The sequence below is a fragment of the Pseudomonas anguilliseptica genome (assembly GCF_021375795.1).
Classification (GTDB): Bacteria; Pseudomonadota; Gammaproteobacteria; order Pseudomonadales; family Pseudomonadaceae; genus Aquipseudomonas; species Aquipseudomonas anguilliseptica_A.
Genome location: NZ_JAEIOI010000001.1, coordinates 168,363 through 223,066 on the forward strand (window position 1 = coordinate 168,363; position 54,704 = coordinate 223,066).

Annotated in this window: 56 protein-coding genes (2 of these 56 cut by a window edge); 25 read left to right on the plus strand and 31 right to left on the minus strand. The window is 62.0% G+C overall.

Features of this window, described 5'->3' with window-relative positions:
• The 6 genes in view from nuoJ to IOD17_RS00815 are tightly spaced (at most 19 nt apart) and all read left to right on the plus strand, a layout consistent with a single transcriptional unit that may run on beyond the window.
• Window positions 1–324 carry the 3' portion of an NADH-quinone oxidoreductase subunit J gene (gene nuoJ / locus IOD17_RS00790; protein WP_233683220.1) on the plus strand. The gene continues 186 nt to the left of window position 1, outside the view, so the window shows 324 of its 510 coding nt (coding positions 187–510); its start codon lies beyond the left edge, outside the window; its stop codon occupies window positions 322–324.
• Complete coding sequence (gene nuoK / locus IOD17_RS00795) at window positions 321–629, plus strand: NADH-quinone oxidoreductase subunit NuoK (protein WP_160013754.1); 309 nt, start codon at window positions 321–323, stop codon at window positions 627–629. The genes nuoJ and nuoK overlap by 4 nt, the downstream gene beginning before the upstream one ends.
• Window positions 626–2,476 (plus strand): NADH-quinone oxidoreductase subunit L, encoded by a 1,851-nt coding sequence (gene nuoL / locus IOD17_RS00800; RefSeq protein WP_233683221.1) that lies wholly within the window; start codon window positions 626–628, stop codon window positions 2,474–2,476. Before nuoK ends, nuoL begins: the two co-directional genes overlap by 4 nt.
• Before the next feature lie 13 nt (window positions 2,477–2,489).
• Window positions 2,490–4,019: an NADH-quinone oxidoreductase subunit M gene (gene nuoM / locus IOD17_RS00805; protein ID WP_233683222.1), complete on the plus strand. Its 1,530-nt coding sequence runs from the start codon at window positions 2,490–2,492 to the stop codon at window positions 4,017–4,019.
• 19 nt (window positions 4,020–4,038) lie between these two features.
• Window positions 4,039–5,508 (plus strand): NADH-quinone oxidoreductase subunit NuoN, encoded by a 1,470-nt coding sequence (gene nuoN, locus IOD17_RS00810; RefSeq protein ID WP_233683223.1) that lies wholly within the window; start codon window positions 4,039–4,041, stop codon window positions 5,506–5,508.
• Entirely contained in the window at window positions 5,508–6,356 is an 849-nt protein-coding gene (locus IOD17_RS00815) for an SDR family oxidoreductase (RefSeq protein ID WP_233683224.1), read from the plus strand. Before nuoN ends, IOD17_RS00815 begins: the two co-directional genes overlap by 1 nt.
• 6 nt (window positions 6,357–6,362) lie before the next feature.
• Here IOD17_RS00815 and IOD17_RS00820 read toward each other — a convergent pair whose 3' ends face one another.
• From IOD17_RS00820 to IOD17_RS00865, 9 genes are all read right to left on the minus strand, one after another.
• A complete protein-coding gene (locus tag IOD17_RS00820; protein WP_233683225.1) occupies window positions 6,363–7,097 on the minus strand; it encodes a leucyl/phenylalanyl-tRNA--protein transferase family protein in 735 nt (244 codons plus the stop codon).
• Window positions 7,098–7,221: 124 nt separating this feature from the next.
• Window positions 7,222–7,947 (minus strand): TonB family protein, encoded by a 726-nt coding sequence (locus IOD17_RS19350; RefSeq protein ID WP_325175654.1) that lies wholly within the window; start codon window positions 7,945–7,947, stop codon window positions 7,222–7,224.
• Window positions 7,944–8,369 carry a TonB system transport protein ExbD gene (gene exbD / locus IOD17_RS00835; protein ID WP_233683226.1) on the minus strand — a complete coding sequence of 142 codons (426 nt, stop codon included), beginning with the start codon at window positions 8,367–8,369 and terminating at the stop codon, window positions 7,944–7,946. Before exbD ends, IOD17_RS19350 begins: the two co-directional genes overlap by 4 nt.
• A 3-nt stretch (window positions 8,370–8,372) precedes the next feature.
• A complete protein-coding gene (gene exbB, locus IOD17_RS00840) occupies window positions 8,373–9,458 on the minus strand; it encodes a tonB-system energizer ExbB (protein ID WP_233683227.1) in 1,086 nt (361 codons plus the stop codon).
• Window positions 9,459–9,669: 211 nt separating this feature from the next.
• Window positions 9,670–10,050 (minus strand): RidA family protein, encoded by a 381-nt coding sequence (locus IOD17_RS00845; protein ID WP_233683228.1) that lies wholly within the window; start codon window positions 10,048–10,050, stop codon window positions 9,670–9,672.
• Window positions 10,051–10,111: 61 nt separating this feature from the next.
• Entirely contained in the window at window positions 10,112–12,220 is a 2,109-nt protein-coding gene (spoT, locus tag IOD17_RS00850; protein WP_233683229.1) for a bifunctional GTP diphosphokinase/guanosine-3',5'-bis pyrophosphate 3'-pyrophosphohydrolase, read from the minus strand.
• A 60-nt stretch (window positions 12,221–12,280) separates the two neighbouring features.
• On the minus strand, window positions 12,281–12,544 hold the full coding sequence (gene rpoZ / locus IOD17_RS00855; RefSeq protein WP_108488510.1) for a DNA-directed RNA polymerase subunit omega: 264 nt from the start codon (window positions 12,542–12,544) through the stop codon (window positions 12,281–12,283).
• Between the two features lie 121 nt (window positions 12,545–12,665).
• Window positions 12,666–13,286, minus strand: coding sequence for a guanylate kinase (gmk, locus tag IOD17_RS00860; protein WP_233683230.1), 621 nt, complete (start codon window positions 13,284–13,286; stop codon window positions 12,666–12,668).
• Window positions 13,287–13,335: 49 nt separating this feature from the next.
• Window positions 13,336–14,199, minus strand: a complete 864-nt coding sequence (locus IOD17_RS00865; protein ID WP_233683231.1) for a YicC/YloC family endoribonuclease — start codon at window positions 14,197–14,199, stop codon at window positions 13,336–13,338.
• Window positions 14,200–14,340: 141 nt separating this feature from the next.
• Between IOD17_RS00865 and rph the strand changes: the two genes are divergently transcribed.
• A complete protein-coding gene (rph, locus tag IOD17_RS00870) occupies window positions 14,341–15,063 on the plus strand; it encodes a ribonuclease PH (RefSeq protein WP_233683232.1) in 723 nt (240 codons plus the stop codon).
• Window positions 15,064–15,103: 40 nt separating this feature from the next.
• Complete coding sequence (locus IOD17_RS00875; RefSeq protein ID WP_160013746.1) at window positions 15,104–15,475, plus strand: DUF4870 domain-containing protein; 372 nt, start codon at window positions 15,104–15,106, stop codon at window positions 15,473–15,475.
• 56 nt (window positions 15,476–15,531) lie between these two features.
• Here IOD17_RS00875 and IOD17_RS00880 read toward each other — a convergent pair whose 3' ends face one another.
• Window positions 15,532–16,311, minus strand: coding sequence for an exodeoxyribonuclease III (locus tag IOD17_RS00880; RefSeq protein WP_233683233.1), 780 nt, complete (start codon window positions 16,309–16,311; stop codon window positions 15,532–15,534).
• A 93-nt stretch (window positions 16,312–16,404) separates the two neighbouring features.
• On the opposite strand from IOD17_RS00880, the gene pyrE reads away from it, so the two are divergent.
• Both pyrE and IOD17_RS00890 read left to right on the plus strand, forming a co-directional pair.
• Window positions 16,405–17,046: an orotate phosphoribosyltransferase gene (gene pyrE, locus IOD17_RS00885; RefSeq protein ID WP_233683234.1), complete on the plus strand. Its 642-nt coding sequence runs from the start codon at window positions 16,405–16,407 to the stop codon at window positions 17,044–17,046.
• A 24-nt stretch (window positions 17,047–17,070) separates the two neighbouring features.
• Window positions 17,071–17,664, plus strand: a complete 594-nt coding sequence (locus IOD17_RS00890) for a DUF4124 domain-containing protein (protein ID WP_233683235.1) — start codon at window positions 17,071–17,073, stop codon at window positions 17,662–17,664.
• Between the two features lie 10 nt (window positions 17,665–17,674).
• Here IOD17_RS00890 and IOD17_RS00895 read toward each other — a convergent pair whose 3' ends face one another.
• The 5 genes from IOD17_RS00895 to coaBC form a co-directional block, all read right to left on the minus strand.
• Complete coding sequence (locus IOD17_RS00895) at window positions 17,675–18,121, minus strand: acyl-CoA thioesterase (RefSeq protein ID WP_233683236.1); 447 nt, start codon at window positions 18,119–18,121, stop codon at window positions 17,675–17,677.
• A gap of 297 nt (window positions 18,122–18,418) precedes the next feature.
• Entirely contained in the window at window positions 18,419–19,324 is a 906-nt protein-coding gene (argB, locus tag IOD17_RS00900; protein WP_233683237.1) for an acetylglutamate kinase, read from the minus strand.
• A gap of 31 nt (window positions 19,325–19,355) precedes the next feature.
• Entirely contained in the window at window positions 19,356–20,744 is a 1,389-nt protein-coding gene (algC, locus tag IOD17_RS00905) for a phosphomannomutase/phosphoglucomutase (protein WP_233684486.1), read from the minus strand.
• Between the two features lie 1,250 nt (window positions 20,745–21,994).
• Entirely contained in the window at window positions 21,995–22,450 is a 456-nt protein-coding gene (gene dut / locus IOD17_RS00910; RefSeq protein ID WP_233683238.1) for a dUTP diphosphatase, read from the minus strand.
• 26 nt (window positions 22,451–22,476) lie between these two features.
• Window positions 22,477–23,685, minus strand: coding sequence for a bifunctional phosphopantothenoylcysteine decarboxylase/phosphopantothenate--cysteine ligase CoaBC (gene coaBC, locus IOD17_RS00915; RefSeq protein WP_233683239.1), 1,209 nt, complete (start codon window positions 23,683–23,685; stop codon window positions 22,477–22,479).
• A 190-nt stretch (window positions 23,686–23,875) separates the two neighbouring features.
• Between coaBC and radC the strand changes: the two genes are divergently transcribed.
• The gene (radC, locus tag IOD17_RS00920; RefSeq protein ID WP_090379776.1) at window positions 23,876–24,550 is read left to right on the plus strand and encodes a RadC family protein; all 675 of its coding nucleotides are present in this window, start codon (window positions 23,876–23,878) and stop codon (window positions 24,548–24,550) included.
• Here radC and IOD17_RS00925 read toward each other — a convergent pair.
• On the minus strand, window positions 24,547–26,136 hold the full coding sequence (locus IOD17_RS00925) for an ABC transporter substrate-binding protein (RefSeq protein ID WP_233683240.1): 1,590 nt from the start codon (window positions 26,134–26,136) through the stop codon (window positions 24,547–24,549). The two genes, radC and IOD17_RS00925, sit on opposite strands and share 4 nt — an antisense overlap.
• Window positions 26,137–26,484: 348 nt before the next feature.
• On the opposite strand from IOD17_RS00925, the gene rpmB reads away from it, so the two are divergent.
• Window positions 26,485–26,721: a 50S ribosomal protein L28 gene (gene rpmB / locus IOD17_RS00930; RefSeq protein ID WP_233683241.1), complete on the plus strand. Its 237-nt coding sequence runs from the start codon at window positions 26,485–26,487 to the stop codon at window positions 26,719–26,721.
• Between the two features lie 10 nt (window positions 26,722–26,731).
• Complete coding sequence (gene rpmG, locus IOD17_RS00935) at window positions 26,732–26,887, plus strand: 50S ribosomal protein L33 (protein WP_007894709.1); 156 nt, start codon at window positions 26,732–26,734, stop codon at window positions 26,885–26,887.
• Window positions 26,888–27,078: 191 nt separating this feature from the next.
• Here the strand turns inward: rpmG and IOD17_RS00940 are convergent, their stop codons facing one another.
• Window positions 27,079–27,444, minus strand: a complete 366-nt coding sequence (locus IOD17_RS00940) for a cupin domain-containing protein (protein WP_233683242.1) — start codon at window positions 27,442–27,444, stop codon at window positions 27,079–27,081.
• Between the two features lie 253 nt (window positions 27,445–27,697).
• Between IOD17_RS00940 and IOD17_RS00945 the strand changes: the two genes are divergently transcribed.
• From IOD17_RS00945 to IOD17_RS00955, 3 genes are all read left to right on the plus strand, one after another.
• Window positions 27,698–29,191: an aldehyde dehydrogenase gene (locus tag IOD17_RS00945; protein ID WP_233683243.1), complete on the plus strand. Its 1,494-nt coding sequence runs from the start codon at window positions 27,698–27,700 to the stop codon at window positions 29,189–29,191.
• Between the two features lie 294 nt (window positions 29,192–29,485).
• On the plus strand, window positions 29,486–30,643 hold the full coding sequence (locus IOD17_RS00950) for an MFS transporter (RefSeq protein ID WP_233683244.1): 1,158 nt from the start codon (window positions 29,486–29,488) through the stop codon (window positions 30,641–30,643).
• Between the two features lie 36 nt (window positions 30,644–30,679).
• Window positions 30,680–31,636, plus strand: a complete 957-nt coding sequence (locus IOD17_RS00955; protein ID WP_233683245.1) for an OmpA family protein — start codon at window positions 30,680–30,682, stop codon at window positions 31,634–31,636.
• 4 nt (window positions 31,637–31,640) lie between these two features.
• Here the strand turns inward: IOD17_RS00955 and IOD17_RS00960 are convergent, their stop codons facing one another.
• On the minus strand, window positions 31,641–33,080 hold the full coding sequence (locus tag IOD17_RS00960; protein WP_233683246.1) for a PLP-dependent aminotransferase family protein: 1,440 nt from the start codon (window positions 33,078–33,080) through the stop codon (window positions 31,641–31,643).
• A gap of 184 nt (window positions 33,081–33,264) precedes the next feature.
• Between IOD17_RS00960 and IOD17_RS00965 the strand changes: the two genes are divergently transcribed.
• Window positions 33,265–33,510 (plus strand): DUF1127 domain-containing protein, encoded by a 246-nt coding sequence (locus IOD17_RS00965; RefSeq protein WP_233684487.1) that lies wholly within the window; start codon window positions 33,265–33,267, stop codon window positions 33,508–33,510.
• 40 nt (window positions 33,511–33,550) lie between these two features.
• Here IOD17_RS00965 and IOD17_RS00970 read toward each other — a convergent pair whose 3' ends face one another.
• Window positions 33,551–34,864: an NAD(P)/FAD-dependent oxidoreductase gene (locus tag IOD17_RS00970; protein WP_233683247.1), complete on the minus strand. Its 1,314-nt coding sequence runs from the start codon at window positions 34,862–34,864 to the stop codon at window positions 33,551–33,553.
• A gap of 174 nt (window positions 34,865–35,038) precedes the next feature.
• On the opposite strand from IOD17_RS00970, the gene IOD17_RS00975 reads away from it, so the two are divergent.
• A complete protein-coding gene (locus IOD17_RS00975) occupies window positions 35,039–35,392 on the plus strand; it encodes a YkgJ family cysteine cluster protein (protein WP_233683248.1) in 354 nt (117 codons plus the stop codon).
• A gap of 57 nt (window positions 35,393–35,449) precedes the next feature.
• Here IOD17_RS00975 and IOD17_RS00980 read toward each other — a convergent pair whose 3' ends face one another.
• Window positions 35,450–35,938 (minus strand): Lrp/AsnC ligand binding domain-containing protein, encoded by a 489-nt coding sequence (locus IOD17_RS00980; RefSeq protein WP_233683249.1) that lies wholly within the window; start codon window positions 35,936–35,938, stop codon window positions 35,450–35,452.
• 154 nt (window positions 35,939–36,092) lie between these two features.
• On the opposite strand from IOD17_RS00980, the gene dadA reads away from it, so the two are divergent.
• The 5 genes from dadA to IOD17_RS01005 all read left to right on the plus strand — a co-directional run bounded on the left by dadA (window position 36,093) and on the right by IOD17_RS01005 (window position 40,121).
• Window positions 36,093–37,391 (plus strand): D-amino acid dehydrogenase, encoded by a 1,299-nt coding sequence (gene dadA / locus IOD17_RS00985; RefSeq protein ID WP_233683250.1) that lies wholly within the window; start codon window positions 36,093–36,095, stop codon window positions 37,389–37,391.
• The gene (locus IOD17_RS00990) at window positions 37,366–37,716 is read left to right on the plus strand and encodes a RidA family protein (protein WP_233683251.1); all 351 of its coding nucleotides are present in this window, start codon (window positions 37,366–37,368) and stop codon (window positions 37,714–37,716) included. Before dadA ends, IOD17_RS00990 begins: the two co-directional genes overlap by 26 nt.
• An 88-nt stretch (window positions 37,717–37,804) precedes the next feature.
• A complete protein-coding gene (alr, locus tag IOD17_RS00995; RefSeq protein WP_233683252.1) occupies window positions 37,805–38,878 on the plus strand; it encodes an alanine racemase in 1,074 nt (357 codons plus the stop codon).
• A 102-nt stretch (window positions 38,879–38,980) separates the two neighbouring features.
• Entirely contained in the window at window positions 38,981–39,529 is a 549-nt protein-coding gene (locus IOD17_RS01000) for a cupin domain-containing protein (RefSeq protein ID WP_233683253.1), read from the plus strand.
• Between the two features lie 169 nt (window positions 39,530–39,698).
• Window positions 39,699–40,121, plus strand: coding sequence for a c-type cytochrome (locus IOD17_RS01005; RefSeq protein WP_233683254.1), 423 nt, complete (start codon window positions 39,699–39,701; stop codon window positions 40,119–40,121).
• Between the two features lie 156 nt (window positions 40,122–40,277).
• Here the strand turns inward: IOD17_RS01005 and IOD17_RS01010 are convergent, their stop codons facing one another.
• The 3 genes from IOD17_RS01010 to rep all read right to left on the minus strand — a co-directional run bounded on the left by IOD17_RS01010 (window position 40,278) and on the right by rep (window position 43,288).
• Complete coding sequence (locus IOD17_RS01010) at window positions 40,278–40,574, minus strand: hypothetical protein (RefSeq protein ID WP_233683255.1); 297 nt, start codon at window positions 40,572–40,574, stop codon at window positions 40,278–40,280.
• Between the two features lie 13 nt (window positions 40,575–40,587).
• Window positions 40,588–41,160 carry a xanthine phosphoribosyltransferase gene (locus IOD17_RS01015; RefSeq protein WP_233683256.1) on the minus strand — a complete coding sequence of 191 codons (573 nt, stop codon included), beginning with the start codon at window positions 41,158–41,160 and terminating at the stop codon, window positions 40,588–40,590.
• Window positions 41,161–41,278: 118 nt separating this feature from the next.
• On the minus strand, window positions 41,279–43,288 hold the full coding sequence (gene rep / locus IOD17_RS01020) for a DNA helicase Rep (protein WP_233683257.1): 2,010 nt from the start codon (window positions 43,286–43,288) through the stop codon (window positions 41,279–41,281).
• Between the two features lie 266 nt (window positions 43,289–43,554).
• Between rep and IOD17_RS01025 the strand changes: the two genes are divergently transcribed.
• Window positions 43,555–45,228 carry a putative bifunctional diguanylate cyclase/phosphodiesterase gene (locus IOD17_RS01025; protein ID WP_233683258.1) on the plus strand — a complete coding sequence of 558 codons (1,674 nt, stop codon included), beginning with the start codon at window positions 43,555–43,557 and terminating at the stop codon, window positions 45,226–45,228.
• Between the two features lie 132 nt (window positions 45,229–45,360).
• On the opposite strand, the gene pbpG is transcribed toward IOD17_RS01025, so the two are convergent.
• Entirely contained in the window at window positions 45,361–46,266 is a 906-nt protein-coding gene (gene pbpG, locus IOD17_RS01030) for a D-alanyl-D-alanine endopeptidase (RefSeq protein ID WP_233683259.1), read from the minus strand.
• A gap of 141 nt (window positions 46,267–46,407) precedes the next feature.
• Here pbpG and chrA point away from each other — a divergent pair, with 141 nt between their 5' ends.
• A complete protein-coding gene (gene chrA, locus IOD17_RS01035; RefSeq protein ID WP_233683260.1) occupies window positions 46,408–47,751 on the plus strand; it encodes a chromate efflux transporter in 1,344 nt (447 codons plus the stop codon).
• A gap of 40 nt (window positions 47,752–47,791) precedes the next feature.
• Here chrA and IOD17_RS01040 read toward each other — a convergent pair whose 3' ends face one another.
• The 7 genes from IOD17_RS01040 to IOD17_RS01070 form a co-directional block, all read right to left on the minus strand.
• Window positions 47,792–49,138 carry a glutamine synthetase family protein gene (locus IOD17_RS01040; protein ID WP_233684488.1) on the minus strand — a complete coding sequence of 449 codons (1,347 nt, stop codon included), beginning with the start codon at window positions 49,136–49,138 and terminating at the stop codon, window positions 47,792–47,794.
• Window positions 49,139–49,161: 23 nt separating this feature from the next.
• Window positions 49,162–49,719 carry a helix-turn-helix domain-containing protein gene (locus IOD17_RS01045; protein WP_233683261.1) on the minus strand — a complete coding sequence of 186 codons (558 nt, stop codon included), beginning with the start codon at window positions 49,717–49,719 and terminating at the stop codon, window positions 49,162–49,164.
• A 118-nt stretch (window positions 49,720–49,837) separates the two neighbouring features.
• Window positions 49,838–51,127 (minus strand): NAD(P)/FAD-dependent oxidoreductase, encoded by a 1,290-nt coding sequence (locus tag IOD17_RS01050; RefSeq protein WP_233683262.1) that lies wholly within the window; start codon window positions 51,125–51,127, stop codon window positions 49,838–49,840.
• A gap of 83 nt (window positions 51,128–51,210) precedes the next feature.
• Window positions 51,211–51,672, minus strand: a complete 462-nt coding sequence (locus IOD17_RS01055; RefSeq protein WP_233683263.1) for a GNAT family N-acetyltransferase — start codon at window positions 51,670–51,672, stop codon at window positions 51,211–51,213.
• Complete coding sequence (locus IOD17_RS01060; RefSeq protein ID WP_233683264.1) at window positions 51,669–53,324, minus strand: diguanylate cyclase; 1,656 nt, start codon at window positions 53,322–53,324, stop codon at window positions 51,669–51,671. Before IOD17_RS01060 ends, IOD17_RS01055 begins: the two co-directional genes overlap by 4 nt.
• Window positions 53,317–53,703, minus strand: a complete 387-nt coding sequence (locus IOD17_RS01065; RefSeq protein WP_233683265.1) for a response regulator — start codon at window positions 53,701–53,703, stop codon at window positions 53,317–53,319. Before IOD17_RS01065 ends, IOD17_RS01060 begins: the two co-directional genes overlap by 8 nt.
• Window positions 53,696–54,704, minus strand: the 3' end of a protein-coding gene (locus tag IOD17_RS01070; protein ID WP_233683266.1) for a PAS domain S-box protein. Its footprint extends 3,398 nt past the window's final position; the window shows 1,009 of its 4,407 coding nt (coding positions 3,399–4,407); the start codon falls outside the window, past its right edge; the stop codon is at window positions 53,696–53,698. Before IOD17_RS01070 ends, IOD17_RS01065 begins: the two co-directional genes overlap by 8 nt.

Sequence of the window (54,704 nt, forward strand, 5' to 3'; positions counted from 1 at the left end):
ATCATGGTGTTGTTCGTCTTCGTGGTGATGATGCTCAACCTCGGCCCGGCTGCGGTCGAGCAGGAGCGTAAGTGGCTGACGCCCGGTATCTGGTTTGGGCCGTCGCTGCTTGCGGCGCTGCTGCTGGGTCAGTTGCTGTATGTGCTGTTCGAGTCGCCCAGTGGCGCGGCATTGGGTTTGCAGACTGTTGATGCCAAGGCCGTCGGTGTCGCGCTGTACGGCCCTTACCTGCTGGTGGTCGAGCTGGCCTCGATGCTGCTGCTCGGCGCATTGGTCGCGGCCTATCACCTCGGGCGTCACGATGCCAAGGAGCCAACCGCATGAATGCGATTCCCATGGAGCACGGCCTGGCACTGGCCGGCGTGCTGTTCAGCCTGGGCCTGATTGGCCTGATGGTGCGACGCAACATCCTCTTCGTGCTGATGAGCCTGGAAGTGATGATGAACGCCACCGCCCTGGCCTTTATCGTGGCCGGCAGCCGTTGGGCTCAGCCTGACGGCCAGGTGATGTTCATTCTGGTGATCACCCTGGCGGCCGCCGAAGCCAGTATTGGCCTGGCGATCCTGTTGCAGCTGTATCGCCGCTTCAACACCCTCGATGTCGACGCTGCCAGCGAGATGCGCGGATGAACCTTCTATTCCTGACCTGTGTATTTCCGCTGCTGGGCTGGTTTCTCCTGGCCTTCTCGCGCGGGCGTTTCTCGGAAAACCTTTCGGCGCTGATTGGCGTGGGCTCGGTGTGCCTGTCTGCCTTGACCGCAGCCTGGGTGATCGTGCAGTTCAACCTCAATCCGCCGGCAAACGGCGTGTTCACCCAGGTGCTGTGGCAGTGGATGAGCGTGGCCGGTTTCGCGCCGAGCTTCACCCTCTACCTGGACGGCCTGTCTGTGACCATGCTCGGCGTGGTCACGGGTGTGGGCTTTCTGATCCACCTGTTTGCCAGCTGGTACATGCGCGGTGAAGAGGGCTACTCGCGGTTCTTCGCCTATACCAACCTGTTTATCTTCAGCATGTTGCTGCTGGTGCTGGGCGATAACCTGCTGCTGCTGTATTTCGGTTGGGAAGGTGTGGGGCTGTGCTCCTACCTGCTGATCGGCTTCTACTTCAAGCACACGCCGAACGGCAATGCAGCGCTGAAGGCCTTTATCGTTACCCGTATCGGTGATGTGTTCATGGCCATCGGCCTGTTCATCCTGTTCCTGCATCTGGGTACCCTGAATATTCAGGAGCTGATGGTGCTGGCGCCGCAGAAGTATGTGGAAGGCGACAGCTGGCTGTGGATCGCCACGCTGATGCTGCTTGGCGGTGCGGTGGGTAAATCCGCTCAGCTGCCGCTGCAGACCTGGCTGGCGGATGCGATGGCCGGCCCGACCCCAGTCTCCGCACTGATCCACGCGGCGACCATGGTGACGGCGGGTGTTTACCTGATCGCCCGTACCCATGGCCTGTTCCTGCTGACTCCGGACATCCTCGAGCTGGTTGGCATCGTCGGCGGTGTGACCCTGGTGCTGGCTGGTTTTGCCGCCCTGGTGCAGACCGACATCAAACGTATCCTCGCCTATTCGACCATGAGCCAGATCGGCTATATGTTCCTGGCGTTGGGTGTAGGGGCCTGGGACGCAGCGATCTTCCACCTGATGACCCACGCTTTCTTCAAGGCCCTGCTGTTCCTCGCTTCCGGTGCGGTGATCAATGCCTGCCATCACGAGCAGAACATCTTCAAGATGGGCGGACTGTGGAAAAAACTGCCGTTGGCCTACGCCAGCTTTATCGTTGGCGGCGCGGCTCTGGCGGCGCTGCCGCTGATCACGGCCGGTTTCTACTCCAAGGATGAAATCCTCTGGGAAGCCTTTGCCAGCGGTCATCAGTGGCTGCTGTACGCCGGTTTGGCAGGCGCTTTCCTGACCTCGATCTACACCTTCCGCCTGATTTTCATCGCCTTCCATGGTGAGCAGAAGACCGAAGCCCATGCCGGCCATGGTGTGGCTCACTGGCTGCCGCTGGTGACGCTGATCGTGCTGTCGACCTTCGTCGGTGCGCTGATCAGCCCGCCGCTGGCCGGCGTACTGCCGCAAAGCGTTGGCCATGCTGGCGGTGAGGCCAAGCACAGCCTGGAAATCGTTTCCGGGGCCATCGCCATCATCGGCATCGTCTTGGCCGCGCTGTTGTTCCTCGGCAAGCGCAGTTTCGCCACCGCAGTGGCGCAGAGTGCACCGGGGCGCTTCCTGTCGGCCTGGTGGTTCGCCGCCTGGGGCTTCGACTGGCTCTACGACAAGCTGTTTGTGCAGCCGTACCTGCTGCTGTGCCGGCTGCTCGGTCGCGACCCGATTGACCGCAGCATTGGCCTGATTCCGCGTCTGGTGCGGGGCGGCAATGCCCTGCTGGCCAGCAGCGAGACTGGCCAGGTGCGCTGGTATGCCACTTCGATTGCCGGGGGTGCCGTGCTGGTGCTCGCCGTCCTCCTGTTTCTGAATTAAGGAAAACAGCCTGATGATTCTGCCCTGGCTAATCCTGATCCCCTTTATCGGCGGCCTGCTGTGCTGGCAGTGCGAGCGCTTCGGCAACACCCTGCCACGCTGGATTGCCCTGCTGACCATGGGCCTGCTGTTCGGTCTGGGCCTGTGGCTGTGGGCCACCGGCGACTTCAGCCTGGCCCCGGCACCGGGTGCTGCGCCGCAGTGGGCGGCGGAGTTCCAGCTGCCATGGATCGAGCGGTTTGGCATCAGCATTCACTTGGCGCTGGACGGCCTGTCGGTGTTGATGATCAGCCTCACCGGTCTGCTCGGCGTGCTGTCGGTGCTGTGCTCGTGGAATGAGATCCAGAACCGCGTCGGCTTTTTCCACCTCAACCTGATGTGGATTCTCGGCGGCGTGGTCGGTGTGTTCCTCGCGATCGATCTGTTCCTGTTCTTCTTCTTCTGGGAAATGATGCTGGTGCCGATGTATTTCCTCATCGCGCTCTGGGGTCATAGCGGCAGTGATGGCAAGACCCGCATCACCGCCGCCACCAAGTTTTTTATCTTCACCCAGGCCAGCGGCCTGATCATGCTGTTGGCGATCCTCGGTCTGGTGTTCGTGCATTTCGACCAGACCGGTGTGCTGACCTTCAGCTATGCCGACCTGCTGAAAACCGAACTGGCACCAGGCACCGAGTACATCCTCATGCTGGGTTTCTTTATCGCCTTCGCGGTGAAGTTTCCGGTGGTGCCATTCCACTCCTGGCTGCCAGATGCCCACGCTCAGGCACCGACCGCCGGCTCCGTGGACCTGGCCGGTATCCTGCTGAAGACTGCAGCCTACGGCCTGATGCGCTTTGCTCTACCGCTGTTCCCCAATGCGTCGGCGGAGTTTGCGCCGATTGCCCAGTGGCTCGGCGTGTTCGCCATCATCTACGGCGCGTTGCTGTCGTTTGCGCAGACCGACATCAAGCGCCTGGTGGCTTACTCCAGCGTGTCACACATGGGCTTTGTGCTGATCGCCATCTACTCGGCCAGCGAGATCGCCCTGCAGGGCGCGGTGGTGCAGATGATGGCCCACGGCCTGTCCGCTGCGGCACTGTTTATCCTCTGCGGCCAGCTCTATGAGCGTTTGCATACCCGCGACATGCGTGAAATGGGCGGTATCTGGGCACGCATGCCCTGGCTGCCGGCCATCAGCCTGTTCTTCGCTGCTGCGGCCCTGGGCTTGCCGGGTACCGGCAATTTCGTGGGCGAGTTCCTGATTCTGATCGGCAGCTTCCAGAGCGCGCCGTGGGTCACCGTGCTGGCTGCCACTGGCCTGGTGTTTGGCTCGGTCTACTCGCTGATCATGATTCACCGTGCCTATTTCGGCCCGGCCAAGACAGAGACTGCCTTGCCAGGCCTGAAGCTGCGCGAGCTGAGCATGGTGCTGGGCCTGGCTGTGCTGCTGATCCTGCTCGGCGTCTACCCGCAGCCGGTGCTCGACACCTCTGCCGCCAGCATGCAAGGCGTGCAGCAATGGCTGGGCGGTGCCTTCAATCAACTTGCCTCGGCCCGGTAGCCTTATGGAACATCACGCTGTGGAATTCACGACTCAACACTTTATCGCGCTGCTGCCGCTGCTGATCACCAGTGCCACCATCGTGCTGGTGATGCTGGCGATTGCCTGGAAGCGCAATCACGCCATGACCTTCGGCCTCTCGGTGCTGGGCCTCAACCTGGCCCTGCTGTCGCTGTTGCCGGCTCTGGACGTGACGCCGATTGAGGTCACGCCGCTGTTGCTGGTGGATAAATTCGCCTGCTACTACATGGCCCTGGTGCTGGCGGCGACCCTGGCCTGTGTGACGCTGATTCACGCCTACCTGGGCGGTGAATCCGGCAAGGGCTATCCAGGCAACCGTGAAGAGCTGTACCTGCTGATGCTGCTGTCCGCTGCTGGCGGTCTGGTGCTGGTCAGTGCGCAGCACCTGGCGGGCCTGTTCATCGGCCTGGAACTGCTGTCGGTGCCGACCTACGGCATGATCGCCTACGCCTTCTTCAACAAGCGTTCGCTGGAAGCCGGCATCAAGTACATGGTGCTGTCCGCCGCCGGTTCGGCATTTCTGCTGTTCGGCATGGCGCTGCTGTATGCCGAGTCGGGCAACCTGACCTTCGCCGGTATCGGTGCCAAGCTGGCCGCCGATGGTTTGCCGAGCATGCTGGCGCAGATTGGCGTGGGCATGATGTTGATCGGTCTGGCGTTCAAACTGTCGCTGGTGCCGTTCCACCTGTGGACCCCGGACGTCTATGAAGGCGCCCCTGCACCGGTGGCCGCCTTCCTCGCTACAGCCAGCAAAGTGGCGGTGTTTGCCGTGCTGCTGCGCCTGTATCAGGTATCGCCAGCGGCGGCTGGCGGCTGGCTGAATGACCTGCTGACGCTGATTGCTATTGCCTCGATCCTCTTCGGCAACCTGCTGGCGCTGCTGCAAAACAACCTCAAGCGTCTGCTCGGTTATTCCTCCATCGCCCACTTCGGTTACCTGCTGGTGGCGCTGATCGCCAGCAAGGGCCTGGCCGTGGAAGCGGTGGGCGTGTACCTGGCCACCTATGTGCTGACCAGCCTGGGGGCGTTCGGCGTGATCACCCTGATGTCCACGCCTTACAGCGGCCGTGATGCCGACGCCCTGTACGAATACCGTGGCCTGTTCTGGCGTCGTCCGTACCTGACCGCCGTGCTCACTGTGATGATGTTGTCGCTGGCCGGCATTCCGCTGACCGCCGGGTTTATCGGCAAGTTCTACGTGGTCGCTGCCGGTGTGCAATCGCAGCAGTGGTGGCTGCTCGGTGCCCTGGTGTTCGGTAGCGCCATCGGCGTGTTCTATTACCTGCGGGTGATGGTCACCCTGTTTATGGTCGAGCCGAATCTGCGCCGCCATGATGCGCCGCTGCATTGGGGGCAACAGGCAGGTGGTCTGATGCTGCTGTTTGTCGCGTTGCTGGCCTTCGTGCTCGGCGTTTACCCGCAGCCTCTGCTGGAATTGGTGCAGCACGCCGGCCTGACGGCGCTGTGATGAGCCGTCTGCTGATTGCTGGCTGTGGTGATGTTGGCAGTCGTCTGGGTCAGCAGTTGAATGCGCTCGGCTGGACGGTGTATGGCCTGCGCCGCTCGGTGGCGCAGCTGCCTGCGGGTATTCACCCAGTAGCCGGTGATCTGCACAGTGATGCGTGCCCGGCTGCCTGGCCGAGCGAGGCGCTGGATTACCTGGTGTATTGCGCCGCCGCGACCACGCACGATGAAGCCGGCTATCGCGTTGCCTATGTCGACGGTTTGCGCCGTGTGCTGACCTGGCTGGCGCAACAGGGCCAGCGGCCAAAACGCCTGCTGTTTGTCTCCAGCAGTGGTGTGTATGGTCAGCAGCACGGCGAGTGGGTGGACGAGACCTCAGCGGCGCACGCCGAAGGCTATTCCGGGCGCGTTATGCGTGAAGCGGAGCAGGTGGCCCTGGCCAGTGACCTGCCGGCCACGGTGGTACGTTTAACCGGCATCTACGGCCCAGGGCGCGAATGGCTGCTTGGCCAGGTGCGGCAGGGCTGTCGGGTGGCCAGTGAGCCGCCGTTGTATGGCAACCGTATTCATGCCGATGACGCAGCCGGTCTGCTGGCGTACCTGCTGCAGGCCGATGCCCGTGGCGTGGCGTTGGAAGACTGTTATATCGGCGTCGATGATCAGCCGGCACCGCTGCATGAGGTGGTGGCCTGGCTGCGTGAGCAACTGGGCGTCAGCCACTGGTCGGCCGAGTCGACCGTGCGCCGTGGCGGCAGCAAACGCTGCAGCAATGCCCGTGCCCGCGCCCTGGGTTGGCAGCCGCAGTACCCCAGCTACCGTGAAGGCTACAGCGCCATCTTGCGCGGTGCGTAAGCGTACTCAGCGTTGTTGCAGCAGCCAGCGCTGCTGGCCCTTGTAGAAGTTTGGCATTTCATCGATCTGCGAACGGTTCAGTGCTTCAAAGACCCGCAGTTGCTTGCCCTCACGCTCAAACAGCCAGTTCTGGCCTTGCTCGCCAAGTTGCAGCCAGAGGCTGTCGAACTCGCCGCTCATGGCGGCGCAATCGCCGGCCAGGCACAGCGCATAGCGCTCTGCACCGGGTAGACCTTGCACGCTACCATCGGCCTGGAACAGCACCAGGCCGCCTTCACCCAAGCCTTCCTGGATCACCCAGGTACCGCCCAGGTAGGCGCTGTAGAGCGCCTGCTCGAAACTGCTGCCAGGGGGTGCAAGCGGGCCGGGCGCGGCCGGGGCGCGGACAAAGCGTTGCTCTGGCCAGGTGTCGCTTTGGGCCTGGATCAGTTCATCACCGCTAAGGCTCAGTGATTCCTGAAAGTCACCGTAGAAATGCACGCGCAACTGACCGTTCGTATCACTCTCGAAGGTGCCTTCGCCACGTTCGAAGCCATTGCTGAAGCTGGCCAGCCGGCGTTGGCTGTCGATTTGCCATTCCAGGTTGGGGCCGTAGGCGAGCAGGGCTTCGCGCAGGTTGCCGCGGTCCACGGCGGCGTCGATGGCGGCCTGGTTGATCCAGGTACCGCTGGGGTCGCGGGGTGGGCTGGCACAGCCGCTGAGCAGGGCGCAGGTGAACAGAGCAACAAACAGGCAACGCATGACGGCGTCCTCAAGGGCGAGGCGGTGATGGTGCCGCCCCGATGATGGATTCGCTCAGCAGAATAGCGTTATTTGCGCCCGGCGTTACAGCACCAGCCCGTGCAGGTCGCACGGGTTGGCGGGTTTAGCGGGTGAGTTCGAACTTGACTGGAAAATCCAGGCTGATGCTGCCGCTGCTCAATACTTCCTGTGGCGGCCGTGGCACCGGGCTGGCCTTGCGCAACTGGATCAGCACGTCACGATCAAAGGATGGGCGGGCGGTGGAGGCCTTGATCTTGCCCAGCAGAATATCGCCGCGCACATTGACGTCGAACGTCAGGGTCACTGCCTGAATATGACCAACCCGGTTGAAGCGCCGCTCGCGATCCGGGTAGTGCAGGCGGCTGCTCAGGTGGGCATGCACCTTACTCAGCCAGAGGGCGCGCGCCGGATTGTCCTCACTGGGCGTACTCTGACGTGGCGCTGCCTGCTGCTGCGCTGCCGGAGGAGCGTCGTTGCTGGCCTGGGCTGTTTCCGGGGTAGGTGTTTCCACAGGTTTGGGCTGTGGTTTGGGCGTAGGCGGGCGCGGTTTGGGTTTCGGCTTGGGTTGGGTGATCACCAACTTCGGCTTGGGCGCTTCGATCAGCTTGGGTAGCGGCTCGGGTTCCGGCTCTGGTTGCTGGATTACCGGCGGCGTTGGCTTGGGCGCCGCGACCAGCGGTTGCAGTTCGATCAGCATCGCCGCTGGCGGTGGCTCCACGGCAATTGCCTGTGGCTGCCAATACAGCGCCCAGATAAACAAGGCAACGTGCAGCGCGATCACCAGCAGCAGGCTGGCGGCCCAGGAAAGGTTACGGCGAGAGCGGGTCATGGTGTGCCGATCGTCTCCAGACCAACCAGGCCGATTTTCAGGTAGCCGGCACCGCGCAGGTTATCCATCACGGTCATCAGGTCGGCATAGTCGACGCCCTTGTCACCGCGCACGAAAATAGTCTTTTCCTTGTCGGCCTGAGTCAACTTGTCCAGCGCTGCACCCAGCAGCGCGGGTTCGACCTGATCGTTGTCGAGGAACAGACGGCTGTCTTCCTTGATGCTCAGATAGATCGGCTTGTCTGGTCGCGGTGTCGGTTTGGCGCTGGAGGCGGGTAGGTCGATTTTCACGTCTACGGTGGCCAGGGGTGCGGCGACCATGAAAATGATCAGCAATACCAGCATCACGTCGATAAAGGGCGTGACGTTGATCTCGTGGTTTTCCTGGAGGTCATCGCCACTGTCGTTGAGGTGCAAGCCCATGTTTCAGACCGCCCTGACCATCTGCGGCGCAGCGTTGCGCTCGGTGCTGTTGGGCATGTCCAGATCACGGCTGACCAGCAGCAGTACCTGGGCTGAGGCATCGGCAACCTGCGCCTTGTAGCTGGCAATCGAACGGGCAAAGACGTTGTAGATGATAACTGCCGGAATGGCGGCAACCAGGCCCAGGGCGGTGGCCAGCAAGGCTTCGGCGATACCCGGTGCAACCACCGCAAGGTTGGTGGTTTGCGATTTGGCGATGCCAATAAAGCTGTTCATGATGCCCCAGACCGTACCGAACAGGCCGACGAAGGGCGCGGTAGAGCCGATGGTGGCCAGCACCCCGGTACCTTTGCTCATGTCACGGCCACAGGCGGCGACCAGGCGCTCCAGGCGGAAGCTGACGCGCTCCTTGATGCCTTCCTTGAGCTTGCTGTTGGTGGAGAGCTGCAACTCGTCCTGGGCTTCTTCGATCAGGATGGTGCTGAAACTGTGCTGTACGCGTGCCTGCTCGGCAGCCTGCTGCAGGTTGCGGGCGCGTTTCAGTTCGGGCAGTTCGCCGCGCAGGCGACGGCGGGCGCTGATCAGCTCGATGCTTTTCGCAACCCACACGGTCCAGGTCAGGATCGAAGCGAGGATCAGGCCGATCATCACGCTTTTCACCACCACATCGGCGTTCTGGTACATGCCCCAGGGGGACAGGTCGTGCAGCAGGGCCTCATCGGCTGCTACTTCAGGCTGCACCTCGCCTTCTTGCAGGGCTGCCAGCAACTGCTGGGCCTGCTCGGGGGTCATACTGTTATCGGTGATGAACTGCTGCTGCGCGGCGCTGATCTGCTCAGCATTGGCCTGTTCGCCCAAGGCCGCAAGTTTTTCTCGCAGGGCTTTCAGCTGAGGATTTTCGACGGCTTCTGGTGCTGCTTCGGGCGTGGCCAGTGGTGCGCTGAGTGCCGAGCTGTTCGGCGCTGTGGCAGCCGGCTGTTCAGCGAAGCTGGTGACGGGCAGCAGGGCTAGCAGCGACAGGCAGAGCAGCGGCAACCAGCGTGGCTGACGAGGTGTGGCGGTGTGAGCGATTGGGCTGGAGAAGAGCATGCTGGCCGGACCTGAGAAGAGGAAAGGTTGCAGGCGCGCTGCAGATAAAGCTGCGCATGATTAAGTGCGAGTATTATTGCAAACAATTCTCGTTAATAAAAGTTTGATTCGTCGTTGCTTCAATGCAGGTGAAGGCAGACGTACCGCGTTGGCTGATGGTGGCAAGACGAATACCAGCGCTGAAGGCGGGGCTAATGCCCCGCCTGGCGTGTTATTCGAGAACCAGAATAGCGTCCATTTCGACTTGTGAGCCGCGCGGCAGGGCAGCGACACCGATGGCGGCGCGAGCCGGATACGGCTGCTCGAAGTAACGGCCCATGACTTCATTGACCTTGGCGAAGTGCGACAGGTCAGTGAGGAAGATATTCAGTTTGACGATGTCCTTGAACGAGCCGCCGGCTGCTTCAGCCACGGCCTTGAGGTTCTCGAACACCTGTACGGTCTGGGCCTCAAAGCCTTCCACCAGCTCCATGGTTTTCGGGTCCAGGGGAATCTGCCCGGACATGTACACGGTGTTGCCGGCCTTGATCGCCTGGGAATAGGTGCCGATGGCGGCGGGTGCTTTATCGCTGCTGATGACGCTCTTGCTCATGGAGAACTCCAATAAAGGCTGGGAATGACGAGCGCGACGGACGCGCTCAGCGGGAAAGGCTTCAGGCGCGGGCGCGGGTGATGCGAATCACTCCGGTGAGGGCGCGCAGTTTCTTGATCACCCGGGCCAGGTGTACGCGGTCATGCACGCTGACGACCAGCTGCACGACGCTGATGCGGCCATCACGCTCGTCCATACTGATCTTCTCGATATTGCCGTCGGCGGCATTCACGCTGCCGGCGAGCAGGGCAATCAGGCCGCGTTGATGCTCCAGCTCGACGCGCAGTTCGACATTGAATTCGCCGGTAACATCCTTGGCCCAGGACAGCTGGATGCATTTTTCCGGGTTGTGGCGGATCTCGCCGATGTTCTTGCAGCTTTCCAGATGCACCACCATGCCCTTGCCGGCGGACAAATGGCCGACAATCGGGTCGCCCGGAATCGGCGTACAGCATTTGGCGTAGCTCAGCACCAGGCCTTCGGTGCCACGGATGGCCAGTGGGCCTTCGCTGCTCGGCAGCGCTTCGTTGCTGTCGCTGAGCAGGCGACGCGCGACCACGTAGGCCATACGGTTGCCCAGGCCGATGTCTTCAAGCAGGTCTTCGAGTACATCCTGGTGATATTCGGCGAGCACCGCTTGCACTCGCTCGGGCGAAAGCTTGTCGACGCGGCTGTCGAAGCCTGCCAGAACCTTGTTCAGCAGGCGTTCGCCGAGGCTGATGGACTCCGAACGGCGCTGCAGCTTCAGCGCGTGACGAATATGCGTACGGGCCTTGCCGGTGACCACGAAGCTCAGCCAGGCCGGATTTGGTCGTGCGCCTGGTGCGGTGACGATTTCCACCGTCGAGCCACTTTCCAGGGCTTGCGACAGCGGGGCCAGGCGGCGGTTGATACGGCAGGCGATGCAGGTGTTGCCGACGTCGGTGTGCACCGCGTAAGCGAAGTCGACCGCCGTGGAGCCCTTCGGCAGCTCCATGATGCGGCCCTTGGGCGTGAACACGTAGACCTCGTCGGGGAACAGGTCGATCTTCACGCTCTCGATAAATTCCAGCGAGTTGCCGGCGCGTTGCTGCATCTCCAGTACGCCCTTGACCCACTGCCGCGCGCGGGCGTGGCTGCCCTTGGGCTGGTCTTCCTCGTTGGATTTGTACAGCCAGTGTGCGGCAATGCCGTTGTTGGCCAGCTCTTCCATCTCGCGGGTACGGATCTGGATCTCGATCGGTACGCCGTGCATGCCGAACAGCGTGGTGTGCAGCGACTGGTAGCCGTTGGCCTTGGGGATCGCGATGTAATCTTTGAAGCGGCCTGGTAGGGGTTTGTACAGGTTGTGCACGGCGCCGAGCACGCGGTAACAGGTGTCGACCTTGTCGACCACGATGCGGAAGGCGTAGACGTCCATGATTTCGTTGAACGCCCGGCGCTTGCCGCGCATCTTCTGGTAGATGCCGTAGAGGTGCTTCTCGCGGCCCATCACCTCGCCTTCCATGCCTTCACGGGCCAGGCAATGGATGATCGACTCTTCGATCTTGTTGACGATTTCCTTGCGGTTGCCCCGAGCCCGCTTGACCGCTGTGCGGATGCGCTCGGAGCGCATCGGGTGCATGGCCTTGAAGCCCAGGTCTTCGAACTCGATGCGCATGCTGTGCATGCCCAGGCGGTTGGCAATCGGTGCGTAGATTTCCAGGGTTTCCTTGGCGATGCGCCGGCGCTTTTCGCCGGACAGCACTTCCAGGGTGCGCATGTTGTGCAGGCGGTCGGCCAGCTTGACCAGGATCACGCGGATGTCGCGAGCCATGGCCATGGCCATTTTCTGAAAGTTCTCGGCTTGCGCTTCGGCCTTGGTCTCGAAGTTCATCTGGGTCAGTTTGCTGACCCCGTCGACCAGTTCCGCCACGGATTCGCCGAACTGCGCGTCCAGGGCTTCTTTAGCAATACCGGTGTCTTCAATCACGTCATGCAGCATCGCGGCCATCAGGCTCTGATGGTCCATGTGCATGTCAGCCAGGATGCTCGCCACTGCCAGGGGGTGGGTGACGTAGGCTTCGCCGCTGCGGCGGCGTTGGCCGTCGTGGGCTTGTTCGGCGTAGAAATAGGCGCGGCGTACCAGGTTGACCTGGTCGCCGTCGAGGTAGGTCGAAAGTCTGTCGGCGAGGGCGTCTATGCTCGGCATGGGCGTTCCCCTTGCCGATTCAGATGACCCTGCGCCTGACGACGTCGACCCGGCATAGGCTTACAGAGGCTCGTTCGCCTCTTCCTCGAATGCGGCAAACAGCGGTTCTTCTTCGACGATGTCGTCTTGCGCGATCACATCATAGTTGACCAGGCCAGCAGCGATTTCGCGCAGTGCCACCACGGTCGGCTTGTCGTTTTCCCAGGCCACTTTCGGCTCTTTGCCGCCGGTAGCCAGCTGGCGCGAACGCTTGGTGGCGAGCATGACCAGCTCAAAGCGGTTATCGACGTTGTCCAGGCAATCTTCAACGGTAACGCGGGCCATGGTATTCCTCGTTGCGACAAAATTAAGAGCGTAAAAATGTCGCCCAAATGGGCGAACGGACTGAATAGTCTAAAAAATCACCAGCATTTAGGGAAGCACTGATTTCTCAGTGCTTCGCGCATCAGACCAGCAGCTCGCTGAGCAGACCGCTGTGGCGCTGCTGTTGCGGGGCTTGCAGCAGTTGATTGGCGCGGAAGATGGCCTTCAGGTCGCTCAAGGCATGGGCGAAGTCATCGTTGATCAGCAGGTAATCATATTCGACGTAATGGCTCATCTCGCTGACCGCTTCACGCATGCGCCGCTCGATGATTTCGCCGCTGTCCTGGCCGCGGTTGGTCAGGCGGTGGCGCAGGGCTTCCTGGGTTGGTGGCAGGATGAAGATGGATTTGGCTTCTGGCATCAGTCGACGGACTTGCTGCGCGCCCTGCCAGTCGATTTCCAGAATCAGGTCGAAACCGTCGCTGAGGGTCTGCTTGACCCAGTCCTGCGAGGTGCCATAGAGGTTGCCGAAGACTTCTGCGTGCTCAAGAAATGCGGTCTTGTCGAGCATGGCGTGGAACTGTTCGCGGCTGACGAAGTGGTAGTTCACCCCATCCACCTCGCCAGGGCGCATGGCGCGGGTGGTGTGCGAGACCGACACACGAATCTGCGCCTCGCTGTCGATCAGCGCCTTGACCAGGCTGGTCTTGCCCGCGCCGGAGGGGGCGGAAATGATGTACAGGGTGCCGGTGGTTGTGCTCATGGATCAATCCTGAAACGCGTTGTTCGAAGAGTAGCAGTAGCGGTCTGGCTTATTCGATGTTCTGCACTTGTTCGCGCATCTGCTCGATCAACACCTTGAGGTTGACCGCAGCATTGGTGCTGCGGGTGTCGAAGGCCTTGGAGCCGAGGGTATTGGCTTCGCGGTTGAGTTCCTGCATCAGGAAATCCAGGCGGCGACCAGCCTGGCCACCGGTTTTCAACACACGGCGTACTTCGTTGACGTGGGTGCTGAGGCGATCCAGTTCTTCGGCGACATCGCTTTTCTGCGCCAGAATCACCAGCTCCTGTTCCAGGCGCTGCGGGTCTAGCTCGGCCTGCATTTCGGCGCAGCGGTCGAGAATCTTCTGCCGTTGCCCGGCGAGCATCTGCGGCACCAGTTCACGCAGGGCGGCCACCTGTTCGAGGATGCTGTCCAGGCGCTCATTGAGCAGCTTGGCCAGCTCGGCCCCTTCGCGCTCGCGGCCTTTCTTCAGTTCGTTCAGGGCTTGGTTGAACAGTGCCAGAGCGCTCTGGTTCAGCGCCTGCGGATCGGCGGCATCAGCCACCAGTACGCCGGGCCAGCCAAGCACCTCCAGTGGATTGAGTGCGGCGGGCTGTTTGATCAAGCCGGCGACGCTCTCGGCGGCGGCGACCAGTTGCGCGGCGCGTTCAAGGTTTACTTGCAGAGCCTTGCCGGCATTGTCATCGCTAAAGCGCAGGGTGCATTCGACTTTGCCGCGCGACAGGCCATTGCGCAGCGCTTCGCGTATCGCGCCTTCGAGGTCGCGGAAGCTTTCCGGCAGACGCAGGTGGGGTTCCAGGTAGCGATGGTTGACCGAACGCAGCTCCCAGCTCAGGGTGCCGTTGGCATTCGCCTGTTCGGCGCGGGCAAAGGCAGTCATGCTGTGGATCATGGGGCGAACCTCGCGAGAAGACGGAACGAAGGGCGCAGGATTGTAGCGCAGTGCGCCAGTCGTACCCAATTCGGCATACCGTGATGGGCATACGGCCCTATAATGCCCGGCAGATTTTTTATTCAGAGCAGGTATTCCTAGATGAAACGTCCCAGTGGCCGCGCCGCCGATCAGTTGCGCTCGATTCGCATCACCCGCAACTACACCAAGCATGCCGAGGGTTCGGTGCTGGTGGAGTTTGGCGATACCAAAGTGATTTGCACGGTCAGTGTCGAGTCGGGCGTTCCGCGTTTCCTCAAAGGCCAGGGGCAAGGCTGGCTGACCGCCGAGTACGGCATGCTGCCGCGTGCCACCGGCGACCGTAACCAGCGTGAAGCCAGCCGTGGCAAGCAAGGCGGTCGCACCCTGGAAATCCAGCGCCTGATTGGCCGTTCGCTGCGCGCTGCACTGGATATGAGTAAGTTGGGTGAGAACACCCTGTACGTCGATTGCGACGTGATCCAGGCTGACGGCGGCACCCGTACCGCGTCGATCACCGGCGCCATGGTGGCGGTGATTGATGCGCTGAAAGTGATCAAGAAGCGTGGCGGTCTGAAAGGCGGCGACCCGCTCAAGCAGATGATTGCTGCTGTGTCGGTGGGCATGTATCAGGGCGAGCCGGTGCTGGATCTGGATTACCTGGAAGATTCCGCCGCCGAGACCGACCTCAATGTGGTGATGACCAGTGCCGGTGGTTTTATCGAGGTGCAGGGCACCGCCGAAGGCGCACCGTTCCAGCCGGCCGAGCTGAACGCCATGCTGGCGTTGGCGCAGAAAGGCATGGTTGAACTGTTCGAACTGCAACAGGCAGCTCTGGCTGACTGATTGAGCTGCACCAAAAGCCCATCAAGCAAGGAGAAGCACCATGAGCGACGAGTCCCAAGCGCCACAGCCGGTTCCCGGCCCTGAAGCCCGTCAGTGGGCGATGTTCTGTCACTTTGCGGCCTTTCTTGGCCTGGTGATTCCTTTTGGCAATCTGCTTGGGCCGTTGATCGTCTGGCAGATCAAGAAGGATCTGGATCCGTTCGTCGATGCCCAGGGCAAGGAAGCGCTGAACTTCCAGATCAGCGTGGCTCTGGCTGCGTTGCTGTGCTTCCTGCTGATGGTTGTGGTGGTGGGCTTCCCGTTGCTGGTGCTGGTCAGCATTGCGGCGCTGGTGCTGACTATCATTGCCGGGATCAAGGCCAATGAAGGTCAGGCTTACCGTTATCCCTTTGCCTGGCGCCTGGTGAAATAGGCGCTCTTGAGTTCAGTTAATAAAAAACCGGCTTTTAGCCGGTTTTTTATTAAGCGCTATACGCTGAGTATCCAGTCGTAATCGACGATCAGCGGCGCGTGCTGCGAGAAGCGTGGCTGGCGTGGCAGACGGGCGCTGCGGATGCTGCGGCGCATGCCTGGCGTGAGCAGTTGATAGTCAAAGCGATAGCCGAGATTAAGCAGCTCGGCCTGCTCGCTGTCTGGCCACCAACTGAACTGATCACCTTCGCGGCTGACTTCGCGCAGTGCATCGACATAACCCATGGTGCCAATCACTTCATCCAGCCAGGCCCGTTCTGGGGCAAGGAAGCCCGGTGACTGCTGGCAGTCGCGCCAGTTCTTCACGTCGAGCTTCTGATGTGCCACGTAGAACGAGCCGCAATAGATGTACTCGCGGCGTTTGCGGCGCTGCTTGTCCAAATAATGGGTGAAGTCATCCATAAACTTGAATTTCTGATTCAAGCTCTCGTCACCGTTCTGCCCCGAAGGCATCAGCATGGTGGCAATACTTACTTTGTCGAAATCGGCCTGCAGGTAGCGCCCATAGCGATCGGCCATTTCAAAGCCGAGGCCGCTGATTACCGCCTTGGGTTGCAACCGCGAATACAGCGCCACGCCACCTTGGCTGGGCACTTCTGCATCGCAGGCATAGAGGAAATAGCCATCCAGTTGGAGGGCTTGGTCGTCCAGTTCAAAGGCGGAGGCGCGGGTGTCCTGCAGGCAGATGACGTCGGCATTCTGTGCTTGCAGCCAACTGAGCAAACCGCGCTCGACTGCCGCATGAATACCATTCACGTTCACACTGATGATCCGCATAAATGGCCCCCAAAATCACGTGCGTGTATGATACCCGAGCTCACCTCTATTAGCTAAATTACCTAGTAAATCCGTGCTGTCCGGGGCTTTTTAATGCAAGCGTATCAACGCGACTTTATCCGTTTTGCCATCGAGCGTGGGGTTTTGCGCTTTGGTCAGTTCACCCTGAAATCCGGGCGTATCAGTCCTTATTTCTTCAATGCCGGGCTGTTTGACAGCGGCTTGGCCCTGGCTCAGCTCGGGCGCTTCTATGCGGCGGCCGTGGTGGACAGTGGTATCGACTTCGATGTGCTGTTTGGCCCGGCCTATAAAGGTATTCCCCTGGCAGCGACCACTGCGGTGGCGCTGGCCGAGCACCATCAGCGTGATGTGCCCTGGTGTTTCAACCGCAAGGAAGCCAAGGATCATGGCGAAGGTGGCACCCTGGTAGGCGCTCCGCTGGCTGGTCGCGTGCTGATCATTGACGACGTGATCACCGCTGGTACGGCGATTCGCGAAGTGATGCAGATTATCCAGGCACAGGGCGCACAAGCGGCCGGTGTGCTGATCGCCCTGAATCGCCAGGAGCGCGGTAAAGGCGAGCTGTCGGCGATTCAGGAAGTCGAGCGTGATTACGGCATGCCGGTGGTGAGCATTGTTTCACTCGAACAGGTACTGGAATATCTGGCAGAGGATGCTGAACTCAAGCAGTATCTGCCGGCGGTACAAGCCTACCGCGCCGAATACGGAATCTAACCTGCCGAAGAAGGTGCTGCATCGATGCATAGACCTGCCCTGACCTGCTGTTCGCTGTTGCTAGGCCTACTGCTGCCGGTTGTGGCGGGAGCGGCCGAGCTGTACCGCTATGTCGATGACAAGGGCACCACGGTGCTCAGCCGTCAGGGTGTGCCGCCGGAGCACATCAGCAAGGGTTACGAAGTGCTGAATGACCAGGGCCGGGTGATCCAGGTGATTCCACCAGCCCCCAGCGCTGAAGAGATGAAGCGCATCCTCGCCGATAAGGCCCGTGCCAGTTCCGATGCGCAATTGCTGCGCCTGTACAGCACGCCTGACGACGTCGAGCGTGCGCGTCAGCGCAAGCTGGCCGAACTTGATGGTCTGATTGGTGTGGCGCGCAGCAATCTGCAATCGGTGCGTACCCAGCAGGCCAACCTGCAAAGTCAGGCCGCTGACCATGAGCGTGCAGGGCGTACAGTGCCGGCGCATTTGCTGGCGCAGATCGACAACCAGAAGGCCGAGCAGGCGCGTCTCAAGAGCGACATAGTGCGCTATCAGGCTGCGCGCAAGGAGGCTGATAGCAGCTTCAATGCCGACGGCGAGCGCCTCAAGGAACTGCTGGGCCGCCGCCAGTAGGTTGCGACAGCTATTGCTGCGGTGCGCAGCGCTCAAAAGCCAGAATTTTTTCCCTCAGCCATGTCGGTAGCGGACTGCTAGTGCGGCTGGCGCTGTCTGCGTGCACGTAAATCACTTCGCCACTGGTCAGTGCTTGTTCGTCGCGCCAGATACCCATGGCAAAGCTCAGGCTGGAGCGGCCCAGACGGGCGACGCGAATGCCGATCTGCAACGGGTCATCGAAGCGCGCCGGGGCCAGGTACTCCAGCACGGTCTTGATGGCGAAGAAGTCGCCGCCATCGCCGCTTAGGTCCTCTGGATAACGAATGCCCAGGGCACGGAAATACTCGGTGATGGCGACATCGGCGTAGGTCAGGTAATGACCGTTGAACACGATGCTCTGCGGGTCGACTTCTGCCCAGCGCACACGCAGTGTGTGGAAGAAGCTGAAAACGTCGCGGGAAAGGGCTGTGGTCATGCAGTACACCTTTTGGCGAGGGCTGAGCCCTTGAGCTTCGGTGTTACGGCGGCCTGCTGCAAGGGTTGCAGCAGGCTATCAGGCGGCTGAATCAGCCAGGATTACCCGGCTGATTCGCTTATGGATGCTTAGAAGCTATTTACGATCTTGCGAGCTAGAGCCATACAAGGCGCTACGTTAGTAACAGCCTCCGGCTGGTCAAAGCGGCGAGGAAGCGGAGTGTACTTTTGTACATGAGCATTCCGAGCCTGTTTTTAACGCAGTAGGGCCGAAGCGCAGCAGATCGTAAACCGGTTCTCAGTGGCGCTTGCGGTTGCAGATCAGGGTGCCCACGCCGCTGTCGGTAAAGATTTCCAGTAGCACGGCGTTCGGTACGCGGCCGTCGATGATGTGCGCGCTGGTCACCCCGCCTTGCACCGCTTCCAGGGCGCAACGGATCTTCGGCAGCATGCCGCCGTAAATGGTGCCGTCAGCGATCAGAGCGTCGACTTGTTCGGTGGTCAGGCCGGTGAGCACCTGGCCCTGCTTGTCCATCAGGCCGGCGATGTTGGTCAGCAGCATCAGTTTCTCGGCTTTCAGCGCTTCAGCGACCTTGCCGGCGACCAGATCCGCGTTGATGTTGTACGACTCGCCGTCCGGGCCGACGCCAATCGGCGCGATCACCGGGATAAAATCGCCCTGCACCAGCATGTTCAGCAGGTCGGTGTTGACCCCGGTGACTTCGCCGACATGGCCGATATCGATGATTTCCGGTTGGGTCATTTCCGGTGTCTGGCGGCTGACCTTGAGTTTCTTCGCGCGGATCAGCTCGGCATCCTTGCCGGTCAAGCCGATGGCGCTACCACCGTGCTGGTTGATCAGGTTGACGATGCTTTTGTTGACCTGGCCGCCAAGGACCATCTCCACCACGTCCATGGTCGCGGTGTCAGTGACGCGCATGCCGTCGATAAAGTGGCTTTCGATGCTCAGACGCTTGAGCAGGTCGCCGATTTGCGGGCCACCACCGTGTACCACCACCGGGTTGATGCCCACGGCCTTCATCAGCACGATGTCGCGGGCGAAGCCCTGCTTGAGTTCTTCGCTCTCCATGGCGTTGCCGCCGTATTTGATCACCAGGGTTTTGCCAACGAAGCGGCGGATATACGGCAGCGCTTCGGAGAGTACCTTGGCGACGTTGGTGGCGGCATCACGGTCGAGGGTCATGCATGGCTCCAGTAGAGGGTTGGCTAATCAGTCAGAACGGCAGGTCGAGGTCCGGCACCGTGCTGTACAGCTGTGCACGGAAGACTTCCTTGATGCGTTCGAGTTCCTGTTCGGTTTCGGCCTCGAAGCGCAGCACCAGTACCGGTGTGGTGTTGGAGGCGCGTACCAGGCCCCAGCCTTTGGGGTAATCGACGCGCACGCCATCGAGGTTGGTGATATTGCCCTCGCCCCATACGCCATCGCGCTGCAGGCGTTCGATGATGCTGAACTTGCTCTGCTCGGTGACCGGGATGTTGATCTCCGGGGTGGCGATGTCATTGGGGAAGGCACTGAACACGTGTTCGGCGTCGCGACGGTCCTGGCTGAGGATCTCCAGCAGGCGGGCGGCGGCGTAAATACCGTCATCGAAGCCGAACCAGCGTTCCTGGAAGAAGATATGTCCGCTCATCTCGCCGGCCAGCAGTGCGCCGGTTTCCTTCATCTTCTTCTTGATTAGCGAGTGGCCGGTTTTCCACATTACCGGACGTCCGCCGTAGCCGCTGATCAGCGGGGTCAGGCGGCGTGTGCATTTGACGTCGAAGATGATGTCGGCGCCGGGGTTGCGTGATACCACGTCCTTGGCGAACAGCATCAGCAGGCGATCCGGGTAAACGATGGTGCCGGCGTTGGTCACCACGCCAACGCGGTCGCCGTCGCCGTCGAAAGCCAGGCCGAGGTCGGCTTTTTCTGCTTTGACCTTGGCGATCAGATCCGCAAGGTTTTCCGGTTTGCCGGGGTCGGGATGGTGGTTGGGGAAATTGCCGTCAACGTCGCAGTAGAGCGGGATGACCGAGCAACCCAGTGATTCGATCAGTTTCGGCGCAATCACACCGGCCACGCCATTGCCGCAGTCGACCACCACACGCATTGGCTTGGCCATGGCGATGTCATCACGGATCTGCTTGAAGTAGCGATCCAGCACGTCAACCTGCTCGACTGTGCCGACACCGCTGAGCAGGTCGTTGTTGTCGATGCGGGTTTTCAGCGCCTGGATCTGCTGGTTGGCCAGGGTGTCGCCGGCAATGACGATCTTGAAGCCGTTGTAGTCGGCCGGGTTGTGGCTGCCAGTGAGCATCACCGCTGATTTGCCGGCCAGGATATGGGCGGCGTAGTACACCACCGGGGTGGGCACCATGCCGACGTCGCTGACCTGGCAGCCGCAATCGAGCAGGCCCTGGATCAGTTGTTGGGTCAGTTGCGGGCCGGACAAGCGGCCATCACGGCCGACGGCAATGTTCGGCTCGCCCCGGGCAATGCTCTGCGAGCCGATGGCACGGCCGATCCAGTAAGCGCTTTCAGCGTTCAGGGTACGGCCGACCACGCCACGAATGTCATAGGCGCGGAAGATGTCGGCTGGCAGCTTGGGTGCTTTGGCTTGCACGGGGGCCGGTGCGGGTTCGTCGAGGCCGAGCAGGTCTTGGTCTTCGTCGAGGATGTCGATATCGAGGATGTCGGTGTCCTGAAACAACGGATCAACCATGGGCGCGGCTGGTGCAGGCGCAACGCTGGGGCGTTCCGCGCTGGCTGGCGCGGCACTGCTGGGCGCCTGCTCGCTGGCACGGCGCGGCATGCGCGCCAGGTTCTGCGCCAAGATATCCAGGGCGGGCAGTCTCAGGCTGAAGGCTTTGACGGCCTTGCCGGCTGACAGCTCCTTGAGCATCTGGCCCAGTTGCAGCACGTCGGCATGCAGGTGGCGCTGCAGGTGGCTCTGTACCAGGTACATACCCAGCAATGCACCGGCCAGTGCCAGCAGCCCGGCAATACCGAGCAATAGTGGTGACAGCACTGAGCCGGTGAGTGACGGACCGGGGGTGAAGCTGATGCTCCAGTTGGGGTTGCCGGTGCTGAATGACTGCGCGTTGCCCTCGGCCTGACCGCGTTGCGCCAGCACTTGGGCGGCGGTGTTATTGAACTGCTGGATCAGCTGGATCTGCCCGACTTCGGCCGGCATGACCGGCAGGCTGGCGAGCAGGCGCTCCAGATCGACGGCCAGCAGCAGGGTGCCGTGCAGGGGCTCGCCTTCGCTCAGGCGCAATGGCGCTGCGCTATAGACCAGCCAGCGCTGGCCAACCTTGTAGGCCTCCGGTGCGGGTGTCTGGCCGTTTTCGGCACGGCGCAGCATGTCCAGGGCGGCAAAATTCATCGGCGCGCTGCGGCCCATGTCCTGCACGGCTTGGCCGCGGGCATTGAGGTGCGCATCGACTACCCCGTGCCAGTAGGTGAGGTTGCGCTCGACCGCGCGCACCTGGGCGATATCCTGACTTTGCAGGGCTTGCAGCAGCTGTGGATTGCGCGCGGCGGCCTGGGTGTCGGCGCTGAGCTGTTGCAAGGCTTTCTGCATGACCGCTGCCTGGCCGCCGCCCCAGGCCTGGCTGAGCTGCTGCAATTGCTGCTGATTGGCGCTGTTGAGCGGGCCGAACCAGAGCAGCGCGCCGCCCAAGGCAATGCCGATCACGGCCGCAGCCAGCCCTGGCAGCAGGCTGTTGAGGCTGGATTTGGCCGCTTTCGGTTCGACTGTACCGCTGGCCAGTTGGGCACTGGCGGTGACGGCGTCAGCGTCCTTGGCGGTGCGCTTGAAGAGTTTCATGCAGCGTCTCCTCGGCAATTCATCCTGAAATCAGATTAGGGCAATCAGTGGCTACCGGAGTGGCCGAAACCGCCCGCACCGCGTTGTGTTTCGTCGAACTGCTCGACCAGTTCGAAATGCGCTTGCACCACCGGCACCAGAATCAGCTGAGCGATACGCTCGCCAATGGCGATGGTGAAGGGCGTTTGGCCACGGTTCCAGCAGGACACCATCAGTTCGCCCTGGTAATCCGAGTCGATCAGGCCAACCAGGTTGCCGAGCACGATGCCGTGTTTATGGCCCAGCCCCGAGCGCGGCAGGATCAGTGCCGCCAGGCCTGGATCGCCAATGTAGATCGATAAGCCGGTAGGGATCAGCACGGTTTGCCCAGGTTCGAGCACCAGCTCCTCTTTGAGCATGGCGCGCAGGTCGAGACCGGCAGAGCCCGGCGTGGCGTACTGTGGCAGGGGGAATTCGTTGCCCAGGCGCGGGTCGAGGATCTTGGCTTGTAAGGCGTGCATATCAGACTCTGTTCGGTAAGTGGGGATCAGCGGCTGGTCAGGCGCTCGGCGATAAAGCTCACCAGTTGCCGGGCAATCTTGCTTTTGCTGGTCTGGGCGAAGCTGCTCTGCTGAAGCTCGCGGTCGATGATGGTGATGGCATTTTCTTCGCTGTTGAATCCGATGCTGGGGTTGGCCACATCATTGGCGACGATCAGATCGAGGTTCTTGTCGCGCAGCTTGCGCGAAGCGTACTCCAGCAGGTTCTCGGTTTCGGCGGCAAAACCGACGCTGAACGGCCGGTCGCTACGCCCCGCCAGGGTGGCGAGAATATCCGGGTTGCGCACCATTTGCAGGAGCAGACCGTCGCCACTGGTAGGGTCTTTTTTCAATTTGTGCTGGGCGACCACTTCCGGGCGGTAATCGGCCACGGCAGCGGCCGCAATCAGCAGATCACAAGGCATCGCGGCTTCACAGGCAGCGAGCATGTCGCGGGCGCTGGTGACGTTGATGCGGGTGACGCGCTCGGGCGTCGGCAGGTGCACCGGCCCGCTGATCAGGGTGACCTTGGCACCGGCTTCGGCGGCCGCTTCGGCCAGGGCAAAGCCCATCTTGCCGGAGCTGTGGTTGGTGATATAGCGCACCGGGTCGATGTTTTCCTGGGTCGGTCCGGCGGTGATCAGCACATGCTTGCCGGTCAGCGCCTGATGCTGGAAGCAGTCGGCGGCGCATTGCACCAGCTGCTCGGCTTCGAGCATGCGGCCCAGGCCGACATCGCCGCAGGCCTGGCTGCCGGCGGCAGGGCCGAAAAGGTGCAGGCCGCGCTGGCTCAGTAGTTCAGCGTTGGCCTGGGTCGCCGGGTCGCGCCACATGGCCTGGTTCATCGCCGGTGCCAATGCAACAGGGGCATCGGTGGCCAGTACCAGGGTGGTCAGCAGGTCATCGGCCACGCCCTGCGCCAAACGTGCCATCAGGTCGGCAGTGGCCGGGGCAATCAGCACCAGGTCAGCCCAGCGCGCCAGCTCGATATGGCCCATGGCGGCTTCGGCTTCGGGGTCAAGCAGATCAAGGTGCACCGGATGCCCGGAGAGGGCTTGCAGGGTCAGTGGGGTGATGAATTCACGACCACCCTTGGTCATGACCACGCGCACGTCGGCGTCCTGGTCCTTGAGTCGGCGAATCAGCTCGGCACTTTTATAAGCGGCAATACCGCCGCCCACGCCAACAATGATGCGTTTCCGATACAGCCGCTGCATAGGCCTGCCTTTTATAGAGATGGATATACACCGCGACGCCGACACCTCCCCAGGCCGGTCGCCGCGCAAAAGTTGGGCTACGATAGCACAAGGGTTGTATGCGAGTAGCGCTGCCAAGTGCTTGCCTGGCTTGGCTTTGCGCGCGCTGGCGTGGCGCGTTGTCGCGCCTTTTAGCACACATGGAGGTGTGATGAGTATTCGTGATTGGCCAGCGGCCGAGCGGCCGCGGGAAAAACTCCTGGCTCAAGGAGCCGTCACCCTGACCGACGCCGAACTGCTGGCGATTTTTCTGCGTACCGGGGTGGCCGGGCAGAGTGCGGTCGACCTGGCGCGGCATCTCTTGGGTGATTTTGGTAGCCTGCGCGCCCTGTTGCAGGCTGATCTGCCGTCGTTCAGCCAGCGCCTGGGGCTGGGGCCCGCCAAATTTGCCCAGTTGCAGGCGGTGCTGGAGATGGCGCGCCGGCATCTGGCCGAGCAATTGCGCCGCGATTCGGCGCTGGAAAGCCCGCAGGCGGTGCGTGATTATCTGAAGGCGCTGTTACGCCATGAGCCGCATGAGGTGTTCGGCTGCCTGTTTCTCGATGCCAAGCACCGTGTGCTGGCGTTCGAGGCGCTGTTTCACGGCTCCATCGACAGTGCCAGCGTTTATCCCCGGCAGGTGGTTAAACGCGCCCTTGCACATAACGCGGCGGCGTTGATTCTGACCCATAACCATCCGTCCGGTGTCGCCGAACCCAGTCAGGCGGACCGGGTGCTGACCCGCCGCCTGAAAGAGGCGCTGGAGCTGGTGGATGTGCGCGTACTCGACCACTTTATCGTTGGCGACGGTGAGCCGCTGTCGATGGCCGAGTACGGCTGGCTTTAAGGGTTCAACCGCACCTTGGCAAAGTCCTGGCGACCGAACGGGCTGACTTGGTAGCCCTCGACTTGCTTGCGCGTCAGCGCATAGGCCGTCGGGTGGGCCAGCGGCAGCCACAGCGCCTGCTGCTGGATGATCTGCTGCGCTTCTTTATATATCCGACTGCGCTGAGTCTGGTCGCTGGTGCTTTTGCCATCAGTGATCAGCTTGTCCAGCTGCGGGTCGCAATAACGCGCGAAGTTCAGCCCGGACTCAAGTGAGGCGCAGGCAAATTGCGGGGTGAGGAAGTTGTCCGGATCACCGTTGTCGCCGGCCCAGCCCATAAATAGCAGGTCATGTTCGCCAGCCTTGGCGCGGCGAATCAGTTCGCCCCATTCAATGACGCGGATTTCCGCTTTGATGCCGACCTTGGCGAGGTCTGCCTGCAGCAGTTGTGCGCCCAGGCTCGGGTTGGGGTTGAGCACGCTGCCGCTTGGGCGAGTCCAGATGGTGGTGCTGAAACCATCGGCCAGGCCGGCAGACTTCAGCAGTTCGCGGGCTTTCTCCGGGTTGTGCGGGTAGCCAGGCAGCTCGCTGGCGTAGCTCCAGGTATTGGGCGGGTAGGGCCCATTGGCCGCTTCGGCGCTGTTCTCGAATACGGCCTTGAGGTAGCTGGCTTTATCGAACGCCAGGTTGATCGCTTGGCGCACAGCCGGCTGGTCGAGCGGTGGGTGTTGGCTGTTGATGCCGACGAAAGCGGTCATAAAGGCAGCGGTATGCGCGCTCTGCAGATTGTTATCGCCGCTGATGGCCTGTACGTCCTGCGGTTTAGGTGACAGGGCAATATGGCATTCGCCACGGCGCAGCTTCTGCAGGCGCACGTTGGCGTCCGGGGTGATGGCGAAGATCAGGTTGTCCACCGCAGGTTTACCGGCGAAGTAGCTCGGGTTGGCGCTGTAGCGCACGCTGGCGTCCTTCTGGAAGCGCTTGAAGACGAACGGACCGGTGCCGATCGGCTGGCTGTTGAGTTGCTGCGGCGTACCGGCGGCCAACAGTTGGCTGGCATATTCAGCGGAGTAGATCGACGCGAAGCCCATGCTCAGTGTGGCGAGGAAGGTGGCGTCAGGGCGATTGAGGGTAAAGCGCAGGCTGTGTTCGCCGGTTTTGTCGATACTCTTGATCAGGCTCGGTAGCTGCATCGACTGGGCGTGGGGGTAACCGCTGGCGGCGACCTTGTGCCAGGGGTGAGTCGGGTCGAGCATGCGTTGGAAGCTGAACAGCACATCGTCAGCCGTCAGGGGACGGCTGGGGCTGAAGTGGTCGGTGTGATGAAACTGCACGTCCGGACGCAATGTAAAGCTGTAGCTCAGCCCATCTGCGCTGACTTCCCAGGATTGCGCCAGGCTTGGCTGCAATGTGCCACTGGTCGCATCGAAATCCACCAGGCGGTTCATCAATACGTCAGCCGAGGCGTTGGTGGTGGTCAATGAGTTGTACTGCACCACGTCGAAACCATCCGGGCTGGCCTCCGTGCAGACACTGAGCGTGCTGGCCTGGGCCAGGATCGGAGTCAGTAGCGGGGTGAGCAGCAACGGTAGGGTGGCAAGACGCATGACAAACTCCTGAGCAGGGTGGCGCGCGGGCGAGGCTCTTACCCTAGGCCATAATCCGGCGGCAGGGCAATCAGTCTCGGCGACGAGCGGTCGATCTGCGTTATGGCCGCTGCCGGCTGGCCCGGGCGCTGGAATTGCAAGTTGGTCTTTGCTCGGTAAAGTACGTTTAACCTTGTTGCGCTGGGGGCTTTCTGGTATAAAGCAGCGCTCTTTTGTAGGGGCCCGGTTCTTGCGCTTTCAGGTACGACCGGTAAGACCCTCGAGATACGCGGCGCCGAGCGCCAATGACATTGAGTTTAAGCGGCCAACCCATGCCGGGTTGGGCATGTGGTTTTAGAGGGCTGAGGCATGTCGAGAGTCTGTCAAGTTACCGGTAAGGGTCCGGTAACCGGGAATAACATTTCCCACGCAAACAACAAAACCCGTCGTCGTTTCCTGCCGAACCTGCAGCATCACCGCTTCTGGGTCGAGTCTGAGAACCGTTTCGTTCGTCTGCGCGTTTCTGCCAAAGGCATGCGTGTAATCGACAAGCGTGGTATTGACGTGGTTCTGTCCGAGCTGCGCGCTCGCGGCGAAAAGGTTTAAGGGGAAAGTCATGCGTGAATTGATCCGTTTGATCTCGAGTGCCGGTACTGGTCACTTCTACACTACCGACAAAAACAAGCGCACCACTCCGGACAAAATCGAAATCAAAAAATTCGATCCGGTTGTGCGTAAGCACGTGATCTACAAGGAAGGCAAGATCAAGTAATTGATCTGGCTCCTTGCCGAAAAAGCCCGCCTATATGGCGGGCTTTTTCTTGACCGTGATTCAGCCCTGGCAGCTCGAGCGGCAGAGATGGCTGCGGCTTTGGGCGTTACATGGCCGTGGTTGGCCGCCGGGAAAGCCAGGCAATAAAAAGCCCGCGCAAGGCGGGCGAAGGGGTGACGCATGAATGGCGATCAGTTGCTGGCTTGCTCGAAGATCACATAGACCTTGCGGCAGGGTTCCAGCACTTCCCAGGTGCCGGAGAAACCGGCCGGGATCACGAAACGGTCGCCGGCGCGCAGGGTCTTGGCGTTGCCATCCTTGTCGCGCAGCACCGAGACGCCTTGCAGGATTTCGCAATACTCGTGTTCGGTGTAGTTGATGGTCCAGTGGCCGACGCCGCCTTCCCAGATCCCCGTATTGAACTGCCCACACGGGCTGCCGTAGTGGTTGCGCACACTTTGCTTGGGGTCACCCTTGAGGACTTTTTCCGCCGCTGGACGATAGTGCTCCGGGGCGGTGGTGGCGGTGGCGAAGTCGACGATCTTTTCGATGTTCATAAGCATGTCCGGTAGGAATTGAGTGCCTGTTAAGGCCAGGCTTGTTGTCGGTTTGGGGTGACGATTTCGGCAGTCTATGTTTAATAAAGCACACATAACAAGGCGGCTTTGCCAGTTTTTGTAAAAAATATTGGAAGTGTGCAGGCCTCTGGTTTAGTGTTGCCGGCAGGATTGGGTTATGAGACCCATGCAGAATAATTGACAGCGCGTGCGGCCGACCTGCGGCGCTTTACTAGCGATAGAGGATGTAGCAATGACTAGCCTGACTCGTGCCGACTGGGAGCAGCGCGCCAAGAATCTGAAGATCGAAGGCCGTGCCTTCGTGCATGGCGAGTACCGCGCCGCTGTCTCCGGGGCCACCTTCGAGTGCATCAGCCCGGTCGATGGGCGTCTGCTCGGTCTGGTGGCCAGCTGTGACTTGGCCGATGCCGAGTTGGCCGTCGCAGATGCCCGCGCCACGTTCGAATCCGGCGTCTGGTCGCGCATGGCGCCGGTGCAGCGCAAGCGCATCATGATCCGGTTTGCCGACCTGATGGATCAGCACGCTGAAGAGCTGGCCCTGCTGGAAACCCTCGACATGGGCAAGCCGATCAGCGACGCCCTGGGTGTCGACGTGCCGGGTGCCTCGCGGGCGATTCGCTGGAGTGGTGAAGCGGTCGACAAGATTTACGACGAAGTGGCGGCTACCCCGCATGACGAGCTGGGTCTGGTGACCCGTGAGCCGGTTGGCGTGGTGGCGGCCATCGTGCCGTGGAACTTCCCGATGATCATGACTGCCTGGAAGCTTGGCCCAGCGCTGGCCACCGGCAACTCGGTGATCGTCAAACCATCCGAGAAATCCCCGCTGACCGCTCTGCGCATGGCCCAGCTGGCGCTGGATGCCGGCATTCCGGCCGGTGTACTCAACGTGCTGCCAGGCTATGGCCATACCGTAGGCAAGGCCCTGGCGCTGCATATGGATGTCGACACCCTGGTGTTCACCGGTTCGACCAAGATCGCCAAGCAGCTGATGATCTACTCTGGCGAATCGAACATGAAGCGCGTTTGGCTGGAGGCCGGCGGCAAGAGCGCCAACATCGTCTTCGCCGATGCGCCGGACCTCAAAGCCGCAGCTGAAGCCGCCGCTGCAGCGATCTGCTTCAACCAGGGCGAGATGTGCACCGCTGGCTCGCGCTTGCTGGTGGAGCGCTCGATCAAGGACACCTTCATGCCGATGGTGCTGGAAGCCATGCAGGACTGGAAGGCTGGCCATGCCCTGGACCCGGACACCAAGGTCGGCGCGCTGGTCGATGCGGGTCACCTGAATGCCGTACTCGGCTACATCGACGCCGGCCACAAGGATCAGGCCAAGCTGCTCTGCGGCGGCAAGCGCACCCTGGAAGAAACCGGCGGCGTCTACGTTGAGCCGACCATCTTCGATGACGCACACAACGCCATGCGCATCGCCCAGGAAGAGATCTTCGGCCCGGTGCTGACGGTGATTCCGTTCGACAGCACCGAAGAGGCGATCCAGATCGCCAACGACAGCATCTATGGCCTGGCGGCCGCCATCTGGACCAGCAACTTGTCCAAGGCGCACCTGGCCGCCAAGGCGCTGCGCGTCGGCAGCATGTGGGTCAACCAATACGACGGCGGCGACATGACCGCACCGTTCGGCGGCTTCAAGCAATCCGGTAACGGCCGCGACAAGTCGCTGCATGCCTTCGACAAGTACACCGAGATTAAGGCGACCTGGATCAAGCTGTAACGCTACCGGGACGACCTCCGGGCCGTCGGCCATGCTGCGTTGCGTCCTCGCTTTTAATGTTCACGTACTGCACTTCGTGAGCATTAAAAGCTCCGGGGCGCCTGATTCGCTGGCGCTCACCCTGCGGGCCAGCCTGCGGCTGTTGCTCCCGCTGGTCGTTGGTCCTGCCCTTAGTCCCGTAGCTCTGACGGGGTTGGCTCCATTAAATCCATTTGCGGCCGGGTTCCTATGGAACCCGGCCGTTTTGCATCTGCGCTGCGGATGCCGAGCAAGCCAGGGAATGGAGTGAGAAAAATGAATTGGATGACCTATTTCGCCGTCAGCGCGGCGGTGGTGATCGTCGGGTTGGCGCTGGGCGTGACGCTGCCGCTGGTGTCGTTTCGCCTTGAGTCCTGGGGTTATGGCCCCTTTGCTATTGGCGTGATGGCCGGCATGCCGGCGATTGGCGTGCTGGTCGGAGCGCGTCTCACTGGACACCTGGCTGGCTGGTTCGGTACGCCGCAGACCCTGCGCCTGTGCCTGCTGGCCAGTGCGGCGTCGGTTGCGCTGCTGAGCGTGATGCCGAGCTATCCGCTGTGGCTGCTGCTGCGTCTGCTGATTGGCATCTCCTTGACCGTGGTGTTTGTGCTCGGCGAAAGCTGGATCAATCAGCTGGTCGAGGACCGTCTGCGCGGCCGTCTGGTGGCGTTGTATGGCACCGGCTTTGCGCTTAGCCAGCTGTGCGGGCCGCTGCTGCTCACCCTGCTAGGCACGGAAAGTGATCGCGGCTTCTGGTGTTCCGCCGCGCTGCTGGTGGGTGGCAGCTTGCTGCTATTGGGTCGCGATGGCGCGCCTAAGGTCGATGCGCAAAGTGCGTCCGGGCGCGGCATTCTGGCGTTCTGCCGCACTTCGCCGGCGATTGCCTGGGCTGTGGTGCTGTTTGCCGGATTCGAAGCCATGGTGCTGACGCTGCTGCCGGTGTATCTGGTGCGCGAAGGCTTTGTCCAGCAAATGGCGTTGATCATGGTCAGCGTGGTGGTGGTCGGCGATGCGGCGCTGCAGTTGCCGATTGGCTGGATGGCCGACCGCGTACCACGGCAGACGCTGTTCCGCTGCTGTGGAGTGGTGTTGTTGCTGTCGAGCCTGAGCATTCCTGCATTGCTGCACACGCCGCTGATCTGGGTGGTGCTGGTGCTGTTCGGTGCCAGTGCGGGCGGTCTGTATACCTTGTCGCTGATTCTGGTCGGTCAGCGCTATCGCGACGATGCGCTGGTGCGCGCCAACTCGCATATCGCGCTGCTCTGGGGCGGGGGCTGTCTGCTTGGGCCGCTGTCGACCGGTGCCGCCAGTCAGTGGGTCAGTGGCCATGCGCTGCCGATCCTGATGGCGATTGGCGCGGCGCTGTTTGTCTGGCTGGCGTTTCAGCGTGGGGCCTTTGCCAGCCCGCTGGCGAGCACGGAGGGCAGCAGCTAGGGTTTCCTCCACGATACATTCGCCGGGAAGCCGATCATGTTCAGCAGAATCCTTGCACTATTTCTGAGCCTGGCAGCGAGGGTGGCTGCTGCCGACGACCTGCCAGGTAGTGCCGATCACCCGGCCATTGCCCGTTACGAAGGGGCGGAAATCTATGCCTATGAAGTGCAGGCCTTTACTGACTGGCGCTTTATAAAGGGCGCTGCCACGGTCTATGGCGGCCTGCAGAAAAACCTTGAGGCCAGCGAGGTGCTGGAGGGCAAGCTGACCCGACTCGGCTACCGTGCGCCCCCCGAGCGCACGCCGTTGGAGATCTTTCGCAACTATCAGCAGGCCCTGGCTGACGCGGGCTTCGAGACGTTGTTCGCCTGTGCGCGCGAGGAGTGCGGTGGGCGCAACTTCAACCATGCGATCACCCTGGACATGCACTTGCGTGAGTACCACCAGGATCAGCGTTACCTGTATGCCCGGCTCAAACGGCCCGAGGGCGATCTGTATGTTGCGCTGTATGTCATCCTCAATCAGGCCGGCGGCGGGCCGAACAAGGGCCGCAGCCTGATCCGGCTGGATGTGCTGGAGCGCAAGGCCATGGAGCAGCGCATGGTGGTGGTCGAGGCGCCGGCCATGCAGGCGGATATCCACGCCAAGGGCAAGGTAGCGTTGTACGGCATCTTCTTCGACTTCGATCAGGCCAGCATGCGTGCCGACTCCACCGCGCAGCTGGAGGAAATCGCCAAACTGCTCAAGGCCAGCCCGGCGCTCAAGGTGCTGGTGGTCGGTCACAGCGACGGCAAAGGTGCGCTGGACTACAACCGTGAGCTTTCCCAGCGGCGTGCGCAGTCGATCGTCAAGGCGCTGGCCGAGCAGTTCGGTATTGCCAGTGAGCGCCTGACGGCCGTGGGCGTGGGCATGGCGGCGCCGTTGGCGAGCAATCGCAGCGAGGAGGGGCGCGCGCTTAACCGCCGCGTCGAACTGGTCGAGCGCTCCGAGTAGCGGCTCAGTCTGCTGCAGGCGCCAACTGTTGCTCGGCGAGCAGCGCGGCCACGCATTCGCCGACCTGGCGAATCGCCTGTTCAAGTGCTGGGGTGGGTTGGCCGGCGTAGTTGATGCGCAGGCAATTGCGGTATTTGCCGGCGGCGGAAAAGATGCTGCCGGGGGCGATCTGGATTTTATGTGGCAGCAGTGCGCGGTTCAGGCGCTGGCTGTCAAAGCCCTGCGGCAGCTCCAGCCACAGCATAAAGCCGCCTTGGGGCCGGCTGACCCGCGTGCCGGCGGGGAAGTAGCGGCTGATCCAGTCGATCATGCAGTCGCGATTACGCGCGTACTGGCTGCGCATCCGGCGTAGGTGCGGTTCGTAATGACCGCTGGCGATGTACTCGGCCAGGGCCAGTTGTGGCAGCTGTGCGGCCATGCCGGTGCTCATGTATTTGAGGTGCAGCACCTGTTGCAGGTAGCGGCCTGGGGCAATCCAGCCGGCCCGCAGACCGGGAGCCAGGGTTTTGGAAAACGAGCTGCAGAACAGCACGCGACCGTCCTCGTCGAATGATTTGATGCTGCGTGGGCGTGGGTAGCTGTAGGCCAGCTCGCCGTAGACGTCATCCTCGATAATCGCCACGTCATAGCGCTGCGCCAGGGCCAGCAGGGCGTGCTTGTTGGCCTCCGGCATGATGTAACCGAGTGGGTTGTTGCAGTTGGGGGTGAGCTGGATGGCCTTGATCGGCCACTGTTCTAGCGCGAGCTCCAGCGCCTCCAGGCTGATGCCGGTGAGCGGGTCGGTGGGCAATTCCAGGGCCTTCATGCCGTAGCCCTTGAGTGCCTGCATCACGCCATGAAAGCTCGGTGAATCCACAGCCACGATGTCGCCCGGCGCGCACACCGCGCGAATGGCCACGGACAGGGCTTCGTGGCAACCGGTGGTGGTAACGATCTCTTCAATGGCGATCTGGCAGCCGGAGTCGAGCATCAGCCGCGACAGTTGTGCGCGCAGGCCGGGGTCACCATACAGGCTGCCATAGCTCAGCTCCTTGACCTCCTGGCGGCGGCTTATGCGCGACAGGGTGCGCAGCAGCGGTTTCAGGGTTGGGCTGCTGATATCCGGCATGCCGCGCCCCAGTTGCAGCACATCACCGCCAGGCGGTCGGCTGATCAGTTCCAGTACCTGGTCCCACTGGGAAATATCCACTGGCCGCTGGGCGGCGCGGCTGACCATCGGCAGCGCCGGCTGCTGGCGCGCTTGGGGCACAAAGTAGCCGGACTTGGGCTTGGGCGTGGCCAGGCCCTGATCCTCCAGGTAGCGGTAGGCCTGCTGCACCGTGCTCAGACTGACGCCATGTTCCAGGCTAAGGGCGCGCACGGAGGGCAGGCGATCACCGGGGCGATACAGGCCCTGCTCGATACGCGCGCCGAGCAACTCGGCCAGGTTGACGTAAAGCGTCATAACAGTTGCCTCGCAATTTTTCGGTGTGCCGTGCCAAGCCAGTACAGATAGGTGATAAATCTACCATTCAGAGTCTGGTTTCGAAAATCTGTATGGATTTAAAAGTGTATTTTTGAATCTGTCATGCTTTTTCCGTGTCACTCATCATGATCTCCCATCAGGCTTACGAGCAGGAGAGCAGGCGATGAATGGGTTGAGTGATGTCAGGCTGACAATGAAATCAGGCGAACTGCAGCAGGAGGCCGCGAGCGGGCATCTGTATGCTCAAACGGGTACAGCGAAGCCAGCTGTACGCCGCTGGAACGCATTCTGGCAGCGCCTGACCACTCGTCGGGCGCTGCTGAGGCTGACTGATGAGCAGCTCAAGGATGTTGGCCTGACCCGCGAGCAGGCCCTGCGCGAGGCGCAACTGCCGTTCTGGAAGTTGTAAGGGGCTGCAGCAGGCCTGGGCGGCCTGCTGTGGAGGGTGATTAGACCAGTTCTTTCATCCGGTGCCAGAGCATGCCCAGGGCGAGCAGCGGCGAGCGCAGGTGTTTGCCGCCGGGGAAGGTCATGTGCGGCACCTTGGCGAACAGGTCGAAACCGCTGCTGGCCTGGCCGGCGATGGCCTCGCCGAGCAGTTTGCCGGCCAGGTGCGTGGCGTTGACGCCGTGACCCGAGTAGGCCTGGGCGTAATACACGTTGGGCTGTTCCTTGAGACGGCCAATCTGCGGCAGGCGGTTGGCACCGATACCGATCATGCCGCCCCACTGGTAGTCGATCTTCACATCTTTCAGGTGCGGGAAGACTTCCAGCATTTTTGGCCGCATATAGCCGGCGATGTCTGCCGGATCGCGACCGGAATAGTGGCAGGCGCCGCCGAACAGCAGACGGCGGTCGGCGGACAGGCGGTAGTAATCCAGGGCCACGCGCTGGTCACACAGCGCCATATTCTGCGGAATGATCGCCCGCGCTTCGGCTTCGGACAGCGGCTCGGTGGCAATCACGTAGCTGCCGGCGGGCAGCACCTTGCCGCCCAGGTTGCTGTTCAGGCCATTCAGGTACGCGTTGCAGCCGAGCACCAGGGTGGTGGCGCGCACCACGCCCTGAGCGGTGTGTACCTTGACCTCACTGCCATAGTCGATGCGTGTCACTGCCGAGTTCTCGAACAGCTGCACACCCAGGCTCTGCGCCGCTGCCGCTTCGCCGAGTGCCAGGTTAAGCGGGTGCAGGTGGCCGGAGCCCATGTCGATCATGCCGCCGACATAGCGGTTGGAACCGACCACTTCGTGCATCTGCTCCGGTTGCAGCAGGCGCATCTCGTGGCGGTAACCCAGTTGCTTGAGTTCGGCCATGTCTTCGGCGAAGTCGGCGAGGTGGCAGGGTTTGTTGGCCAGGTCGCAGTAGCCCCAGGTCAGGTCGCAGTCGATGTTGAACTGCTCGATGCGCTGGCGGACGATTTCCACCGCTTCCAGGCCCATCAGTTTCAGTTCGCGCACGCCCTGCGCGCCAATTACCGATTCGAACTGCTCCACGCCATGGCCGACGCCGCGAATCAGCTGGCCGCCGTTGCGCCCGCTGGCGCCCCAGCCAATCTTGTGCGCTTCCAGCAGCACCACCGAGTGGCCTTTCTGCGCCAGTTCGATGGCGGTGTTAAGGCCGGAAAAACCACCGCCGACGATGCACACATCGGCGCGCAACTCACCGCCCAGGGCGGGGTAGTCGAGTTGGCGATTGGCACTGGCGGCGTAATAGGAGTTGGCGTGCTGGCTGCTGTGAACCGGCTGGTGAACGCGGGCGTTCATGTGTGGAATCCTGATTATTGTGTTTGGAAAATTTTACGAAGCATAAGCGTGGGATTTGCCAAACGCCAAGAGGCAATCGCGAAATAAGCGGATTTTCGTCGGTTAGCCCCGGTCCTTGCCGCGCTTCAACTCTGGCGCGGTTACTATGCCGGCCTGTGTTTCAGGATCACGCCCATGAGTTGCACCAGCCGCAAGATCGACCAGCTGCGTTTGCAGATTCCCAGTTTCGCCTGCGTGCCGGGTTGTCACGATTGCTGTGGCCCGGTCACCGCGTCATCCGAGGAAATGGCGCGGCTGCCGGTGAAGAGCGATGCCGAGCACGACGCTGCGCTGGCTGAGTACAACTGCGTACACCTCGGCCCGCAAGGGTGCACGGTGTATGACCAACGCCCGCTGATCTGCCGCCTGTTCGGCACCACGTCCAGTCTGCCGTGCCCGCGCGGCCAAGGGCCGGAGCAACTGACAGAGCCGGCAGTGGAAAGGCAGGTGCATCGGCTGATCGCTACCACCCGCCAAGTATTGGTTTAGGGTGCGCTGTGCGCACCGCGGGGCAATCACTGTGGTGCGCACGGTGCACCCTACGGTCTACTCCGCGATTGGCAGGCTGAGGCTCTCTTTCACTTCTTCCATGACGATGTACGACTTCGACTCGCGCACGTGCGGCAGCTTGAGCAGGATGTCGCCGAGCAGCTTGCGGTAGCTGGCCATCTCATTGATCCGCGCCTTCACCAGGTAATCGAAGTCACCGGACACCAGGTGGCACTCCAGCACGTGCGGCAGCTTCAGCACAGCGCGGCGGAATTCCTCGAAAGTGTCGCCGGACTTGTAGTCCAGACTGATCTCGACAAACACCAACAGGCTGGCCTTGAGTTGCTGCGGATTGAGCCGGGCGTTGTAGCCCATGATGATGCCTTCGCGCTCCAGACGGCGGACGCGTTCGGTGCAGGGGGTGGTCGACAGACCGACTCGCTCGCCCAGCTCGGTAAAGCTGATGCGCCCATCTTCCTGCAGGATACGCAGGATATTGCGGTCGATCTTGTCCAGTTCGCGACGGCTTTGATGCTGGGTGCGCATGGTGGATACACCTCTATATAAGGCGATATTGCCAAGATTTGTCGCCAAATATAGCTATTTATATAGTGAAAAGCACTGGTGATCTCTTCCTATACTGCGCCTCATAGTGGTCTCAAGAATTATCCGTCGCGCTGGGCGCGGCGAGGAGAGCGTCATGCGGGTTCTGGTTCTCGGCAGCGGTGTGATTGGTACAGCCAGTGCGTATTACCTGGCGCGTCAGGGCTTTGAAGTGGTGGTGGTCGACCGGCAGAACGCCCCGGCCATGGAAACCAGCTTCGCCAATGCCGGCCAGGTGTCGCCGGGCTACGCCTCGCCCTGGGCCGCGCCGGGCGTGCCGCTGAAAGCCATCAAGTGGCTGCTGCAAAAGCACGCGCCGCTGGCGATCAAGGCCACCGCCGATATCGACCAGTACCTGTGGATGGCACAGATGCTGCGCAACTGCACTGCCAGCCGTTACGCGGTGAACAAGGAGCGCATGGTGCGGCTGTCCGAGTACAGCCGCGACTGCCTCGACGAGCTGCGTGCAGAAACCGGCATTGCCTACGAGGGCCGCAGCCTGGGCACCACCCAGCTGTTCCGCACCCAGGCGCAATTGGATAACGCGGCGAAAGACATTGCCGTACTCAAGCAATCCGGTGTGCCCTATGAGCTGCTCGATCGCGCCGGCATCGCCCGCATCGAACCGGCCCTGGCTGCGGTCACCGACAAACTGGCCGGCGCGCTGCGTCTGCCGAATGACCAGACCGGCGATTGCCAGCTGTTCACCCGCAAACTGGCCGAGATGGCCAAGGCGCTGGGCGTGGAATTCCGCTTCGGCCAGAACATCCAGCGTATCGACGCCGTGGGCGATCGGGTCAATGGCGTGTGGATCGACGGCAAGCTGGAAACCGCTGATCGCTACGTGCTGGCGCTTGGCAGCTTCAGCCCGCAATTGCTCAAGCCGTTGGGCATCAAGGCACCGGTGTACCCACTCAAGGGTTATTCGCTGACCGTGCCGATCACCAATGCGGCGATGGCACCGACTTCGACCATCCTCGATGAAACCTACAAAGTGGCGATCACCCGTTTCGACAACCGCATTCGTGTGGGCGGCATGGCCGAGATTGCCGGTTTCGACCTGAGCCTCAACCCGCGTCGCCGCGAAACCTTGGAAATGATTACCGCTGACCTCTACCCGCAGGGCGGCGATCTGCGCCAGGCCGAATTCTGGACCGGCCTGCGTCCGGCCACCCCGGACGGTACGCCGATTGTCGGTGCCACCGGCTTGCGTAATTTGTTCCTCAACACCGGTCACGGCACACTGGGCTGGACCATGGCCTGCGGCTCCGGTCGCCTGCTTGCCGATCTGATGGCGAAAAAGCGTCCGCAGATCAGCGCCGAAGGCCTGGATATTTCCCGTTACAGCCGTTCCCAGGAGAGTCACAAGCATGTCAGTACAGCGCCTGCACACTGAAAGCCGCTACAGCGAAATCGTCATCCATAACGGCACGGTCTACCTGGCCGGCCAGCTGGCGGACGACTACAGCGGCGACATCGTGCAGCAAACCCGCGAAACCCTGGCCAACACCGACCGCCTGCTGGCCGAGGCTGGTAGCGACAAGTCGAAGATTCTCTCCGTGACCATCTACTTGAAGGACATGGAGCGCGACTACGCCGGCCTCAATCAGGTCTGGGATGCTTGGGTCGCGCCTGGTGCTGCGCCCGCGCGGGCCTGCGTCGAGGCGAAGATGTACAAGCCAGAAGTGCTGGTGGAAATGATGATCGTGGCCGCTCTGTAAGTCGGCCCATCCCGTTTGCGATAAGTGTTTGCCCGGCCATCACACCGGGCTTTTTTAACTGTGAAAACTGCTGATAGCCGAGAACGTCATGCGTCCTGCCCGCGCCCTGATCGACCTGCAAGCCTTGCGTCACAACTACCAACTGGCCCGTGAGGTCAGCGGCGCCCGCGCCCTGGCGGTGATCAAGGCGGATGCTTACGGCCATGGCGCGGTGCGTTGTGCTCAGGCGTTGCAGGAGCAGGCCGATGGTTTTGCCGTGGCCTGTATCGAAGAAGCGCTGCAGCTGCGCGAGGCCGGTATTCGCGGGCCAATTCTGTTGCTGGAAGGGTTCTTCGAGGCTGACGAATTGCCGCTGATCGAGCAGCACGAACTGTGGTGCGTGGTGCATTCGCTGTGGCAGCTGGAAGCGATTGAGCGCAGCGCCGTGCGCGGGCCGCTGACGGTCTGGTTGAAAATGGACAGCGGCATGCACCGCGTCGGCCTGCACCCGGCCGATTACCAGGCGGCTTATCAGCGCCTGTTGGTCAGCGGCAAGGTGGCGAAGATTGTGCTGATGAGCCACTTCGCCCGGGCCGACGAGCTGGATTGCCCGCGCAGTGCTGAGCAGTTGGCGGTTTTCCAGCAGGCGCGCCAGGGTATTGTTGCCGAGGTCAGCCTGCGCAATTCGCCTGCCGTATTGGGCTGGCCGAGCGTGCCGAGTGACTGGGTGCGTCCCGGCATCATGCTCTACGGCGCCACTCCGTTCGAACAGGCGCAGGCCGTGGCTGCGCGGCTGCAGCCGGTGATGACCCTGGAATCGAAGATCATCAGCGTGCGCGAACTGCCGGCCGGCGAGCCGGTGGGCTATGGTGCGCGCTTTGTCAGCGAGCGGCCAACCCGCGTCGGTGTGGTCGCCATGGGTTATGCCGATGGTTATCCGCGTCACGCGCCGACCGGTACGCCGGTGGCGGTGGACGGCCAACTGACTCGCCTGATCGGCCGCGTGTCGATGGACATGCTAACCGTCGATCTCACCGATTTGCCGCAAACCGGGCTTGGCAGTCGGGTCGAACTCTGGGGCAAACAGGTGCTGGCCAGCGACGTCGCCACCCAGGCGGGCAGCATTCCCTATCAGCTTTTCTGTAACCTGCGGAGAGCGCCGCTGCTCTACCTCGGGAGCTAGCGGCCCAGCTGTAGACGAGTTTGAACGCAAGTGTTGTAAATTCCGAACGCTATGCCATGATACGGCGACTTTTCCGTATCTATCCCAAGGGGGACTCCAGCATTGGACGTCGGTGTACGCCTGCAATCCATTCGCAAACTCAAAGGCCTTTCCCAGCGTGAACTCGCCAAACGGGCGGGCGTCACCAACAGCACCATTTCGATGATCGAGAAGAACAGCGTAAGCCCTTCGATCAGTTCGTTGAAAAAGGTGTTGGCGGGTATTCCCATGTCATTGGTGGAGTTTTTCTCCCTGGACGTGGAGCAGGATAGCCAGGCCCAGGTGGTCTATCGCGCCGCCGAACTCACCGATATCTGCAGCGGCGCCATCACCATGAAACTGGTGGGCAAGGCGCATCCCAGCCGGGCTATTTCCTTCCTTGATGAAACCTATCCGGCTGGCACCGACACCGGTGACGAAATGTACGCCCACGAAGGCGAAGAGGCCGGCATGCTGGTCGAAGGCAAGCTGGAGCTGACCGTTGGCGACGAGGTTTTTATCCTCGAACCGGGCGACAGCTACTACTTCGAGAGCAGCAAGCCGCATCGTTTCCGTAATCCGTTCGAGCAGCCGGCCCGCTTGATCAGTGCCACCACACCGGCCAACTTCTAAGCCGTACTGCTGAGCCTGCTGCGTTTCAGGAAAACACAGCAGGCTACAGCGGCTTGGAAATAACCCTGCGACAATCTGGGTTGTTTCGGCCGGCACGGCTTGCCGTTATACTGTCGCCCGCTCGCGAAACCGTGGCCGCGAGCGTGACTAGCCACGAAGAGGGTGTACCGTGAACCTGATTAAAAAGATCCTGGTAGCACCGGCTACCGTATTGGCCCTGTGGGCAGTGACTGCTCAGGCCACGACCGACGAAGCCATTGCCGAGCGCCTCAAGCCGGTCGGCCAAGTTTGTGTAATGGGTGAGGAATGCAAAGGCGTGGGTGCTGTAGCTGCCACTGCTGGTGGCGCGGCGCGTACGGCCGATGACATCATTGCCAAGCACTGCGGCGCCTGCCACACCCCGGGTATCCTGGGCGCGCCGAAAATTGGCGACACTGCCGCCTGGAAAGAGCGCGCAGACCACCAGGGCGGCCTCGACGGCATCCTGGCCAAGGCTATTTCCGGTATCAACGCCATGCCGCCGAAAGGCACCTGCGCCGACTGCTCGGATGACGAGCTGCGTGCTGCAATTCAGAAGATGTCCGGCCTGTAAGGCGTCCGACGCTGCTGTAAAAAAGCCGCCTATTCAGGCGGCTTTTTTGTGCCGACGTTTTATTGGTATTCCAGCCAGTCGGCGCAGATACGGACGCATCAGCAGTGCCAGCAGGCTAAACGTAGCGAACAACGCCAGCGGGCCTTGCAGCAGATACTAGGCGCTGGAGCCGAGTTTCTCGCTGAGTATGACCGAGATAAGTGGCATGTATATTGGGACGAGCATGCCTGTCAGCCATTGCCACTCTGGGCGTTTCAGGTTGAAGGCATAGGTCGTCAGAAACAGACCGCCCAGCAGCGCATTGGCGGCTAGCAGAGGCAGGGAGGGCGGGGCCGTCACCAGGCTCACCGCCAGCAGGCCGAGCAAGGCGCCGGCGATCCAAGGCATCTTGTCGAGGGTCTTGGCAGCATGCTTGCGCACGTACTTGGCCGCCTTTTGGTAATCACGATCCATGTGTGCGCCTTATCTAATCAATAAAACTGACCTGACCATCCTTGAGCGAGTCGATGCGTGCCAGCGACTCGACCCGATAGCCCTGCGCATCCAGTTCGGCGCGGCCGCGCTGGAAGGACTTCTCGATGACTACGCCAATGCCGGCGATGCTGGCGCCGGCCTGGCCGATCAGGTCGATCAGGGCGCGGGCAGCATGGCCGTTGGCGAGGAAGTCGTCGACCAGCAGCACATGGTCGTGGGCGCCCAGGTGTTTGGCTGAGATGGCCAGGGTGCTTTCGGTCTGCTTGGTGAAGGAAAAAACCTTGGAGATGTACAGGTCGTCCTTGAGCGTCAGCGACTGGTACTTGCGCGCGAAGATCACCGGTACACCCAGTTCCAGGCCGGCCATCACCGCCGGGGCGATGCCCGAGGCTTCGATGGTGACTATCTTGGTGATGCCCTGGCCGGCAAAGCGCTGGGCGAATTCGTGGCCGATCTGCTGCATCAGCGCCGGGTCGATCTGGTGATTGAGAAAGGCATCGACCTTGAGCACCTGCTCCGAGAGCACGGTGCCTTCCTCGCGAATTTTCTGTTTCAGCGCTTCCACGCGGTTACCCTCATCGTTCTTTCTGATGCCCGGTCTGCGCCGGGATGTAATGGTGCAGCGTAGCGCGGATGCAGGAGCTGACGAAATACGTCTGCCTGCCCCCGCGTGCTGCTGCCGGTTATTTTTTTAGCATGGCGCGCATATTGGCCAGCGCCGAGTTACCGGTGGCGGCCTTGACCTCGGGTGCGGCGTCTTCCAGGCCTTCCCAGACCAGGTCTTCAGGCGGCAGTTCATCAAGAAAACGGCTCGGCGAGCAGTCGATGATTTCTCCGTACTGTTTGCGCTTGGCGGCGAAGGTCATGGTCAGGTTGCGTTTGGCACGGGTGATGCCGACGTAGGCCAGGCGTCGTTCTTCCTCGACCGTATCGGCCTCGATGCTGGAGCGGTGCGGGAGGATTTCCTCCTCCACGCCGAGGATATACACCGACGGATACTCCAGACCTTTGGACGCGTGCAGGGTCATCATCTGCACGCCTTCGGCGCCTTCTTCCTCTTCCTGCTGACGTTCGAGCATGTCACGCAACACCAGTTTGCCGATGGCGTCCTCGATGGTCATCTCGCCGTCTTCGTCGCGCTCCAGAGTGTTCTTCAGCGCCTCGACGAGGAACCAGACGTTGCCCATGCGTGCCTCGGCGACCTTGTCGCTGGAAGCGTTCTGCCGCAGCCAGTTCTCGTAGTCGATGTCCATCACCATGCTGCGGATCGCGGCAATCGGGTCGTTTTGCGCGCACTCCTGGCGCACCCGGTCCATCCACTTGGTGAAGCGTGCCAGGCGTTCGGTGTAGCGCGCATCCAACTGCTCACCTAGGCCGATTTCGCCGGCGGCGGCGTACATGCTGATCTTGCGATTGGTGGCGTAGTTGCCGAGCTTTTCCAGGGTGGTCGAGCCGATCTCGCGGCGCGGCACGTTGATCACCCGCAGGAAGGCGTTGTCATCGTCCGGATTGACCAGCAGGCGGAAGTAACTCATCAGGTCCTTCACCTCCTGGCGGGCGAAGAAGCTGGTGCCGCCCGACAGGCGATAGGGAATCTGATGGTGCTGCAGCTTGAGCTCCATCAGCTTGGCCTGGTAGTTGCCGCGGTAGAGGATGGCGTAATCGCTGTAGGGGCGCTGGGTGCGCAGGTGCTCGGTGAGAATTTCCAGGGCCACCCGTTCGCACTCGGCGTCTTCGTTGCGGCAACGGATCACGCGGATCTCGTCACCCATGCCCATCTCGCTCCACAGCTGTTTTTCGAACGCATGCGGGTTGTTGGCAATGAGGATGTTGGCGCATTTCAAGATGCGGCTGGTGGAGCGGTAGTTCTGCTCCAGCATCACCACCTTCAGCGAGGGGTAATCCTCTTTCAGCAGCATCAGGTTTTCCGGGCGCGCGCCGCGCCAGGCGTAGATCGACTGGTCGTCATCGCCGACCACGGTGAACTGGTTGCGCATGCCCACCAGCATCTTCACCAGCAGGTATTGGCTGGCGTTGGTGTCCTGATATTCGTCGACCAGCAGGTAGCGGATGCGGTTCTGCCATTTTTCCAGGATGTCGGCGTGCTCCTGAAACAGCATCACCGGCAGCAGGATCAGGTCGTTGAAGTCCACCGCGTTGTAGGCCTTGAGCGTGCGCTGGTAGTGCAGGTAGACAATGGCGGCGGTCTGCTCCTTGGGGTTGCGCGCGTTAGCCAGCGCCTGTTCAGGCAGGATCAGGTCGTTCTTCCAGCTGTCGATGTAGTTCTTGATCTCGTCCGCACCGTCATCACCGGCATATTCCTTCTGCATGATGTCGGTGAGCAGCGCCTTGATATCGCCGTCATCGAAGATCGAGAACCCCGGCTTGTAGCCCAGGCGTGCGTACTCCTTGCGGATGATGTTCATGCCCAGGTTGTGGAAGGTCGACACCGTCAGGCCGCGCGCCTCGGGGCCTTTAAGCAGGCTGCCGACGCGTTCTTTCATCTCGCGTGCGGCCTTGTTGGTAAAGGTCATGGCGACAATGTGGCGAGCCTGGATGCCACAGTTCTGCACCAGGTGGGCGATTTTGCGGGTAATCACGCTGGTCTTGCCGGAGCCTGCACCGGCGAGCACCAAAAGTGGGCCGCCGACATAGTTCACGGCTTCCTGCTGCCGGGGGTTCAGTCGGGACATTCGATCAATCGTCAGGGGGAATGGGCGCGCATTTTAACAGGCCTGAGGCTTTCTGCCGTGACCATCTGGAAGTGTGTCGCAGCGCACATAATGGCGCGGTGCCAGGCTTGGCTAATTTGTGTATTCCAGTACTCTGGTGCCACTTTCGGGTCCTTGCCATGCCGCAGGGCGCGCGCCACTGACACAAGGATGTGCGTGATTAGACGTCGATTACGACGCATCCTAGCGGGTTCAATGCTCTTTATTTGTGCAGTGGGGGAAGTTGTTTGTCCGCGTTCGTCGAACCATTACGGTTGCTTTTGCTGGCGGAAACGCCGGGTTGGGCGCAGTTGCTGCGCGAGCGCCTGAGTGCGCTTGGCAGTGGCTATGCACTGATCACTGCACCGTCCTGGGAGGCGGCCAGCGCGCTGTTCGATAAGCCCAGCAACGCCCTGCTGCTGACTACCCCGCGTCATCTGCCCGCTTCCGGGCGCTGTTCCCTACCCATTGTCCTGCTGCTGGATACCGAGCCTGAAGCCGAGCCTGAGGGCGTGTGCGACTGGCTGGTGCGTGACCAGCTCAGCGCCGAGGTGTTGCGCCGCTGCCTGCGCTATGCGCGCGAACGCGGCAACCTCAACGACACCCTGCATCGCCTGGCCGAACAGGACGCGCTGACTGGCATCGCCAACCGCCAGGGCTTCCAGACCCTGTTGGCCGCGCGCCTGGCTGAATACGAAGGCCGCGGCCTGACTCTGGGCCACCTCGACCTGGACAACTTCCGGCATGCCAACGATGCCCTGGGCTATCAGGGGGGCGACAGCCTGATTCTGCAGGTGGTGGCGCGGATCAAGGCGCAGTTGCAGGCCGGCGATCAGGTCGCCCGCCTGGGCAGCGATGAATTTGCCCTGTTGCTCGACAGCCGCCGCGATCCGCAGCGCGCCGAGCGTCTGGCGGCGCAGATTGTCGAAGCCATAGGCGAGCCTTACTGGATTGATGGTGAAAGCCTGCTGATCGGTTGCAGCCTGGGTCTTGCGCATTCGCGCGCCGAGAGCAGCGCCGACCCGCTGATGTGGCATGCGCATATCGCCATGCAGCAGGCCAAGAGCCAGCAGGGCTGCACCTTTCATATCTACGACGAGCGGATCAACCGCAGTGCGCGCAACCAGGCCGATCTGGAAAGCGAGTTGCGCCGCGCCCTGCGTCGCGACGAGCTGGAGCTGCACTATCAGCCGCGCCTGTGCCTGCAGTCCGGACGCATTGTCGGCCTGGAGGCGCTGGTGCGTTGGCGTCACAGTGAGCATGGCCTGCTGTCGCCCAACGAATTCGTACCGCTGGCCGAAGAGAGCGGGCTGATCGTGCCGCTCGGCTACTGGGTGATCAGCCGCGCGTTGCGCGATATGCAGTGGCTGCGCGGGCGAGGCCTGCCGGCGCTGCATATGGCGGTCAATCTGTCGTTCCGCCAGTTCCAGGACAGCCAGTTGCTGCCGACCCTCAGCCGCCTGATCGAAGAGCGCGGCGTCGATGCGCAGTGGCTGGAATTCGAGTTGACCGAAACCGCGGTGATGCGCCGCAGCGATCAGGTGCAGCAGACCATGCTGGCCCTCGGTCGCCTTGGTGTGCGCTTCTCGCTGGACGATTTCGGTACCGGCTTTTCCTCTTTCGTGCACTTGAACAACCTGCCGATTACTCTGCTGAAGATCGACAAGAGCTTTGTCGGTGGTATGTGTGAGCGTGCGGAGAATCGGCAACTGGTGCGGGCGATGATCAACCTGGCGCACAACCTCAACCTGCAGGTGGTGGGCGAGGGCGTGGAGAATGCCGAACAACTGGCGCTGCTGCGCCAGTACGGCTGTGACCAGGTGCAGGGGTATCTGATCAGCAAGGCTCTGCCGCTCAACGAACTGGCGCGCTTTCTGGTGTTTGGCATGCGCCAGCCGCTGTTTGGTTTGAATAACGGCTGAACTGCTTGCTCCCCTCTCCCCCGAAGAGATGAAAGGACTGGTCGCGTCTGACTCAATCTAACTGAACCGTGCCCATCCCTCGGTCTGATACAACAAGGCCCGCTTTGTCTGCGGGCCTTGTCATTTGCGGGGTTACTGCGCGGCCTGGGCCTGGCGCTGTGCCAGTTTCTGCTGGCGGTAACTGATGGCGGCCGGAGCTACGGGGGTGACCTTGCCGGTTTCCAGCCAGCGCTTGAGGCGCGTGGCGTCGGCCATATGGGTGTATTTGCCAAAGGCATCCAGCACCACAAAGGCGACTGGGCGCTGGTTCATCACGGTGTTCATCACCAGGCAGCGACCGGCCTCGTTGGTGTAGCCGGTTTTGCTCAGCTGCACGCTCCAGTCGGCTTTGCGCACCAGGTTATTGGTGTTGCGAAAACCCAGGGTGTAGTTGGGTTTGCGGAATGCCTGGGTCTTCTCAGACGTGGTGGTGAACTGGCGGATCAGCGGGTACTGCTGTGCGGCCTTGAGCATCAGCACCAGGTCGCGGGCGCTGGAGACGTTATGTTCTGACAGCCCGGTGGGTTCGACAAAACGCGAGCTCTTCATGCCCAGGGCGCGGGCCTTGGCATTCATCGCCGCGACAAAGGCCGCATGACCGCCCGGGTAATGGTGCGCCAGGCTGGCGGCGGCGCGGTTTTCCGAGGCCATAAGGGCCAGCAGCAACATGTCGTGGCGGCTCAATTCGCTGCCCACGCGCACGCGGGAGAACACGCCGCGCATTTCCTGGGTGTCGCGGATCATGATCGGCAGTTGCTGATCCAGCGGCAGTTTGGCGTCGAGGGTGACCATGGCAGTCATCAGCTTGGTTACCGAAGCAATCGGCACCACGCTGTCGGCATTGCGCTCGTAGAGCACCTGATTGGTCTGCAGGTCGACCAGCAGGGCGCTACCGGCGGCAAGGTCTTGTTGTTTGGCGGGGGCGGCCAGGGTATTCGATGCAACTACAACGCAGCTGCAGATCAGCAGCAGGCTTACTATCGATTGGCGGATTTTCACGGGGCGCTTCACGGGCAGGTTGAGGGGTATGCAGCGGCGCTAAGTATACGGAAATCTGCGTCCGGGCTTGAGCGTTGCGCGCTTAAATCGTCATGCACTCGCGCTATAGTGCGACCGCGTTTATTGCCGTGAGTTACTCGCATGCCTGAATCGTCCGTACCGTCTGCGCCACCCGCCGTTAGCCTGCGTGAAGCCTTCTGGTTCTGGCTGAAACTGGGCCTGATCAGCTTCGGTGGGCCGGCTGGGCAGATCGCGATCATGCATCAGGAATTGGTGGAGAAACGCCGCTGGCTGTCCGAGCGGCGTTTTCTGCATGCGCTGAACTACTGCATGTTGCTGCCGGGGCCGGAAGCGCAGCAACTGGCCACCTATATCGGCTGGCTGCTGCACCGCACCTGGGGCGGGGTGATTGCCGGGGTGCTGTTCGTGCTGCCGTCGCTGTTTATCCTGATTGGCCTGTCCTGGCTGTATATCGTCTATGGCGATGTGCCGCTGGTGGCGGGAATCTTCTACGGGATCAAGCCGGCGGTGACCGCCATTGTCATGCAGGCGGCCTGGCGCATCGGCTCGCGGGCGCTGAAAAACAACTGGCTGTGGGGCATTGCCGGCGCGTCCTTTGTCGCCATCTTTGCCCTTAACCTGCCGTTTCCCCTGATCGTGATCGGCGCCGCGTTGCTCGGTTATCTCGGTGGCCGCCTGTTACCCCAGCAGTTCAGCCTGGGCGGCGGGCATGCAGCGGCGGATGTGAGCTACGGCCCGGCGTTGATCGACGATGACAGCCCGCCGGCGCCGCACACGCGCTTTCGCGCCTCGCGCCTGGCGCTGCTGCTGGCGGTGGGGGCGCTGCTCTGGTTACTGCCGATGGGCCTGCTGGCCTGGCTGTACGGCTGGGATGGCACGCTGACGCAGATGGCCTGGTTCTTTACCAAGGCAGCGCTGCTGACCTTCGGCGGCGCTTATGCGGTGCTGCCGTACGTCTACCAGGGTGCCATCGGCCATTACGGCTGGGTGACGCCGACGCAGATGATCGACGGCCTGGCCCTGGGCGAAACCACGCCGGGGCCGCTGATCATGGTGGTGGCGTTCGTGGCCTTTGTCGGTGCTTATCTGCAGCCGGTGTTCGGCGGCGATTCGGGCTTTGTCAGCGGGGCAGTGGCGGCGGCGCTGGTCACCTGGTTTACCTTTCTGCCGTCCTTTCTGTTTATCCTCGCCGGCGGGCCGCTGGTGGAGTCGACCCACGGCGAGCTGAAGTTCACCGCACCGCTGACTGCGATTACTGCGGCAGTGGTCGGGGTGATTCTGAATCTGGCGCTGTTCTTTGCCTATCACGTGCTCTGGCCGCAGGGCTTCGAAGGGGCCTTCGACTGGCCGTCGGCACTGCTTGCCGTGGCGGCTGCGCTGGCGCTGCTGCGCTTCAAACGTGGGGTGATGGAAGTGCTGCTGGTGTCGGCGCTAGCCGGGTTGGCGGTGTATCTGCTGCGTTGAAGTCGCGCGCCCGCTGTCGAGGCAACGGGCGCGTTAGGTGCTATAGAAACCAGCGGTATTCCCGCGCACTGACTTCCTGCATAAAGGCCAGATGATCCTGGCGCTTGTTCTCGCAGTAAACCATGACGAACTCACTGCCCAGGCCCTGGTTGACCACCGGGTGGTCGCGCATGGCGCTGACGGCGCTGAGCATGTCCTGGGGGAAGTCGATGCCGCTCTGACGGTTTTCGTTGAGTGGGGCAATCGGCTCCTTACCGGCATCCAGGCCGTGTTCCATGCCGGTGAGGATCGCCGCCAGCACCAGATAGGGATTGGCATCAGCGCCAGCCAGGCGGTGTTCGATGCGCAGGTTCTTGCCGTCCGATTCGGGGATGCGGATGCATGCATCGCGGTCCTCGAAGCCCCAGCTGGCGCGGCTGGCGGCATTGACCATGGCGCCGTAGCGGCGGAAGGCGTTGTGGTTGGCGGCGAAGATCGGCATGCAGTGCGGCAGCAACTCCAGGCAGCCGGCCACCGCATGGCGCAGCGGGCGTTGTTCGTCGGCGGCCAGCAGGTTGTTGCCTGCGGCGTCATACAGGCTGACGTGCACATGCATGCCGCTGCCCGGCGCGTGCAGGTAGGGTTTGCTCATAAAGCTGGCACGCTGGCCGTGCTTGAGCGCCACACCACGGGTGCTGCGGCAGAATAGGGCGGCCCAGTCAGCAGCACGCAGGCCGTCGTCGCAGTGGCCGAAGTTGATCTCGAACTGGCCGGGGCCGAGCTCGGCGGTGATCACGTTGGCATCGATGCCCTGCTCATTGGCGGCGTCGACGATCTCATGCAGCACATCGGCAAAGCGTGACAGGCGCTCAATGTGCATGTTCGGCTGGTCGTCTTCATCGCCGCACAGCGGGTCGCGTGGGAACTGCGGCAGGCCGTCCTTGAGCGCGCGGTCGAACAGGTAGAACTCCAGCTCGAACGCCACCACCGGGCGAATGCCGCGCGCGGCCAGGCGCTTGAGCACGCGGGCGAGCACTTCACGCGGTTCGAACTCGATTGGTGCTTCAGTGCCATCGGAGCTGATCAGCATCTGCCCCAGCGGCTGGCTTTCCCAGCGTACCGGCTTGAGCGTGCCGGGAATCAGCCGGCGTGGCGCGTCCGGGTCGCCGTCGTTGAAGCAGTAATCGCCAATCGGATGCAGGCCGCCCTGCACGCCGAGCAGCACGCAGTTCTGCGGGATTTTCAGCGGGCTGCCGGCGGCGACCTTCTCGAGCATATCGATGGGGTAGCGCTTGCCGTAGAAATGCCCGGGTATATCCAGGCTGATCAGGTCGACATAGCGCACCGCGGGGTGGGCGCTGCGAAAGGCGCGGACTTCGCTGAGCAGGTCGGGGAATGCTGTTGTTATTGTCATGGTGGTATCTGCGCGGATCAGGTGAAGATCCAGAGCACTCGTGTGGGTAAGTCGGTGAGGTTGGCGTAGCGAAACTGTGCGTGCGGCGGCAGCTGGAAGCTGTCATTCGGGCCGAGTGTGACTGGCTCGGCGGCGTCGCCGTACCAGATCGTCAGCTCGCCTTCGAGGACAAAACCGCCTTGCTCGGAGCTGTCGTTCAAGTGCCCGTCGCCGCTGGTAGCGCCCGGGTCCAAACGGCTTTCGAGCATGGAGAAGCCGCCGGCCATGGTCGGCGAGGCCAGTACATCGGTGATGCCGCCCGCGTAATAGAGCGTGCGACGCTCGCCGGGGCGGGTGACCCAGGGCACGGCGCGCGGCTTGCTCAGGCTGTAGAAATAGGTGGTGGGTACGCCGAGGCTTTCGCTGATCGCGGTGAGGTCGGCCACGGTCGGGCGTGACAGGCCGCGCTCGACCTGCGAGAGAAAACCCACCGAACGGTCGATGCGTGCAGCCAGTTCACCGAGGGTGAGGTTCTTGTGCTTGCGCAGGTCGCGGATCAGGATCGCCAGACCTTCGACTTCTTCCTGCATATCCATGGAGTTTCCTTTGACGTTTTAACTCCCCTCTCCCGCTTGCGGAAGAGAGGCTGGGGGAGAGGGTCGGCTGCCCCCTCTCCCTAACCCTCTCCCCGAGGGGAGAGGGGACTGGCCCTTGTCAGATTACATCGCGCAGGCGATACCAGGCCTTGCCCACCGCCTCGATCGGCGCGGCCAGTAGATCGCCGCCGGGGAAGCGCGGGTTGCTCAGGCCCTGGTACAGATCGAGCAGGGCGGCGTCACCGAGGATCGCATCGCTGACCGCACGGGCGGCGGCCAGGGTCGGCAGGATGCCGTGGCCGGAGAAGCCCTGCAGCCAGTACTTCTGCCCGCTACGGCCGACATCCGGGGTGCGGTGCATGGTGCAGTCGATATGCCCGCCCCAGCCGTAGTCGATCTGCACGCCGCGCAGTTGCGGGAACACCCGCTCCAGATAGGGCCGGGTGGCCGCCGGCACGTCCTTGGGGATGCCGCCCAGGTAGGTACAGCCGCCGCCGAACAGCAGGCGGTTGTCCGGGGTAACGCGGAAATAGTCGGGCACGAACTGGTTATCGATGGCGCAGGTGCCGCGCGGGAACAGCGAGCGCGCCAGCTCTGGGTCCAGCGGCGCGGTGGCGACCTGGTAGGAGCCGACCGGCAGCAGGCGTTTCGACAGTTGCGCATCGAGCTTGTCGATATAGGCGTTGCAGGCCAGTACCAGCAGATCGCTGCGAATCTCACCCTGTTCGGTGTGGGCCAGATAGCCGTCTGCCGTTTCTTGATAGCTCAGCGCCTTGCTCTGCTCGAAGATTTTGCCGCCGGCTTTCTCGATGGCATCGGCCAGGCCCTGAGCCAGTTTCAGTGGGTTGAGGTGGGCGGCGCCGCTGTCGTGCAGGGCGGCCAGGTAGCGCGGGCTGGCAATCCACTCGGGCAGTTGTTCCTTGGGAATAAAACTCAGCTGCGCGTAGCCGTACTTCTGCTCGGCTTCTTCCAGGCTCTCCTGCAGCTGCTTTACGCGGCGCGGCAGTACGGCGGTGTAGAGCGCACCGCTGCGGTAGTCGATCTCGAAGTTGTGCCGCTCAGGCAGTTCGCGCATTTCTTCGGCGGCCCAAACCATGCTGTCCCACAGGCGCCGGGCACGCTCCAGGCCTAATGCCTTCTCGAACGGCGGCATATCGCACGACCAACCCGGTAACGCTTGCCCGCCGTTGCGCCCGGACGCGGCCCAGGCCAGGCGACTGGCCTCCAGCAGCACCACTTTTTTACCCGCCAGGGCCAGGCGCAGCGCCGTATGCAGGCCGCTGAAACCACCGCCGATAATCAGCACGTCACACTGCAACGCTTCCTGCAGGCGCGGGCGCAGCGGGATGGCGCCTGGGTAGGTACCGGCGTAGTAGGTGCCGATATGCTGGGCGGAGTGTTTGAACATGGCGCGCCTCATGAAATTTATTTAAATAATTTCATGAAAATCTACGCGATAAATTTCATAAAGCCAAGCGTGAGACGTTTGACCTAGTTGAGATCGATGGCCAGACGCAGGCGATCCTTGTGTTGCAAGCCCTGCTCGAAGAGCGGCTCGGGGTAGTGTTGAAGGAAGTAATCCGGCTCGACGGCGTACACCCGCAAGCCGGCGCGCTGGTAGAAGGTCAGTTGGTGGCCGAAGCTGCCGGTGGCCACTTCCAGACGTGTCGCCCCCAGTTGCCTGGCGCTATGCAGAGCATGTTGCAGCAGCTGTGTACCGATGCCCTGGGCCTGGCAGCCCGGCGCGACGGCGATGTTCATCAGCTCCAGGATTGCAGGAGCGCGCACCTGTAGCACATAGACGCCAACGACTGCGTCATCGCGCCTGGCGATATAGCAGTGACCATGCGCCAGGTAGGCCTGTACATACGGCAGATGCGGATCGGCCTCCAGCAGCAGGTCCATGGGCAGCTGGCTGGCCGCGCAGGGCGTGATCAGCAGAGGTGTGCTCATTGCACCCGATTACGCCCGCCGTGTTTGGCGCCATAGAGCGCGCGGTCGGCCTTGTCCAGCAGGTCGTCGGCACTCGTTGGGGCATCGTCCGTGCAGGCGATGCCGGCGCTCAGGGTCACCGAGAACTGCTGGCCACCGGCAATAAAGTGCAATTCGGCAAAGCGTTGGCGGATCTCATCGAGGATGCGCCTGGCCTGTTCGGCCGGACAGTCCGGCAGCACCACCAGGAACTCTTCACCGCCATAGCGGCCCAGGCTGTCGATGCGCCGCAGGCGCTGGCGCAGCAGGTTGGCCAGGGCGCGGATGACGTTGTCGCCAGCAGCGTGGCCGTAGCTGTCGTTGACCTTCTTGAAGAAATCGATATCCAGCATGGCCACGCTGGCCGGCTTGCCGCTGCGCTGGGCGCGCTCCAGCTCGATGGCGGCCTGCTCCTTGATGTCGGCGTGCTTGAGCAGCCCGGTCAGGCTGTCGCGCGACAGTGCGTTGCTCAGCAGGCGCGCACGTTGGGCGCGGGAGAACACCGCGGCGACCAGGGCGTTGTCGGAAATCGGTTTGGTGACGAAATCATCGCCGGCCTTGATCAGCGCGTTCATCTGCCGGGTGATGTCGGTTTCGGCCGACAGGTAGACGATGGGCACGCGCAACCAGTCGTCGTTGAGGCGGATAATCTGCGCCAGTTCCGGACCGGTGCAGCCGGGCATGCTGACGTCCAGCAGCACCACTTCGGGGTTGAAGCTGCGCATGCGGTCGAAGATTTCTGCCGGCTCATGGAGCATTTCCACCAGCATGTTGGCACCGCGCAGGATCAGGCTGAAGCGGCTGGCCAACTCGCGGTCGTCATCGATGATCAGCACCCGGTAAGGCTCGCCGTGTTGCTGGGCGAAGCAGCGTTCCAGGCGGTTTTCCAGTTGCGGAATATCCACCGGCTTGGTGAAGAAGCCCAGGGCGCCGACGCGCACGGCCTGCAGGTGGGTGGCGAAGTCGTCCTGGGTGGTGATCACCAGCAGTGGCAGCGGTTCGTCCAGGCGCTGTTGCAGGCTGGCGGCATATTCCAGGCCGGTGAGGGCTTCGTCGGGCAGGTTGACGTCAACGATCAGCGCGTCCGGCAGTTGCTGCTGCAGGGCCGCATCGAGTTCGGCAATGCGGGTGAAGTGTTCGGCCTGGTAGCCAAAGTTGTTCAGCGTCAGGCGCATGTTTTCGCCAATCGAGCGCTGGTCTTCGAGGATGTAGATGCGCCGTGCCGAGCTGTTGGGCCGTGGGCTGTTGCGGCTGCTGCGCGTGGCGGGCTCGGGGTTGTGTTCGGCCTGGAATTGCTGGCGCGCCAGTTGCTGCAGGCTGCGGCTGAAATCCTGCAGGCTCTGTTGTTCCTGCTGCAGGGTTTCCAGCCACTGGTCGGCTGCCTGTTCCAGCTCGCGGGCGCGCTGGCCGAGGCTGCTGAAGCCAAAGGTGCCGGCGGCCCCGGCGAGCTTGTGCAGCTGGTCGCGCAGGGTTTGCAGGTGCTGTTGTTGCTCCTGCGGATCGGCCGCGTGCTGCAAGCGTTCGGCATTGCGCCCAAGAGCCGGCAGTTCGTCTTGCAGGCGCTGGGCGAAGGCACCGCTGAGTTGCTGCAGACGTTGTTGCAGCTCGGCGGCAGGCGATTGGCCTTTACTCATGGGCCTGACTCCAGATTTTGCGTACTTGCGCGGCCAGTTGCATGGGGTCGAAAGGTTTGATGATCACGTCACGCGCCCCCAGGCTGCGGTAATGGGCGATTTCTGCCGGCTGCACCTTGGCGGTCATAAAGGCCACCGGCACCTGGCTGATGTCGATCAGCCGGGCGATTCGCGCCAGGGTTTGCGGGCCGTCCATGTCCGGCATCATCACATCCAACAGGATAAAGTCCGGGGCGAAGCCCTGTAATTGATCCAGCGCATCCTGGCCGTTGGCGCAGCTGAGCACCTGAAAGCCGCCGACGGCTTCCAGGGCCAGCTTGGCCACGGCCTGGATCGAGGGGTCGTCTTCCACATGCAGAATACGTTGCAGCTCAGGCATGCCGAGGTTCCTCAGGGTTGGCCGGTAGCGCCAGATTAGTCAGTTCAAACCAGAAAGTCGCGCCGTGGCCGGGCTGTGAGTCGAAGCCGATGCGCCCGTCCATGCGCTCGATGATTTCCTTGCTGATGGCCAGACCCAGGCCGGTGCCGCCTTTCTGCCGGGTGTCGGTGGCGTCGGCCTGGGAGAATTTGCTGAAAATGCGCGGCTGGAAATTTTCCGGCACGCCGGGGCCATGGTCGCTGACGCTGACTCGCACGCGCGTGCCGTGCTGCGTCACGCGCACCTCCACAGCCTGGCCCTGGGGTGAGAATTTTGCCGCGTTCGACAGCAGGTTGGCCAACACCTGGGCAAGGCGCAGACGGTCGACCTGAACCACGGCCGTGGTGGGCGGACCTTGCAGCGTGAGGCGCACATGCAGGTGGTTGGCGTAAGGCTGGTTTTCTTCGATGGCTTGTTCCAGTAAGAGTTGCAGGGGCTCAGCCTGCAACTCGAAAAGCATCTTGCCGGCCACCAGTTTTTCCATGTCGAGCAGGTCGTTGATCAGCAGGTTAAGGCGCTGGCTGTTGTCCTGGGCGATCTGCAGCATCTGTTGCATGCTCGCCGGCACCGCGCCGAGGGCGCCGCCATTGACCAGGCCGAGGGAGCCGGCAATCGCGGTCAGCGGGGTGCGCAGTTCGTGGCTGACTGTGGAAACGAATTCGTTTTTCATCCGCTCGATGCGTTTGCGCTCCTCGATATCGCGAATTACTGCGATAAAGCGCCGCTCGCCCTGGTGGCTGATCTGCGAGATGGCCAGCTCAATGGTGAAGGTTTCACCGTTGCGGCGCATGGCGGTCAGTTCGATGTCCTTGCCGAGCATCTGCTGGATGCCGGTTTTCAGGAAGTGGCTGAGGTAGCGGGCGCGCATTGAACGCTGCGGCTCGGGCAGCAGCAGGGTGGCGCGGTGCCCGGAAACTTCCAGGTGGCTGTAGCCGAAGATGCGTTCGGCGGCGTGGTTGAAG

Excerpts from the sequence above, each read along its gene's own strand:
- nuoK (WP_160013754.1), top strand. The coding sequence starts at position 321 with ATGAATGCGATTCCCATGGAGCACGGCCTGGCACTGGCCGGCGTGCTG.
- nuoL (WP_233683221.1), top strand. The coding sequence starts at position 626 with ATGAACCTTCTATTCCTGACCTGTGTATTTCCGCTGCTGGGCTGGTTT.
- nuoM (WP_233683222.1), top strand. The coding sequence starts at position 2,490 with ATGATTCTGCCCTGGCTAATCCTGATCCCCTTTATCGGCGGCCTGCTG.
- IOD17_RS00815 (WP_233683224.1), top strand. The coding sequence starts at position 5,508 with ATGAGCCGTCTGCTGATTGCTGGCTGTGGTGATGTTGGCAGTCGTCTG.
- IOD17_RS00820 (WP_233683225.1), bottom strand. The coding sequence starts at position 7,097 with ATGCGTTGCCTGTTTGTTGCTCTGTTCACCTGCGCCCTGCTCAGCGGC.
- IOD17_RS19350 (WP_325175654.1), bottom strand. The coding sequence starts at position 7,947 with ATGACCCGCTCTCGCCGTAACCTTTCCTGGGCCGCCAGCCTGCTGCTG.
- exbD (WP_233683226.1), bottom strand. The coding sequence starts at position 8,369 with ATGGGCTTGCACCTCAACGACAGTGGCGATGACCTCCAGGAAAACCAC.
- exbB (WP_233683227.1), bottom strand. The coding sequence starts at position 9,458 with ATGCTCTTCTCCAGCCCAATCGCTCACACCGCCACACCTCGTCAGCCA.
- IOD17_RS00845 (WP_233683228.1), bottom strand. The coding sequence starts at position 10,050 with ATGAGCAAGAGCGTCATCAGCAGCGATAAAGCACCCGCCGCCATCGGC.
- spoT (WP_233683229.1), bottom strand. The coding sequence starts at position 12,220 with ATGCCGAGCATAGACGCCCTCGCCGACAGACTTTCGACCTACCTCGAC.
- rpoZ (WP_108488510.1), bottom strand. The coding sequence starts at position 12,544 with ATGGCCCGCGTTACCGTTGAAGATTGCCTGGACAACGTCGATAACCGC.
- gmk (WP_233683230.1), bottom strand. The coding sequence starts at position 13,286 with ATGAGCACAACCACCGGCACCCTGTACATCATTTCCGCCCCCTCCGGC.
- IOD17_RS00865 (WP_233683231.1), bottom strand. The coding sequence starts at position 14,199 with ATGATCCACAGCATGACTGCCTTTGCCCGCGCCGAACAGGCGAATGCC.
- rph (WP_233683232.1), top strand. The coding sequence starts at position 14,341 with ATGAAACGTCCCAGTGGCCGCGCCGCCGATCAGTTGCGCTCGATTCGC.
- IOD17_RS00875 (WP_160013746.1), top strand. The coding sequence starts at position 15,104 with ATGAGCGACGAGTCCCAAGCGCCACAGCCGGTTCCCGGCCCTGAAGCC.
- IOD17_RS00880 (WP_233683233.1), bottom strand. The coding sequence starts at position 16,311 with ATGCGGATCATCAGTGTGAACGTGAATGGTATTCATGCGGCAGTCGAG.
- pyrE (WP_233683234.1), top strand. The coding sequence starts at position 16,405 with ATGCAAGCGTATCAACGCGACTTTATCCGTTTTGCCATCGAGCGTGGG.
- IOD17_RS00890 (WP_233683235.1), top strand. The coding sequence starts at position 17,071 with ATGCATAGACCTGCCCTGACCTGCTGTTCGCTGTTGCTAGGCCTACTG.
- IOD17_RS00895 (WP_233683236.1), bottom strand. The coding sequence starts at position 18,121 with ATGACCACAGCCCTTTCCCGCGACGTTTTCAGCTTCTTCCACACACTG.
- argB (WP_233683237.1), bottom strand. The coding sequence starts at position 19,324 with ATGACCCTCGACCGTGATGCCGCCACCAACGTCGCCAAGGTACTCTCC.
- dut (WP_233683238.1), bottom strand. The coding sequence starts at position 22,450 with ATGCACGCCTTACAAGCCAAGATCCTCGACCCGCGCCTGGGCAACGAA.
- coaBC (WP_233683239.1), bottom strand. The coding sequence starts at position 23,685 with ATGCAGCGGCTGTATCGGAAACGCATCATTGTTGGCGTGGGCGGCGGT.
- radC (WP_090379776.1), top strand. The coding sequence starts at position 23,876 with ATGAGTATTCGTGATTGGCCAGCGGCCGAGCGGCCGCGGGAAAAACTC.
- IOD17_RS00925 (WP_233683240.1), bottom strand. The coding sequence starts at position 26,136 with ATGCGTCTTGCCACCCTACCGTTGCTGCTCACCCCGCTACTGACTCCG.
- rpmB (WP_233683241.1), top strand. The coding sequence starts at position 26,485 with ATGTCGAGAGTCTGTCAAGTTACCGGTAAGGGTCCGGTAACCGGGAAT.
- rpmG (WP_007894709.1), top strand. The coding sequence starts at position 26,732 with ATGCGTGAATTGATCCGTTTGATCTCGAGTGCCGGTACTGGTCACTTC.
- IOD17_RS00940 (WP_233683242.1), bottom strand. The coding sequence starts at position 27,444 with ATGAACATCGAAAAGATCGTCGACTTCGCCACCGCCACCACCGCCCCG.
- IOD17_RS00945 (WP_233683243.1), top strand. The coding sequence starts at position 27,698 with ATGACTAGCCTGACTCGTGCCGACTGGGAGCAGCGCGCCAAGAATCTG.
- IOD17_RS00950 (WP_233683244.1), top strand. The coding sequence starts at position 29,486 with ATGAATTGGATGACCTATTTCGCCGTCAGCGCGGCGGTGGTGATCGTC.
- IOD17_RS00955 (WP_233683245.1), top strand. The coding sequence starts at position 30,680 with ATGTTCAGCAGAATCCTTGCACTATTTCTGAGCCTGGCAGCGAGGGTG.
- IOD17_RS00960 (WP_233683246.1), bottom strand. The coding sequence starts at position 33,080 with ATGACGCTTTACGTCAACCTGGCCGAGTTGCTCGGCGCGCGTATCGAG.
- IOD17_RS00965 (WP_233684487.1), top strand. The coding sequence starts at position 33,265 with ATGAATGGGTTGAGTGATGTCAGGCTGACAATGAAATCAGGCGAACTG.
- IOD17_RS00970 (WP_233683247.1), bottom strand. The coding sequence starts at position 34,864 with ATGAACGCCCGCGTTCACCAGCCGGTTCACAGCAGCCAGCACGCCAAC.
- IOD17_RS00975 (WP_233683248.1), top strand. The coding sequence starts at position 35,039 with ATGAGTTGCACCAGCCGCAAGATCGACCAGCTGCGTTTGCAGATTCCC.
- IOD17_RS00980 (WP_233683249.1), bottom strand. The coding sequence starts at position 35,938 with ATGCGCACCCAGCATCAAAGCCGTCGCGAACTGGACAAGATCGACCGC.
- dadA (WP_233683250.1), top strand. The coding sequence starts at position 36,093 with ATGCGGGTTCTGGTTCTCGGCAGCGGTGTGATTGGTACAGCCAGTGCG.
- IOD17_RS00990 (WP_233683251.1), top strand. The coding sequence starts at position 37,366 with ATGTCAGTACAGCGCCTGCACACTGAAAGCCGCTACAGCGAAATCGTC.
- alr (WP_233683252.1), top strand. The coding sequence starts at position 37,805 with ATGCGTCCTGCCCGCGCCCTGATCGACCTGCAAGCCTTGCGTCACAAC.
- IOD17_RS01010 (WP_233683255.1), bottom strand. The coding sequence starts at position 40,574 with ATGGATCGTGATTACCAAAAGGCGGCCAAGTACGTGCGCAAGCATGCT.
- rep (WP_233683257.1), bottom strand. The coding sequence starts at position 43,288 with ATGTCCCGACTGAACCCCCGGCAGCAGGAAGCCGTGAACTATGTCGGC.
- chrA (WP_233683260.1), top strand. The coding sequence starts at position 46,408 with ATGCCTGAATCGTCCGTACCGTCTGCGCCACCCGCCGTTAGCCTGCGT.
- IOD17_RS01045 (WP_233683261.1), bottom strand. The coding sequence starts at position 49,719 with ATGGATATGCAGGAAGAAGTCGAAGGTCTGGCGATCCTGATCCGCGAC.
- IOD17_RS01050 (WP_233683262.1), bottom strand. The coding sequence starts at position 51,127 with ATGTTCAAACACTCCGCCCAGCATATCGGCACCTACTACGCCGGTACC.
- IOD17_RS01055 (WP_233683263.1), bottom strand. The coding sequence starts at position 51,672 with ATGAGCACACCTCTGCTGATCACGCCCTGCGCGGCCAGCCAGCTGCCC.
- IOD17_RS01060 (WP_233683264.1), bottom strand. The coding sequence starts at position 53,324 with ATGAGTAAAGGCCAATCGCCTGCCGCCGAGCTGCAACAACGTCTGCAG.
- IOD17_RS01065 (WP_233683265.1), bottom strand. The coding sequence starts at position 53,703 with ATGCCTGAGCTGCAACGTATTCTGCATGTGGAAGACGACCCCTCGATC.